The organism is Actinoplanes sp. NPDC051513, assembly GCF_044454685.1.
Lineage (GTDB): Bacteria > Actinomycetota > Actinomycetes > Mycobacteriales > Micromonosporaceae > Actinoplanes.
The window spans coordinates 1-55,646 of sequence record NZ_JBITDW010000024.1 but is presented as its reverse complement, the minus strand read 5'-3'; the positions used below and the strand labels follow the sequence as shown (position 1 = coordinate 55,646).

Here is a 55,646-nt window from a genome sequence, read left to right as displayed (position 1 = left end):
CACGGCGCCCGCGCGGTCCTGGTCGACGCGGTGATCGCCTGGGACGACCTGCGCCGCCACCGGCCCGGCCGGCTGCGCGCGTGCGCCAACGACGAGTGCGCCCTGTTCCTGATCGACCGCAGCAAGTCCAACAGCGCCCGCTGGTGCTCGATGGCCACCTGCGGCAACAAGCTGAAGGCCCGCCGCCACTACCACCGCGCCCGAACCGGCGACGACGCCGAGGCGTGAACGCAAGCGACCCTGCTACTCGAGGGCATGAGCAGCCGGGCCGGACGGGGGACGGATCGGGGCGGGCGGGCCGGCCGCGCTCCTGGCGGTGAGGCGGCCGGCCGCGCGGGGAAGCGACGCCTTCAGGCGTCGCCGGGCTTGGGCGAACCCGATGACGCCGTCGCCTCCGCGCCACGCGGTGCGGCCTGGCCGGCGGAATCCGCGTCGGGTTCGTCGTCGTCGAGCATCGTGGACTCGTCGAAGGGGATGTCGCCGGCCAGGACGAGGCCGACCCGGGTGCGGTCGATCTCGCCGGTCCACGTGCCGATCAGGACGGTGGCCACCGCGTTGCCGGCGAAGTTGGTCAGGGCCCGCGCCTCGGACATGAAGCGGTCGATGCCGACGATCAGGCCCACGCCGTCGACCAGGTCGGGGCGGTGGCTCTGGAGGCCGCCGGCCAGCGTCGCCAGGCCGGCGCCGGTCACGCCGGCCGCCCCCTTCGAGGCGATGATCATGAAGACCAGCAGGGAGATCTGCTCGCTGACCGAGAGCGGGTCACCCAGGGCGTCGGCGATGAACAGCGAGGCCATCGTCAGGTAGATCGCCGTGCCGTCCAGGTTGAAGGAGTAGCCCGTCGGCACGGTGATGCCGACGACCGGCTTGCTGACGCCCAGGTGCTCCATCTTGGCGATCAGGCGCGGGAAGGCCGTCTCCGACGACGACGTCGAGAGGATCAGCAGGAACTCCCGGGCCAGGTAGCGGAGCAGCAGCAGGATGTTCACCCGGGCGAACGTCCAGAGGATCGCGCCGAGGATGCCGAAGACGAAGATCGCGCAGGTGATGTAGAAGCCGAGCATGATCTGGGCGAGGCTCTTGAGCGCGTCCACGCCGGTGGCGCCGACCACGGCGGCGATCGCGCCGAAGGCGCCGATGGGCGCCAGCCACATGATCATGGCGAGGATCTTGAAGACGACGCGCTGGGTGATCTCGACGGCGCGCAGCACCGGCTCGCCGCGGCGGCCCAGCGCCTGCACCGCGAAGCCGACCAGCAGCGCCACCAGCAGCGCCTGCAGGACCTCGCCCTCGGTCAGCGCCGAGAACAGCGACGTCGGGATGATGCCGAGGATGTAGTCGGCGGTGCCCTCCGAGGCGGTGTCGCCGACCGCCTTCTGGCCGGCCGCGGCGATCGTGTCGTTGAGGTGCAGGCCGGCGCCGGGGTGGATGATGTTGCCGACCACCAGGCCGATCGCGAGCGCGACCGTCGACATGATGAGGAAGTAGCCGAGCGCGAGGCCGCCGACCCGGCCGACCTTGGCGGCCTGGCGGATCGAGCCCACGCCGAGCACGATCGTGCAGAAGATGACCGGGGCGATCATCATCTGGATGAGCTTCACGAAGCCGGTGCCCAGCGGTTTGAGGTCGACGCCGAGGTCCGGGAACACGAGGCCGACGACGATTCCGGCGAGGACGGCCACGATCACCGCCAGATAGAGGAAATGTGTACGGTCCCGCCTGACCCGCGGGGAGGGCGTCTGGGTCTCCATGACGCAGAATGTGTCCTACGTCTCACCCGAGGGGCACGCTTGCGTTCATTTTGGTCGCCAGTTCGACACGGTCCGGAGATGCAGTGGAGCATCGCCCGGCAGCTCTTCGTGCTGCAGGCGCTGGTCGTGACCCTGCTCGTCGCGATCGGCACGGCCGGCGCGGTCCTGCTCGCCCGCGACGACGCCGAGCAGGCCGCGATCGACCAGGTCAAGGGGATCGCCGAGGCCGTCGCCCGCGCCCCCACGGTGGTCGACGCCGTCCGCCGGCCGAACCCGTCCACAGTGCTGGAGCCGTACGCCGAGTCGATCCGGCACGCCACGCACACCGACTTCATCGTGGTGATGGCGACCGACCGCACCCGCTTCACGCATCCCACGGGGTCGATGATCGGCCAGCCGTTCATCGGGACCATCGACGACGCCCTCGCGGGCGGCACGGTCACCGAGACGCACACCGGCACGCTGGGCGAGTCGGTGCGCACCGTCGTTCCCGTACGCGATGAGGCCGGAAACGTCATCGCCCTGGTCTCCGTCGGCATCACGACCGACGCGATCAACCAGAAGCTGCTGAGTCGCGCCCGGGCCGTGGCTGTTCCGACCGTGCTCGCCCTGCTGCTGGCAGCGGCCGGGTCGTGGCTGCTCAACCGTCGCCTGCGCCGCCAGACCCACGGCCTCGGCCCGGCCGAGATGACCAGAATGTACGAGTACCACGACGCCGTGCTCCACTCGGTGCGTGAGGGCCTGGTGGTGGTCGACCGCGAAGGCCGGGTCACGCTGGTCAACGACGAGGCGCGAAGGCTGACGTCGAACGAGGATCCCTTGCCGCCGGAGATCTCGGCGCTGCTGACGAGCGGGGACACCGCGGCCGACGAGCCGGTCCTGGTCGGCGACCGCGTGCTGGTGGCCAACCAGCGGCAGATCCGCTCGCAGGGCCACGTCGTCGGCACGGTTCTGACGCTGCGCGACCACACCGAGCTGCGGGCGCTGACCGGCGAGCTCGACTCGGTGCGCGGGCTCACCGAGGCGCTGCGGGCGCAGGCGCACGAGGCCGCGAACCGCCTGCACACCGTGCTCACCATGGTCGAGCTGGGCCGCACCGACGAGGCCGTGCGGCTGGCCACCGCCGAGCTTGCGTACGCGCAGCAGCTCACCGATCAGGTGGTCGGCGCGCTCGACGAGCCGGCCCTGGCGGCCCTGCTGCTCGGCAAGTCGGCACAGGCGGCCGAGCGCGGAGTCCAATTGATCGTGGATGATGCTTCCCGCCTGGACGGCGATCGGCTGCCGAGCCGCGACCTGCTCACGGTCGTCGGCAACCTGGTGGACAACGCTCTCGAGGCGGTGGCCGGCACCGACCCGCCGCGGACGGTGACGGTGCTGGTGGTCGAGGAGGACGGCGAGGTGCTGGTGAAGGTCAGCGACAGCGGCCCCGGGCTGCCGGCGCGCGACGTGCGCGCGGCGTTCCAGCGGGGCTGGTCCACCAAGGAGAACGGCCGGGGTGTCGGCCTGTCGCTGGTGCGGCAGGTGGCCGACCGGCACGGCGGCAGCTACACCGTCGCCGAGCGGCCCGGCGGCGGCGCGGTCGTCGCGATCCGGCTTCCGGTGCCGGTGTGACGGCCATCCGCGTCCTCGTGGTCGAGGACGACGCCATCATCGCGGAGGCGCATGCCGCGTACACGGAACGGGTTGACGGTTTTGAAGTGGTCGCTGTCGCGCACACCGCACAGCGCGCGATGGCCGCGATGCGCGCCAACCCGGTCGACCTGGTGCTGCTCGATCTCAACCTGCCCGACCTCAACGGGCTCGAGCTGTGCCGCCAGCTGCGCGCGGCCGGGATCGGCACCGACGTGCTGGTCGTCACCTCGGCCCGCGACCTGGCCGTGGTCCGCTCGGCGGTCTCCCTCGGCGTCACCCACTACTTGCTGAAACCCTTCACGTTCGCGACATTCCGGGAGAAGCTGCTCGGCTACGCCCGGTACCGCAGCCAGGTGCTCGGGGCCGAGCCGGTCGCGGCCCAGCACGAGATCGACCGCGCGTTCGCCGCCCTGCGCGGCGCGCCGGACAGCGACAGTCTGCCCAAGGGTCTCGACCAGTCCACGCTCGACCTGGTGCTGGGGGTGCTGCGGGCGGCGACGCTGGGGCTGTCGGCGGCCGAGGTCGGCGCGCGGATGGGTGCGTCGCGAGTGACCGCCCGGCGCTACCTCGAGCACCTCGCCGAGACCGGCCAGGTGGTGCGCAGCCCGCGCTACGGCGGCCCCGGCCGGCCCGAGGTGGAGTACAAGCGAATCAGATGACGTGCGCCAGCACACACAAGTAGCACCCCCGCGCGCCGTCGGGACCGGCGAGAATCGCACGTGGGGGCGGTATGGGTTTGCTGGGCCGTGCGCGGGAGTGCGCGACGCTGGACCGGCTGGCCGATCAGGTGGCCGGCGGGGACAGCCGTGTCCTGGTGCTGCGCGGCGATGCCGGCGCCGGTAAGAGCGCCCTGCTCGGGCACCTGACAAATCGTCTGAAAACCTGGCAGGTCGCCTCGGCGGTCGGCGTCGAGTCCGAGATGGAGCTGGCCTACAGCGCGCTCCAGCAGCTCTGCTCGCCCCTGCTCGGTCACCTCGACCGGCTGCCCGGGCCGCAGCGCGACGCGCTCGCCACGGTGTTCGGGCTGGCCGCCGGCCCGGTCCCCGACCGGCTCATGGTCGGCCTGGCCACCCTCACGCTGCTCGCCGAGGCCGCCGAGGAGAAGCCGCTGGCCTGCGTGGTCGACGACGCGCAGTGGCTCGACCGGCAGTCCGCGCAGGTCCTCGCGTTCGTGGCGCGCCGGCTGCTGGCCGAGCGGGTGGCGCTGGTCTGCGCGGCGCGCACCGGCTCGGGCGACGACTTCCTGACCGGCATGCCCGAGCTGACGATCGGCGGGCTCGACGAGGGCGAGGCGCGCCGGCTGCTGCTCGGCGGGGTGCACGGACCGCTGGACGCGGCGGTCGCCGACCAGATCGTGACGGAGAGCCACGGCAATCCCCTGGCGCTGCTCGAGCTCCCGCGCACGTGGTCGGCGGCCGATCTGGCGGGTGGGTTCGGCCTTCCGGCCGGCCATCAGGTCGCCGGGAGAATAGAACAGAGTTTCGTACGCCGGCTCGCACGCCTCCCCGCGGACACCAGACTGCTCGTGCTCGCCGCCGCGGCCGAGCCGCTCGGCGATCCCGTCCTGCTGCACCGCGCCGCCGAGACCCTGGGCGTCGAGATGGCCGCCGCGATCCCGGCCGTCGACGACGGGCTGCTCCAGGTGCACGGCCGGGTCGAGTTCGCCCACCCGCTGGTCCGCTCGGCCGCCTACCGCACGGCCCCGACCGCCGACCGTCATCGCGTGCACCACGCCCTGGCCGCGGCCACCGACGCCGCGGCCGACCCGGACCGGCGGGCCTGGCACCGGGCGCACGCCACCGCCGGCCTCGACGAGGACGTGGCCGCCGAGCTGGAGCTATCGGCGGGCCGGGCGCAGTCGCGGGGCGGGCTGGCGGCGGCCGCCGCGTTCCTCACCCGGGCCACCGAGCTGACCCCGGCGCCCGAGGTCCGGCTGCGCCGGGCGATGGACGCCGCGTTCGCGAACGTGCGGGCCGGCGCGTACGAGGGCGCGCGGGCGATGCTCGCCGTCGCCCGGGGCGGCCCGCTCGACGAGCGGCAGCGCGCCATGATCGATCTGGTTCGCGCGCAGCTGGCGTTCGCGTCCAGCAAGGGCAAGGAGGCGACGCCGCTGCTGCTGGCCGCGGCCCGCCGCCTGCAGCCGGTGGATCTAGGGGCGGCCCGCGAGGCGTATCTGGACGCCCTGCTCGCGTCGATGTTCGGCGGCCGGCTCAACGACGGCGCGCTGACCGCCGAGGTGTCCCGGGCGGCCCGGGCCGCGCCGCGACCGCCCGCCGCCGAGCCCACGGCCGGCGACCTGCTGCTGGAAGCGTTCGCGGCGCTCGCCGACGACTACGCGACCGCGGTGCCGCTGTGCCGGGAGGCGCTGGCCGCCCTTCGCGACGACAGAACGGGCGCAGCGCCGCGCGGCAACAAGGCGACACCACGGCTCCGCTGGCTCTGGCAGGGCGTGGTGCTCGCCCTGGAGCTCTGGGACGACCAGGACTGGTGCGATCTCGCCGACCGCAACCTGCGGTTCGCCCGTGCAACGGGCGCCCTCAGCGACCTGCCGATGGCGCTCGGCTCGCAGATCCACGTGTACGCGTTCCGCGGCGAGCTGCGGGCCGCCACCGCGCTGATCGCCGAGGCCCGGTCGGCCCTGGAGGCTACCGGCAAGCCGGTCGAGCCGAACGGGTCGCTGCTGATCGCGGCGTGGCGCGGGGCCGGCGACGCGATCGAGCTGATCGAGGACGGCCTGCAGGACGCGCACGCCCGCGGCGAGGGCATCGCCGTCGGGGTCGCCCACTACGCGCACGCCGTCCTTTGCAACGGTCTCGGCCAGTACGACGAGGGCCTGGAGGCCGCCGCCCGCGCCACCGACGACCCACGCGACCTGGCCGCCCAGAACTGGGGGCTGCCCGAGCTGGTCGAGGCGGCCGTCCGGCAGGGCCGCCCCGACGTGGCCGCCGACGCGCTCGACCGCCTCACCGCCCGGGCCAAGGCGAGCGGCAGCGACTGGGCGCTCGGCGTCGAGGCCCGTTCCCGGGCTCTGCTCAGCGAGGGGGGCGACGCCGAGGATCTGTTCCGGGAGGCGATCGAGCGGCTCGGGCGTACCCGGCTGCGCGCCGAGCACGCCCGCGCCCACCTGCTGTACGGCGAATGGCTGCGTCGCGCGAGCCGGCGGGTGGACGCGCGCGCGGAGCTGACCCGGGCGCTCGAGATGCTCCAGGCCATGGGCGCGGACGGCTTCGCCGAGCGGGCCCGCCGCGAGCTGGCCGCCACCGGGGCGACCGTGCGCAAGCGCAATGCCGAATCCGCCAACGACCTGACCGCGCAGGAGGCGCAGATCGCCCGGCTCGCCCGCGAGGGCCTGTCGAACTCCGAGATCGGCGCCCAGCTGTTCATCAGCCCGCGTACGGTCGAGTGGCACCTGCGCAAGATTTTCGGCAAGCTCGGCATCAGCTCGCGGCGCCAGCTACGCGGCGCCGCCCTCAAGTAGTGCCTTCCGGTCGTACCCGTGGAACAGCGACCGGTCCCCCGCCTCCCACGCTTCGCGCAGCCCGGGCTTCGACAGGTCCCAGTCCGGCCGGCTCTCCCGGCTCGCCGCCCGCAGGTCGAGCCACAGGTCGTCGACCGAGGGCCGCCCCCAGAACCAGTACCCGTTGTAGATCGTGTGCACGACCAGCCCCGGCTTGAGCACCAAGGTGTACGGGACCATCGGGTCGTGCTCGGGGTCGGTGTACTCCTGGATGTCGAGATCCCGCTGCACGATGCGCCCGGGGTCGGAGAGGAACGGCCACTGGGCGCCGACCGAGGCGCGGAACTCCTGGATGGTGTGGTGGTCGTCGGTGGCGATCGTCACGATCTGGGTGTAGGCCACGGCGATCTTGGGATAGAAGGCGGCCAGCGCCAGGTGCTGCTGGTGCTCCTTGGGGCAGAAGTGGCCGCGGGCCAGGGTGAGGATCATCGGGTCGCGGCCCTGCAACTCGCTGAGCCGGCGCGTCTCGCCGGTGTGGTCGGGCAGCTCGTAGTCGGGAAATATCCCGCCGGGAACGATGTCGGATCGCATGGGACCCACTCTTGCGGCCCGGTCCCGGTATCGAACCAGTGTTTTTCCCTGGGGCGAACCCGGGTCCGCACATGGCAGCGTGATCGGGCAGCGCCAAACCGAGCGAGAACGAGGTGTTCTGAGAGATGGACTACAAACTCGAGGTCATCGTCATCCCCGTCGCCGACATCGACCGGGCCAAGGCGTTCTACACCGGCCTCGGCTGGCGGCTGGACGCCGACTTCGCGAGCGATGACAAGTTCCGCGTCATCCAGCTGACCCCGCCCGGCTCGCTCGCCTCGGTGATCTTCGGCAGTGGCCTCAGCAACGCGGCGCCGGGCAGCTCGCAGGGCCTGCACCTGGTGGTGGAGGACGTGGTGGCGGCCCGCGAGGAGCTGGCCGGCAAGGGCGTCGACATCAGCGAGGTGTTCCACGACGCGGGCGGCGTCTTCCACCACGCCGGCACCGACGGCCGGGTCTCCGGGCCCGACCCGGAGCGCAGGAGCTACTCGTCGTTCGCCTCGTTCAGCGACCCGGACGGCAACGGCTGGGTGCTCCAGGAGATCACCTCGCGTCTCCCGGGCCGCTGAGCATGCCCGACTACGACGTGATCGTGCTGGGCGCGGGCGCGCCCGGTGAGCACTGCGTCGGCGACCTCGTCGACGGCGGGCTGCGGGTCGCCGTCGTCGAGCAGCGCCTGGTCGGCGGCGAGTGCTCGTACTACGCCTGCATCCCGTCCAAGACCCTGCTGCGGCCGGGCGAGGCGGTGCACGAAGCCCGCGAGGCGGCCGCGACCGCCGAGGTCGACGTCGACGCCGCGCTGGCCTGGCGCGACTTCATGGTGTCCGACTACACCGACGCCGGGGCGGCGCGCTGGCTGACGGACAACAACGTCGACCTGATCCGCGGGCACGGCCGTCTCGCCGGTCCGGGCGCGGTCGAGGTCGACGGCGTCCGCTACACGGCCGAGCACATCGTGCTGTCCACCGGCTCCGATCCGGCGATCCCGCCCGTCCCGGGCCTGGCCGGGCTCGACGGCGTCTGGACCAACCGCGAGGCCACCTCGATGAAGGAGGTGCCGCGGCGCCTGCTGGTGCTCGGCGGCGGTCCGGTCGGGGTCGAGCTGGCGCAGGCGGTACGGCGCTTCGGCGGCGAGGTGGTGCTGGTGCAGCACGGCCGGCACCTGCTTTCCAACGAGCCCGCGGCGCTCGGCGACGCGCTGGCCGAGGTGCTGCGACGAGACGGTATCGAGATCGTTCTGGGCGCGGGGGCGACCGAGGCCCGCCGCGACGGCGACGACTTCGTGCTCGTCCTCGACGACGGCCGGGAGCTGCGCGGCGACCGTCTGCTGGTGGCGACCGGCCGCAAGATCCGCATCGACGACCTGGGCCTGGAGACGGTGGGGATCCAGGGCGGGCCGAAGGGCATCCCGCACGACGCCCGGCTGCGCGCCGCCGAGAACCTCTGGGTGGTCGGCGACGCCACCGGGAAGTTCCTGCTCACCCACGTCGGCAAGTACCAGGGCGAGGTCGTGGCGTCGAACATCCTCGGCGAGGTGCGCGAGGCCAACTACGAGGCGGTGCCCCGGGTGGTCTACACCGACCCGCAGGCCGCCGCGGTCGGCGCGACCGAGGCGCCGTACAGCGGGACGGCGAAGCTGAACGCGATCGCCAAGACCGAGACCTACACCCGCGAGTACGCCCAGTCGAACGGCTTCCTCACGCTGCTCAGCGACGGGGAGCGCCTCGTCGGGGCGTACGCGTTCGGTCCGGAGGCCGGGGAATGGCTGCAGCAGGCCACCGTCGCGATCCGGGCGCACGTGCCGATCGACGTGCTGCGGGACACCATCCAGCCGTTCCCGACATTCTCGGAGATCTTCGTGGGGGCGCTCAAGGCGCTCCGGGCCGAGATCAAGAAATGACCACCACGCCGCTGCGCAGCCGGGTCGGCGCCGCCCTCATCGCGGCGACCGTCCTGGCGTCGATGGTCGGCTTCCTCGACGCGAACGTGGTAAACGTCGCGGTGCCGGCGATCGGCCGTGACCTGGGCGCCGGGGTGGCCGGCCTGCAGTGGGCGCTGACCGGATACCTGCTCACCGTGGCGGCGCTGCTGCTGCTCTCGGGGGCGCTCGCCGACCACTTCGGCCGGCGGCGGATCTTGATCATCGGGCTGCTGGCGATGCTCGGCTCGTCGGTGCTGTGCGCGGTGGCGCCGACGATCGGGGTGCTCGTCGCGGCCCGGGTGCTGCAGGGCGCGGGCGCCGCCATGGTCGTGCCGACCAGCCTCGCCCTGCTCAACGGCACGTTGCGGGTCGACGACCGGGCGCGCGGCATCGGGCTCTGGGCGGGGCTGGCCACGATCGGCACCACCGTCGGCCCGTACGCCGGTGGCTGGCTGGTCGACAACGCCGGCTGGCGCTGGATCTTCCTGCTGAACGTGCCGCTGATCCTGCTGGCCCTGCTCGCGCTGCGCTGGGTGCCGGAGGCCGCCGACGAGCGGCGGCCGCTCTCGCTCGACGCGGCCGGCGCGATCCTGGCCGTCCTCGGCATCGGCGGCGTCATCTTCGCCCTGACCCGGGGCGCCTCGACGGGCTGGGACGACCCGGCCGTGCTGATCGCCGGGATCGTCGGGGTGGCGGGGCTGGTCGCGCTCACCCCGGTCGAGCGGCGGGTCAAGGCGCCGATGGTGCGGCTGTCGCTGTTCAAGTCGCGCCAGTTCGACGCGATCAACGTGACCACCGTGCTGTTCTACGGTGCGCTCGCGGCCGGCGGCTACCTGCTGGTCCTGCAGTTGCAGCTGGTGCTCGGCTACTCGGCCGCCGAGGCGGGCGCGGCCGCGATCCCGAACTCGATCGTCTTTCTCGCGCTGTCGCCGGTCAGCGGCGCCCTGGTGCCCAGGATCGGGCCGCGCTGGCTGATGGTGGCCGGGATCGTCGCGGTGGCGGCCGGGTTCGCATGGATCTCCAACGCACAAGCGGGCGACACGTACGCCTCCGCGATCCTTCCCGGAGTTCTGCTGCAGGGTCTCGGCCTCGGCCTGGCCGTGACCCCGCTGACTTCCGCCGTGCTGGCCGCGGTCGACGACGCCGACCTCGGCGAGGCCTCGGCCGTCAACGACGCCGCCTCCCGGGTCGGCGCGGTCCTCGCGGTCGCGGCCGTCCCGCTGCTGATCGGCGCCGGCGGCGGGGATCTCGGGAACGCCCTCGTGGACGGCTTCCGGCCCGCCATGCTGGTGCTCGCGGCGTTCTGCGTGCTCTCGGCCGTGGTCACGGCGGTGTTCGTGAGCGACCGCCGGGCTCGGGTGAAGGCCCCGCGGTTCGCCCCGCCCGCACCGCACCACGGCTGCGCCCTTCCCGCCACTACCTCGATGGGGGTCAGACAATGAGCAAGCTCGACGGACAGACCGTGGTCGTGATCGGCGGGAGCGCCGGCATGGGCCTGGAGACCGCCCGGCTCGCCCGCGCCGAGGGCGCCGAGGTGGTGATCACGGGCCGGAATCCCGATCGGCTCAAGGAGGCCGCCGCTGACGTGGACGCGGTGCGCACCGCCGCGTTCGACGCTACGGACGCCGTACAGCTGCAAGGCTTTTTCAGTGATTTTCCCGGTCAGATCGATCATGTCTTCGTGACGGCGGGCGGACCCTACTACGGCCTGCTCGCCGATCTCGACCTCGAGGACGCGCGGCAGCACATCGGCATGGAGCTGACGCTGCCGCTCTACATCGGGCGGGCGGCGATCGGGAAGGTGCGCGGGTCGCTGACCTTCATCGGCGGCACCGGCGCCCGGCAGGTCGCGCCGGGGCTGATCATCACCTCGGCGATGACCAACGCCCAGCCGTCGCTGATCGCGGGGCTCGCGCTGGAGCTCGCGCCGATCCGGGTCAACCTGATCGCGGCCGGGTTCGTGGACACGCCGCTGTCGGCCCGGCTGCTCGGCGACGACCTGGAGAAACGGCGGCAGCAACTGCGCGACACGCTGCCGATCGGGCGGGTGGTCGGGCCGGTGGACGTCGCCGCGCTGGCCGTGCATCTGATGACCAACACCGCGCTGACCGGCGCGACCTATGACATCGACGGTGGCCAGCAGTTCGTGCCGAAGGGCTGAGCGGGTGAGCTCGGTTCCGATCGCGTCGCATGCGCTGCTTTCCGACTGCCACTCGGCGGCGCTGGTGACATCGGACGGGTCTGTCGACTGGATGACCTGCCCGCGGTTCGACAGCCCTTCGCTGTTCGGGCGGCTGCTGGATTCCTCGGCCGGGCACTGGTCCTTGTCTCCCGATGGCGTTCTGTCGGTTTCCCGCCGTTACCTCGAGCGGACGCTCGTGCTGGAGACGACCTTTACGTGTTCGACGGGCACCGTGGTGCTGACCGATGCGCTCGCCATGGGGCTGGGCAACCGGGGACACGCGCTCGGGCGCGGCGCGCCGCACCTGCTGATCCGCAAACTCACGGCATTGTCCGGATCTATCTCGATCTCGATGGAATATGCCCCGCGGCCGGAATATGGGCTGCTGCGGCCTCTCCTGTCGCCGGTCGACGGGGGCGTGACGGCTCGCGGCGGGGCGGAGTGGCTGGTGCTGTCGGCGCCGGCGCCGCTCACCATCTCTTCGGCGACGGCGACGGGGCGCCTCGAGCTCTCGGCCGGCGACACGTACGTGTTCGGCCTGCACCGCTCCACGCTGGAGGAGACGCCGGCCCACATCTGGGACCAGGACGCCCTGATCGCGCGGCTCGGCGAGACGGTCGAGGCGTGGCGGTCGTGGTCGGCGCTGCACCAGAACTACGAGGGCCCGTGGCGGGAGCTCGTGCACCACAGCGGCCGCGTCCTGCAGGGCCTGACGTTCCAGCCGAGCGGCGCGATCGTCGCGGCCGCCACCACGTCGCTGCCCGAGGAGGCCGGCGGCTCGCGCAACTGGGACTACCGGTTCTCGTGGGTGCGCGACGCCAGCTTCACCATGGAGGCCCTGTGGGTAGCGGCGTGCCCCGACGAGGTCAGCGACTTCTTCGCCTTCATGACCACCGCCGCCGCCGGCGCCGTCGAACCCCTCCAGATCATGTTCGGGGTGGGCGGCGAGCACGATCTGTCGGAACGCACCCTGCCGCACCTCACGGGCTGGCGTGACTCGAGCCCCGTGCGCATCGGCAACGGCGCGTGGCAGCAGAAGCAGATCGACGTGTACGGCGAACTGCTCGACGCCGCGCTCCTGCTGGCCGACAAGATCACCGAGATGGACGAGGACCTGCGCGCCTTCCTGGTGGCGCTGGCCGACACGGCGGCGAACCGCTGGCGCGACCCCGACCAGGGCATCTGGGAGGTACGCGGCGAGCCCCGCCACTTCCTGTACTCGAAGGTGATGTGCTGGGTGGCCCTCGACCGCGCCCTCAAGCTCGCGGACCGCCTGTCGGCCACCGACCACGCCGCCCACTGGAAGGCCGCCCGCGACGAGATCTGGCAAACCGTCATCGATTCCGGCTGGAACCCGGCGGCGGGCGCCTTCACCCAGTACTTCGGCGGCGACACCCTCGACGCGTCGACCTTGATGATCCCGATCGTCGGCTTCCTGCCCGCCGACGATCCGCGCGTGCTGGCCACCATCGACGCGATAGCCACCCGCCTGACCGACTCGCGCGGCCTGGTGTACCGCTACCGCGCCGAATCCGGCGTGGACGGCGTCGAAGGGGGCGAGGGCACGTTCCTGCTGTGCACGTTCTGGCTCGCCCAGGCGCTGGCGATGGCCGGGCGGGTCACGGAGGCACGCGAGGTGTTCGTGCGGGCAGCCGCGTACGCCAACGACGTCGGCCTGCTCGCCGAGGAGGTCGACCCGGCCACGGGCGAGTTGCTCGGGAACTTTCCGCAGGCCTTCAGCCACATCGGCCTGGTCAACGCGGCGTGGGCGATCACCCAGGCGGAGCAGCGCAGTTCGTCGCCCGGGTAGACGCCCAAGACCTGGAGGAGCCGCCTGCCGACCCAGCGCCGCCTGCCGACCCAGCGCCGCCTGCCGACGCAGCGCCGCCTGCCGACTCAGCGCCGCCTGCCGACTTCCGCCCGCCTGCCGGCCCTCGGCCGACCGCTTACCCCCGCCCGACTGTTGGCTCCCACCCGACCGCTGGCCCCCCACCCGACCGCTGGCCCCCACCCGACCGCTGGCCCCCACCCGACCGCTGGCCCCCACCCGACCGCTGGCCCCCGACCGATCGCTGGCCCCCGACCGTCGGCAGGCTTGCAGCCGTCGGCAGGCTTGCGGGGCTCGACGCCTGCTGCTCCCCGACTGTCCCTGAGGCCTGCGCGGTGTCGCATGGCCACGCCGCCGGAGACGGCGATGCGAGCGCCCGGTCGGACCCTGCCGCGGTCAGCCCCGCCGCGGTCAGCCCCGCCGCGGTCAGCCCCGCCGGCGCGCCCGCGCTGCTTCCGCTGCTGTGCAGGCGGCGCAGCTTCCGGGCGTGCCGCTGTGCGAGGCCCCAATCGCGGTGGCGGGCATGCTCGCGCCGAAACTCTTCGGCCGCCGGAGAATAATTGCGCCGCCGGCTACAGTCACGCATTCCGTCCAGTTCACTTCTGGTGAAGAACCCGAGCTGCCCCATACCAGAATTATTTCACTTCGGAGAATGCAGCGGTAAGCCCGAATCCCCAGTCGATCGTGCCAATATGGCCTCCGGGTGACCGTGATCAAAAGACATTTTCACCGGTCTCCGAAGATAGCGGCGATCCCATTTCCGGCATCGACCAGCAGAGCCACCCACCCTGCGCGACGGGCCGCGTTCACCGCAACCGAGCAGGCTCCGAACCGTGGCCCGACCATCACGAACGCGTAGCCGGCCGCACCCACCGCGACCAGCCAGACGCCGGGCCATGGCAACCCCGCGCAATCACCCCGACCAGGCAGGCACCATTTGAAAGCGTCGAACTTCAGGACTGCTTGACGGCGGCAAGAACCGCATCCAACCGCCCGTCAAGCGGCCCACCCAATTCCAATACCGGCGTATCCGGCCAAAGATTGTCGCCGGCGCCGACGAGCGGATGCTGAGCACCGAGCGGGACATCAGCGCCAGGTAGTCCTCCAGCGACGGCGGAAACTGGAAAAGGCGATCTCAGCCTCGGGACAGGCGGGCCAGGGCGCGCTGCCGCAAGGCAAAAGCCTCCTTCGCCGCGTCGCGCAGCCCAGCTACCAAAGGCGAACGGGAGCGACGCGCCCACGGCACCGGCACCTCGATGGTCCCGTACTTCTGCTTGTAGGAGTTGCCGCCCACGAAGTCGAACTCGGTGACGCCGCGGGAACGAGCCCACCGCAGCGCATGCCAGATCAGGGCCTCGTTGGGGCGCAGATGCTGGTCGGGGCGGTACGACGCCCCGCCCCAGAAGTACATGGTGCGGTGATACCAGGGCAGTACGGCGGTGGCGATACAGCGGCCCTCAGGGTCGCGGGCTCGCAGCAGCAGGATGCTGCCGGACGGCGAGAGATTGCGGATCAATGCGCGGACGCGGTCGATCGAATACGTCGGCACGAGATTCTGTTTCGCGAAAACGTCGCGCAACTGGGCGTAGAAATCATCGGCGAATGAGGGATCATCGTGCGCCTCTTCGATGACGACGCCGGACTTTTGGGCCTTGCGGATGTTGCGGCGGCAGGCCGAGGCCATCGCGCCGAACAATTGATCTTCGGACGGGGAGAGATCGATCACGGCGGTCGGCGCGGAGGCCCAGCGCATGCCGAGCCCGTCGAGATCGGCCTCGGAAGCGAAGCGATCGCGCACCTCGAGGTGCGCGCAGCCGAGCGAACCGAACGCGAAGGGTGCGAGCGCCGACAGGGCGGCTCGCCGCGAGACCCCGGGTTGCAGGTTGAAGCCCTGGTAGGAGGTGGTCCAGCCGGCCATCGGGCTGCCCAGGATGCGCAGGCCGAAGCGCCTGGTGACCAGGCCGGTGAAGTGACCGACGGTGGCGGGGCCGTCATGGACGGTGGCCAGCACGGGCTCGGCGTGCTGGGCCTCGGCGACGAACCGCAGCCACTGCGGGGTGTGGAAGAGCAGGCGATCCGCGTACGCCTCCCGGTCGCGCCACAGCTCGGCGGTGGGCTCGGCCCGTCGCAACTCCAGCATGGGATCCCCCGGGGAAAAGCTGGGCCCTGAATAACCCTCCGCCGGATGATGCGCCGCCGATCGCCCATTTCGCAAGGACCGTTCGGGCGCGATTAATTGAATATGAAATTCCCTCGCATTCCATATGACAATTGCTACTGACGCTACCCGCCACGCATTTGTCAGCCTGGAAACATGCGGTCGCCGACCCCCATCCAACGACGCCTGAACGAGCTCGGGCTGCGCAGCCGCCTGCGCCGGCGGCCGCGGCTGCAGGGCCGGATCCTGGCCCTGGCCAGCGCGCGCAAGCGACTGCCGGCCACAGCGGGCCTCTACTTCCCCTTCTACCACGACGTGCTGCCGGAATACGCGAACGGCCTGCGCCGCCACCTCGCCGCGTTCCAGGAGCGCGGGCCGCTGATCTCCTGGACCGCGGCGCTCGAGGTGCTCACCGGCACGCGCAGGCTCGACGGGCCGATGTTCTGCCTCTCCTTCGACGACGGCCACGCGAGCTGGCGGGATGTGGTCGCCCCGATCCTGGCCGAGCGGAGCATCCCGGCCACGTTCTTCGTCACCACCGGCCTGATCGGGCAGCCGGGCAACCTGAGCTGGAACGACTGCCGTGACCTGCGAGCTGCCGGCCACACTGTCGGCTCTCATACGATCACCCATCCCCGCCTCGCCGACTGCGACGACGAGACGGCCTTGCGGGAGATCGCCGAGTCGAGAAAAGAGCTCGAGGACGAGCTCGGCACCGAGATCAAAGACTTCGCCGCCCCGTACGGAAACCCTGCGGTTGATCTTGGAGACCGGGAGATCCGCGCGGCGCGTGAGGCCGGTTATCGCAGCTTCGCCACGACGCTGCGGCCGGCCATGCACGTGGGCGACTCTCCGATGTGGATTCACCGGCAGGGACTGCACCCGGCCTGGCCGCTCTCGGCAGTAAGGACACGCGTTCATGAGTGACACGCGCATCTTCCTGTCGCCGCCCGACGTCAGCGACGTCGAGCGCAAGCTGCTGCTGGCGGCCTTCGACTCGAACTGGGTCGCGCCGGTCGGCCCCGACCTCGACGCGTTCGAGGCGCAGGTCGCCGAGCTGGTCGGCGTGCGGCACGCGGTGGCCCTCGCCAGCGGCACCGCGGCGCTGCACCTCGCGCTGGTGGCGGCCGGTGTGCGGCGCGGCGACACCGTGCTGGTCCCCTCGTTCACCTTCGCCGCGACCGCGAACGCGGTGATGTACCTGGGCGCCCGCCCGGTCTTCCTCGACTCGACCCCGCAGAGCTGGAACGTCGACCCGGAGCTGATCGCCCAGGAGCTGCGCGCCCGGGCGGGAGCGGGCCAGCTGCCACGCGCGGTGATCGCGGTCGACATGTACGGCCAGTGCGCCGATTACCAGCCGCTGCTCGACGCCTGCGACCGCTACGGCGTGCCCCTCATCGAGGACGCGGCCGAGGCGCTCGGTGCGTCCTACCGCGGCAGACCGGCCGGCTCGTTCGGCCTCGCGGGGGTGCTGTCCTTCAACGGCAACAAGATCATCACCACCGGCGGGGGCGGCATGCTGCTCACCGACGACGGCGGCGTGGCCAAGCGGACCCGGCACCTGGCCACCCAGGCCCGCGAGCCGGTCGCGCACTACGAGCACCGCACAGTCGGCTACAACTACCGGCTGAGCAACCTGCTCGCCGCCGTCGGCCGCGGCCAGGTGCAGCGGCTCGCCGAAATGATCGCCGCGCGGCATGCGACGGCCCGCTACTACCGCGAGGCGCTGGGCGACCTGCCGGGCCTCAGCTTCATGCCGGTCGCCTCCTACGGCCGGCCGAACTGGTGGCTCACCTGCCTGCTGGTCGACCCCGACGAGTTCGGCGCCGACCGCGACCAACTGCTCGCGCGCCTCGCGCGGCACAACATCGAGGCCCGGCCGGCCTGGAAGCCGATGCACCTGCAGCCGGTCTTCCAGGACTGCGTGATGCGCGGCGGCGAGGTCAGCGCCGACCTCTTCCGCCGCGGGCTGTGCCTGCCGAGCGGCTCGGCGCTCACCGAGAACGACCGGGAACGCGTCGTCGCAGCCGTGCGGGAGGGCTGAGCATGCGCATCGTCTACATCCACCAGTACTACTGCAATCCCGGGATGACCGGCGGGATCCGCTCCTACGAACAGGCCCGGCGGCTGGTCGCGCGGGGCCACACCGTCGACGTCATCACCACCGACATCGCCGGAGGCCCGCGGCGGGTCACCGACGACGACGGCGTCACCGTGCACTGGTACCCGGTGCCGTACTCGAATCACATGTCGTACGCCCGGCGCCTGCGCGCCTTCGGTGAGTTCATGGTGCTCGCCGCGGCGAAGGCCGCACGCCTGAAGGCCGACCTGGTCTTCGCCACCAGCACCCCGCTCACGGTCGCGGTGCCCGGGGTCGCCGCCGCGCGCCTGCGGCGCGTCCCGTTCGTCTTCGAGGTGCGCGACCTGTGGCCCGAGGTGCCGATCGAGATGGGCGCGCTGCGCAACCCCCTGGCCCGGAGGCTCGCCTGCGGCCTCGCCAACTTCGCGTACCGCAACGCCACCGAGGTCATCGCGCTCTCGCCGGGCATGGCGGCGGGCGTGACCGCCCGCCGGCCAGAAACCAGGATCACGATGATTCCGAACGCCGCCGACATCGAGCTGTTCGAGGGCGTACGGCCGGAAGCGGTGCGCCGCTTCCGCGAGGAGCACCGCTGGCTGGGCGACCGGCCGCTGATCGTCTACACCGGAGCGCTGGGCGCCGTGAACGGGGTCGACTACCTCGTGCGGGCCGCGCGGCGGATGCACGAGCTCGACCCGGACGTCCAGGTGCTCATCGTCGGGCACGGCCGGGAATGGGAGTCCACCAAGGCGCTCGCCGCCGCGCACGGGCTGCTCGACACGACCGTGCACATGTGGGAGAAGGTGCCCAAGGCCGACCTGCCGGTGATCCTCGGCGCCGCCACCATGTCGTCGAGCTTCGTACGGCCCATCCGCGCGCTCTGGGAGAACTCGGCCAACAAGTTCTTCGACGCGCTCGCGGCCTCCCGGCCCATCGCCATCAACTACGGCGGCTGGCAGGCCGACCTGCTGCGCGAGACCGGCGCCGGGCTGGTCCTCGACCCGAGCGACGCCGACGAGGCGGGCAAGCTGCTGGCCGACCGCCTCCGCGACGACGAGTGGCTGCGCCGGGCCCGCGAGGCCGCCCACCGCCTCGCCGTCGAGCGCTTCTCCCGCGAGCTTCTCTTCGACCAGTTCGAACAGGTCTTGACCCGGGCTTCAGGAGTGCGCGTTGGAACTGCGTGAATACGTCAAGGCTTGCCGGCGCCGATGGCCCTGGCTCCTCGTCCCGGTGCTGATCGCGGCGGGCGTGGCGGCCGGTCTGTCGCTGTCCTCGCCGCCGGCCTACCGATCGTCGATGGTCCTGTTCATCACCACCGGATCCGGGGATCCGGACGCCAAGGCGAGCCGGCTCAACTCGTACATCGCGCTGCTCACCGGCCCGCGGGTGGCCTCGACCGTGGTCGACAAGGTCGGCCCGCCGCTCACCGCCGACCAGGTGCGCGAGAGCCTCTCGGCGCAGGTGCAGGACGGCACCGACCTGCTCGTGGTCACCGCCACCGACCCGGACGCCGACCGCAGCAAGCGGATCGTCACCACCGCCACCACCGCGCTGGTCGGCCTGGCCAAGCAGCTCGACCCGCCCAGCGCCGCCGCGACCGACGGGCCGAAGCCCTCGGTCACCATCGCCCAGGACCCGGTCACCACCCGCGAGCCCAGCAACCTCGTGCGCAACCTCGCCTTCGCGGCCGTGCTGGGCCTGCTGATCGGCGCGATCGCCGTCGCCGTGCGGGAGGCCACCCGCAAGACCGTGAACGACGAGGACGACCTTCGCCGGCTCGGCCTCGGCGCGGTCGGCGTCATCTCGCTCGGCCGCTCGTCGGGCCTGCCCGGCGAGGCGCTGGCCGAGGGATTCCGGCGGCTGCGCAGCCTGTTGCCCGAGATCGGGCGCGGGTCGCGCGGCTCGTCGCTGCTGCTGGCCGGCAGCCACTCCAAGGAGGGCACCACCGCGGTCGCCTGCGGGCTCGCCATCGCGATGGCCGAGACCGGCGCCCGGGTCGTGCTGGTCGACGCCAACCTGCGCACCCCGGGCGTGGGTCGCTACCTGGCGCTGGACGCCGGGCCCGGGCTCGCCGACGTGCTGGCCGGGCGGGCGTCGGTGCGCGAGGTGCTGCGCGACTCGCTCGACGGGCGGCTCACCGTGGTGCCGTGCGGGGAGAGCCGGACCGACCCGGGCGAGCTGCTCGCCTCGCCGCGGCTCGGCGCCGCGGTGCGGGCGCTCACCGAGACCTTCGACGTGGTGCTGGTGGACGCGCCGCCGCTGCACGGGGTGGCCGACGGCGTGGTGCTGAGCAAGGTGACCGACAGCTCTCTGCTCGTGGTGCGGGCCAACCACACGCCGGTCGCCGACGTCCAGCGCTCGAAGGACCTCCTCGAGCGGGTCGGGGCGAAGCTGGCCGGGGCGGTGCTCAACGCGCTGCCGCGCAAGCTGCCCACCGGGACCGGCTGGCACAGGGAGCGGGCGGCGGTGCCCGGCGGCGCCGGGCTCGGGCTGGTCACCGGGGACGCCGACGTCGCCGAGACGATGGTGATCACACCGGACACCGGGCCGGTCAGCGGGCCGGTCAGCGGGCGAGCGCGGGTGAATCGGCCTCGCGGCAAGGCGACAGTGGTCAACATCGAACCGGACGGCACGCGCGAGCCCGAGAACCTGCCGGCTCAGCGGGAAGACCCCGATGACTGAGCAGCGGGTCGCCGCCGACCCGATCGGCTGGCTCGGCGAGCGGCTCCGCGAGCCGTACGTCCAGCTGGTCGCGTCGCAGCTTCTCATCGGCGTGGTCGCGCTGGCCGCGAACATCATGATGGTGCGGGCGCTCACCCCCGCCCACCGCGGCGAGGTGGCGCTGCTGCTGCAGGTCGTGTACCTGGCCACCCAGGCGTTGCTTCTCGGCACGGAGCGCAGCTTCGTGGCGGCCTATCACGAGGTGCCGCCGGCCACGGCGGTGCGGCTCTACGGCCGGCTGCTCGTGGCGCCGGCGCTGCTCGGCGTGGCCGCCGCGGCGGCGTACGCGATGCTCGCACCCAGCCGGCTCACCCCCGGCCCGGCCGTGCTCGCTCTGGTGACCATTTTCGCGATCGTCGAGGCGGCCAGCCTCGCGAGCCGCTCGGTCGCGATCGCGGCCGGGCGGGTGCACGACTTCCTGGCCTCGCGCGTCATCGAGTCGATCCTGCTGCTCGCCGTCATGGCCGTGCTGTTCCTCGCCCGCGTGGACAGCCCCGAGCTGTGGCTCGGCTCCTACATCGTCGCCTGCCTCGCCCCGACCGCCGGCTACGTGGTCTATTGGCTGCGCCTGCCGGGCGGCGCCGTCTCCGACGAGAACCGCCTCGTGCGACGGCAGGGCGTCGCGCTGTTCCCGGCCGCCATCTCGAACATGGCGATGCTGCGCTCCGACCGGCTCGCGCTGCCCGCGCTCGCCTCCACCACCGCGCTCGGCCTCTACACCGCCGTCGCCACCATGACCGAGCTGCTGGCCTGGCCGCTGCGCGCCTACGCCGACTCGCGGCTGGGCCGCTGGCGGGCCGCTCACCGCGACGGCACGCTGCGCACCCGGCCGATCGTCGTCGCCGCCGTTTGCTACGTGCTCGTCGCGGCCCCGCTCGTGGCCGGCGGCCTCTATCTGCTGATCGTGCCGGTCTTCGGCGAGGACTACGCGCCCGCCCGAGCGGTCGTGCTGCCGCTCGTGCTCGCGGCCGGGCTCTACGCGGTCTCCCGGATCAGCCTCGGCCTGCTGGTCGCGAAGGGGCACGGCACGCTGGTGTCGGCCGCCGAGATCGCCGGGTTCGTCGTGAGCTTCGCCTGCTACCTGCTGCTGATCCCGGGGCATGGCATCGCGGGCGCCGCCTGGGGATCGCTGATCGGGTACGGCGCCGGCCTGGTCTTCGCGCTGATCACCACGAGGTTCGCGCGTGACCGCATCTCGCCCTCCGCCGCGCGTGAGGCCGGCGTGTCATGAACCGGCGGGTCTTCTTCGCCCCGGTGCTGGTGCTGATGCTGGTCGCGATCGGCGGCCGGTTCACGCTCGACCGGGCCGGCTTCCCCGACCTGGCCTGGGTCGACCTGCGGGTGATCGGGCTGGCCGCCGCGCTCGCCGTGCTGGTGGTCGACATCGCCCGCCGACCCGCCCTGGATCTGGCGGCCCCGCGGCGCGAGGGCTGGCTGATCGCCGCCGTGCTGTTCTTCCTCTACCAGATCGCCTCGGGCCTGTGGGCGCCCTCGGCCTCGCGGGTCGGCCCGCAGACGCTCGATCTGGTGCTGATGGCGGGGCTGACCGTCGCCTTCTACCTGTACGCGATCGGCGACCCCGCATCGGTCGTGCGCACCACGTTCTGGCTGTTCTACCTGGCCGGGATCGTCTTCGCGCTGGCCGCCATCTTCATCAACGGCCCCGGCGAGCAGGGCCGCTACTCGGCCTTCGGCGGCGGCCCGAACGTCTTCGTCCGCATCCAGATCCTCGGCATCATCGCCGCCATCGCCCTGTTCCTGCACCACCGTCGCTGGTGGACGCTCGCCCCGGTGCCGCTGTTCCTGCTCGCCGCGGTGCTCTCCGGCTCGCGGGCAGGCCTGCTGGCCGGCGCCGCGGTCGGCGCGGTTGCGCTGCTGAGGCTGCGGCACCGGCTGCGCGCCGCACCGGTCGTCGCGGCGGGCGTGGGGCTGGTCGTGGCCGCTGCGATCGCCTGGCAGTTCGCGCCGCCCGCGTTCACCAGCCTGTTCGAGGAGCGGTTCGTCGAGCAGACCGTGCAGGACCACTATCTCTCCGACCGCACCAGCATCTGGCAGGCGGCCGGAAAGCTGGCGGTCGAGCATCCCGTCGTCGGCACGGGGCTGGACGGCTTCTACGGCACGATCGGCATCAACCAGGGCGTCGAGTACCCGCACAACTACCTGCTCGGGGTCGCCGCCGAGGGCGGCCTCATCGGGATCGCCCTGCTGGCCACCACGATCGTGTTGTGGGCCGGCACCGTGCGGGGCGCCCGCGGAAGCGGCCTGGCCGTGGCCGCCGCCGTCTTCGTGGCCCTGAGCAGCCTGTTCTCCGGCGACTACTACGACGCGCGGCTCGCCTGGCTGTTCGCCGCCCTCGCCGCCGCGGCCGCGGTGGTCCCCTCCCGAAAGCTGGTCCTGACATGACTACCCGTCGGGCGCTTCTCCTGCTGGGCGCCGCCTCGGCGGTGGCCGCCTGCGGGCGTGGCAACGACGTCCCCGCCATGATGACGCCGCTGCCGGCCGAACCGGCCTCGCCGCCGCCGACGGCGAACCTGAAGTCGGTCGCCCAGTGGACCGAGGTGTTCCTGCAGAGCTGGGACTACCAGTACGCGAACAGCACGCCGATGTCGAAGTCGCCGGACAGCTGGGACCACTACGACCTGTCCTACTCGGTCGACTCGTGCATCGCGATGTTCCGGGCCACCCACGAGAACCGCTACCTCGACCGGGCGCTGCAGTTCGTCGAGAACGTGGCCACCGCCGCGGCCCCGTCGAAGTCGTTGCGGCACAGCAGCTTCCACGACGGCTACCTCGGCTGGGCGTCGTCGAAGTCGGGCGAGGGCGGCGACGAGGTGCCGCTCTACGAGAGCTACTTCTGGCGCTACGGCACGGCGCTGCTGGTGGCCATGCGCGACGGCCGGGTGCAGGGCGACCGCTACCGGCGGCTGCTCGACTTCGCCGAGGTGAACGTCTTCGAGAAGTGGTACGCGCGGGGGGCCGGCGAGACCATCTACCGCGACCGCACACACCTCGCGGCGCACTGGGCGCTGATCGCCCGCAACCTCGCGCAGGTCACCACCGACGCGGCCCGCAAGGCCCGCTACCAATCGGTCGCCGGCACCATCGACCAGCGGCTGCGCGGTCAGCTGCGCCGCAACCCGGTGGAGCCGACCGCCTACTTCTGGTCGGATCGCTGGGGCTCGGCGAAGAGGCCCGGGCAGGACGTGAGCCACGGCAACGGCGTCATGGCGTACGTCGCGGAGGCCGGCTGGGCGCGGGCGGAGACGGCGGCGTTCGCGTCGCTGCTCACGAAGGTGATCTGGCCCGGCGGCACGACCTACAAGGGCTACGTGGACGGCAGTGGATCGGACAACGGGTGGTTCTCGGACGGGTTCGTGAAGCTGGGCCGCTTCGACGCGGGCGCGCAACTGCGACTCGACGGGCATCGGGTGGTCAACGATCAGTTCGCCGCGAACATGGCGCTCAACGCCCGGATTCTCAAGGGGGGATGATGTCGGCTTCGCTTCTGACGCCGGACGCTCCGGAGTGGGCCTCGGCCCTGCAACGGCTCCGGCACGACATGTACCACGAGCCGGCGTACGTCGTGCTCGATGCTCGCCTCTACGGTGGGTCGCCGGCCGCCTTCCACTACGCCGAGGGTGACCACGTTCTCCTCATGCCGCTGATCGTGCGGGACATTCCGGACAGCGCCCTGCGGGACGCCCTGTCTCCCTACGGCTATCCCGCTCCGGTCAGCTCCACCGCCGACCCCGCCTTCTGGGATCGCGCGTGCGACGCCATGCGGGCGTCACTTCGCCATCGTTGTATTGTTACGACTTTTGTGCGGCTGCACCCGTTGCTGGAGGCCCCGCTCGACGTGCTGGGCAGGCACGGGTGCCTGGTGCGGCACGGGGAGACGGTCTCGATGGACCTGACCGTGAGCCTCGACGAGATGTGGAGCCAGACCCGATCGGACCACCGCAACCACATCAACCGCGCCCGCCGGGCCGGCACCAAGGTGGTCTTCGACGACTGGGACCGCCTCGCCGAGTGGGTCGGCGTCTACCACGACAACATGCGGCGGGTCGGCGCCTCCGACTACTACTTCTTCACGTACGAGCACCTGTCCGCCCTGCACGACGCGGTCGGCGACCGGATGCACCTGGCGGTCGCGCTCGAGGGCGACGAGGTGGTCGGCGGCAACACGTTCTTCGAGCACGACGGCATCGCCACCGGGTACGTCTCCTCCACCCGCCGTGCGCGCGGCCGGTACGCCGACGAGATGCTCTACGACGAGGTGCGGCGGTTCTGCAAGGCGCGCGGCGGCGCCGTCTTCCACCTCGGCGGGGGCAAGGGCGGCGGCAACGACTCGCTGTTCTCGTACAAGTCCGGCTTCTCGCCGAGCCGGCACGCGTTCCACACCTGGCGCGTGGTCACCGACCCCGAGGCGTACCAGAAATTGGTTGTGGAGAGAAAGCCGCAAGCGGACCCCGAGGATCTCGCCGCCACGTTCCCGTCCTACCGCTGAGGAGCCACCATGCGGATCACCTGCGTCGGCGGCGGCCCCGCCGGTCTCTACTTCGCGGTGCTGGCCAAGCAGGCCGGCCACGAGGTCACCGTGCTCGAGCGCAACCCGGCCGGCGTCACCTACGGCTGGGGTGTGGTGTTCTGGGACGACCTGCTCGACGACCTGTTCCGGCACGACCCGGTCAGCGCCCGGCGGATCTGGGACGCGGCCTACAAGTGGGACGAGTACGAGGTGCGCGCCACCGGCAAGCCGGTCGGCCACCTGGCCGGGTACGGCTTCAGCCTGGGCCGGCACCGGCTGCTCGACATCCTCGCCGAGCGGGCGGCCGAGCTCGGTGTCGACCTGCGCTACCGCGCCGACGTTTCCGACCTCCCGCCGGCCGACCTGGTGGTGGCCTGCGACGGCGCGGGCAGCCGGATCCGCGAGCGCGACGCCGAGCATTTCGGCGCCGAGGTCGAGGCGGGCCGCAACCGCTACATCTGGCTGGGCACGCCGCACGTGTTCCGCACCTTCACGTTCGGCTTCGAGAAGACCGACGCCGGCTGGATCTGGTTCCACGCCTACCCGTTCACCGACGAGGCGAGCACGTTCATCGTGGAGTGCACGCCCGAGACGTGGGAAGGGCTGGGTTTCGGCGAGCTGACCGGCCGGGACGGCTGCGACCTGCTCGCCACGATCTTCGCCCGGCACCTCGGCGGCGAGCCGCTGATCGACCAGCGGGCCGAGACCGGCGGCACCGGCTGGATGAGCTTCCGCCGGGTCGCCAACCGGCGCTGGGACCACGGGAACGTGGTGCTGATGGGCGACGCCGCGCACACCACGCACTTCGCGATCGGCTCGGGCACGAAGCTGGCGATGCAGGACGCGATGGCCCTCGCCTCGTCCCTGTCCACCGCCGACGATCTGCCGGCCGCGCTGGAACGCTACGAGCATCAGCGTCGTTCGCAGCTGGCGCCGTTGCAGCAGGCGGCGAAGGCGAGCAGCGAGTGGTTCGAGCGGATGCCGGAATACGGCGACCTGCCGGCGAAGCAGTTCTCCTACGCGCTGTCCAACCGGCGCGGCACGTATCCGCTGTGGCGGTACATGCTGCACGTGACGACGCAGGGAGGGCCGCCGCGGGCGATGCTGCGGTGGGCGCTGACGCTACGCCGCTGGAGCCGGGCGCGGCGGCGGGTCACGGCCGTCGAGGGCGGCGGCTTCGGGGGCGGCGAGCAGCACCGCCGCGATCCGGCGCACGTCGGCGGCTGAGCAGCGGTGGTCGACGGGGACGGTGAGCATGCGGCCGGCCAGGTCGGCCGCCTCGTCGTCCCCGCTCCACAGGCTTCCGCGGTCCTGACGCCAGTGCACGGGCGCGTAGATGCCGTGCGCGGCAAGGTGTTTCAGAAGGCCGTCTCGTTCGGCTGACGTGCGGCAGACGAGCTGGGCGCGGAACGGCCCGGCCGTCACGGGCGCCTCGGCGGCCAGGGCGCGGGCGTTGGCGATTCCCTTGTCCCGCAGGCCGGAAGCGTCGATCAGCGGGAGCACCGCGGCGGTGAAGGCCGTCGCCGGTCCGGCGCTGCCGAGCAGGGTCTGCTCGCCGCGCTGTTGCAGCACGCGGAATTCGTCCTTGGGGATCGGGCGGCCGTCCAGCCATGCGGACTTGAGCAGCATGGCGGCGAGCTTGAGGTGGGCGCCGTCGCCGGCGCGGCCTTCCGGCCGCGGGATCTCCCGTCCGGTGGGCGACCACAACAGGCCGCCGTCGGGCACCGGCAGCGTTTTCCGCAAAGAGGCGACCGCGTACGGGGCAGAGCTGGCGCGCGCCCAGCCGCTGAGCGGGTCGTGCGAATGGTCCTCGACGACGGTGACCCCGGGGTGGGCGTCCCGCCAGGCGTTCCACGGCTCGCCGTCGTCGCGCCCGAAGAGGTTCTGGGCGAGCACGATGTCGCCGTCGCGCGCGTGCAGCGTCTCCCATCGGGGGCCGCCGTCGTCGGGCAGGTGGCGGTAGAAGGCGATCGGCACGTCGGCCGCCAGCGCCTCGGCCACGCCCATGCAGAAGTAGGACGGCACGTGGAGGCGGCCGGGCGGCCCGACGTGCCGCAGGAGGGCGCTGAGCGCGCCGCAGCCGGTCGCGAACAGCTCGTGCCGGGCCGGCAGCCAGTCGCCACCGGCCGTCAAGACCGCGGGATCCCAGTGGAACTCCGAGCCGATCTCACGCGGCACGGCGTACCTCATGCGCCTGTGCTCGTTGAATGTTGAGCTCGTCGACGTGGACCGGGGGCTCCTCGCGGTGCAACGAGACCGCGGTCATCCAGAGGATGCGCAGGTCGAGCGCGGGCGACCAGTGGTCGACATACCAGCGGTCGAGGACGAAGCGCTGGGCCCAGTCGATGTCCTCGCGGCCGTTGACCTGCGCCCAGCCGGTGATGCCGGGCTTGACCTCGAGGCGGCGGCGGTCCTCGGCCGAGTAGTTCGCGACCTGCGGCAGCACGTCCGGCCGCGGCCCGGTCAGCGCCATCCGCCCGGTGACCACGTTGACCAGCTGGGGCAGCTCGTCGAGGCTGGTGCGGCGCAAGAACCGTCCACATCGGGTGATCCGCGGGTCGTTCTCGAGCAGGCCGAACGGGTCGCCGAGGCCGATCTCCTCGGCCATCCGCACCGAGTCGTGCACCATCGTGCGGAACTTCAGCATCTGGAACGGCACCCCGTCGCGGCCCGCGCGGTCCTGGATGAACAACACGCCCTTGCCGTCGGCGATGCGGATCCAGGCGGCGATGACCAGCATCAGCGGCGAGAGCAGAACCAGCGCGACGGCGGCGGCCAGGCGATTGGCAAGGTCCCAGAGCATTCGTACGGTCATAGCGACTCCACGGTCGGGCCGGTGAGGCGATGGCGGGTGTCGAGGACGTATCCGGCGTGCTGGACGACCAGATCGAGGTCGAAGGCGTCGTGGTCGGCGAGCAGCAGCACCGCGTCGGCGGCGGCGAGCTGCTCGGCGGTCGGCTGCACCCGGGTGACGCGGCGGTCGATGTGCGCGTCCTCGACCACGTGCGGGTCGGCGGCGCGCACGTCGGCGCCCATCTCGAGCAGCAGGGCGGCGATGCGGCGGGCCGGGGACTCGCGGGCGTCGCCGCTGTTGCGCTTGTAGGCGAGGCCGAGCAGCAGCACGGTCGAGCCGTTGACGGCCTTGCGCTGCCGGTTGAGGGCGGCGACCAGGCGGCGGACGACGTAGTCGGGCATGTGGTTGTTGATGTCGTTGGCCAGCTCGACGAAGCGGAAGCTCTGGCCGAGGGCGCGCTGCACCCGCCAGGAGAGGTAGGACGGGTCGATCGGCAGGCAATGGCCTCCTACGCCCGGTCCGGGGACGAAGCGCTGGTAGCCGAAGGGCTTGCTGGCGGCGGCGTCGATCGCCTCCCAGACGTCGATGCCGAGCTCGTGCGCGAAGACGGCCAGCTCGTTGACCAGCGCGATGTTGACGTGCCGGTAGGTGTTTTCGAGGAGCTTGGCCAGCTCGGCGACCCGGGTTTCGCTTACCGGCACGGTGGTGTCGACGATCGTGCCATAAAATGTCCGGATTTTTTCGAGTGAGGTCGGATTTATCCCGGAGACCACCTTGGGTGTGCTGACCAGCGTCCATTCGGTATTGCCGGGGTCGATGCGCTCGGGGCTGTAGCCGAGGTAGAAGTCTGTTCCGGCCGTCAGCCCCGAGCCCTCCTCGAGGATGGGCGCGACCAGGTCGTTTGTGGTGCCGGGGTAGGTGGTGGACTCGAGTGCCACGGTCGCGCCCGGCCTGAGGTAGCGGGCGAGGGTGCGGGCGGCTTGCTCTATGTATGACAGATCGGGCATACCCTCGCGCAGAGGCGTCGGGACCGAGATGACGGCCACGTCGAAGCCAGCACAGGCGCGGGGGTCAGTGGCGGGGTGGAACATGCCGGCGTCCAGGATCTCGCGCAGCTCGGCGTCCTTGATGTCGTCCACATAGGATTCGCCGCCCGCGAGGCGCTTGATGCGCTCCTCGTCCACGTCGAAGCCGACCACGTCGTGGCCGACCTGGGCGGCCCGCACGGCGAGGGGCAGGCCCACGTAGCCCTGGCCCACGATGACGACTCGCATCAGTGCCTCCCGTTCTTGTGTGCCACCGTCAGCGCCGGGCTCTCGGCGAGCCACCGCAGCACCGCGATGAGGTCCTTGCGGGGTGAGGCCGGGTCGAGCAGGGACAGGACCGCGCCGTCCAGCGGCGGCACCGGCACCTGCGACAGCAGCGGGTGGTTGGGCCGCGTGTCCTCCTCGCCCGTACCGAGCAGCACCTCGTGGAGCTTCTCGCCGGGCCGCAGCCCGGTGTAGACGACCTGGATGTGCGTGTCGGCCGTGGCGGCCAGGCGCCGGGCGACGTCGGCGATCCGCACCGGCTCGCCCATGTCGAGCACCAGCACCTCGCGCGTGCTGTCGACCGCGCCGGCCTGGATGACCAGCCGCACGGCCTCCTGCACGGTCATGAAGTAGCGGGACACCTCGGGGTCGGTGACCGTGATCGGCCCGCCCTTCGCCACCTGCGCCTCGAAGGCGGTGAGCACCGAGCCGCGGCTGCCCAGCACGTTGCCGAAGCGGACGCTGCAGTAGGTGCCGGACTCGGACTCGTCGGCGGCCGCGGTGAGCCGCTCGGTGATGCGCTTGGAGTAGCCGAGCACGCTGCACGGGTCGGCGGCCTTGTCGGTGGAGATGTTCACGAACCGCTCGACGCCGTGCCGCAGCGCGGTCTGCAGCATCTGGTAGGTGCCGATGATGTTGGTCTTGAGCGCCTCGGAGGGGTGCATCTCGAGCAGCGGCAGGTGTTTGAGCGCCGCGGCGTGGAAGACGACCTGCGGACGGTGCTCGCGGAACACCTCGTCGAGGCGCTGCTGGTCGCGGATGTCGGCGACCACGAGGTTGCGGTCGTTGAGCAGGCCGCGGCCGTCGAGCGAGAGCTGCACGGCGTGCAGGCCGGACTCGTCGCGGTCGAGCATCACGAGGTCGTCGGGGTGGAACTGGGCGACCTGGCGGCACAGTTCCGAGCCGATCGACCCGCCGGCGCCGGTGACCAGCACCCGGCGGCCCGCCAGGTAGCCGGCGATCGCCGCGAGGTCGATGCCGATCTCGCGGCGGCCGAGCAGGTCGGCGTGGGAGACCGGGCGGATGTCCTCGATGCGTACGGTGCGGCCGAACAGCTCCACCACGGGCGGGACGACCTTGAGGTCGATGTTCAGCTCGCCGGCGAGCGTGCTGAGCTCGCGGACGAGGTCGGCGCCGGCGCTCGGGATCGCGATGAGCACGGCGTCGGCGCGGAACCGTCGCACGACCTCGGGCAGGGCGTGCCGGTTGCCGGTGACCGGCACGCCCATGACCCGCAGGGCGCGCTTGCGCGGGTCATCGTCGAGCAGGGCAACCGGGACGTACGGGCTGGACGGTGTGCGCAGCATCGCGCGGACCACCTGGGCCGCCCCCTCGCCGGCCCCCATCACCACGACCCGGCTGCCCTGCTCCGGCGATGGCCGCAGGCGCGAGTCCTGCAGCAGGCGCGCGGTATAGCGCACTCCGGCCTGAAGCACCAATGCGATCAGGCCGGAGGCGATGATGGCCGAGCGCGGCACGAGCCGGCCCAGCATGGTGTCGAGCAGGAACACCGCCGGCATGGTGATCGCGGCGGTCTTGGCGAGCGCGGCGATCTCCTCGAAGCAGCCGTACGACCACCGTCCGGTGTAGAGGCCGAAGCGGATGCCCGCCAGGGTCTGCACGGCGGCGGCGACCGCGGCGAGCTCGACGAGGCCGCGGAAGTTGAGGTACTCGAGGTGTCCGTCGTGCCGCAGCAGGGTGGCGATCAGCATCGCGATCGCGAGCGCCAGAGCGTCGGCGCCGGCCCGCGCGGCCCGGCCGGGAAGGGCAGCCCACAGAAGCATCGTCCATGGGGTGCCCGTGCGCCATTCGCCAGGCGCGGCCCTCCGTACCTCCATGGGGAATCCCTCCGGAAATTGTCTTTTCCGGAGAGTGCGCCGTCGGCCACCCATCGCCACAGTAGCAATTGTCACGAGCAATATGAGCGTTCTTCACGTTCGCTATTTCACGTGCATCTACCAGCACCTTCGGACTGTCCAACGTGCCTGATCGGCTTTTCCAGGACGTGAGACCTCGTTCATGTTTCCCGTGACATTTGCATCTGTTATTTGCGGCGAAATCTTTGACAGCGTCGATTCCGGGGTGTCGGGAAAATGGAGTCGGCATGAGAGTGCTGCACGTCATCAGCACGCTGTCCGCCGGCGGACCGGAGCATCAGCTGCGACTCCTGGTGAGTCGGCTGCCGCACGAGAGCGAGGTCGTCACGCTCTCACCGCCGGGCGCCGTCGCGGCCGCGCTGCGCGCCGGCGGCACCACCGTGCACGAGCTGAGCGGCCGCCGCGACCTCGCCACGGTCGGCCCACTGCGCCGCCTCATCCGCCGCGGCCGCTTCGACCTCGTGCACACCCACATGCGCCGTGCCTCCGTGCCCGGCCGCTTCGCCGCCCGGCTGGCCGGCGTCCCGAGGGTGGTCGCCACCGAGCACCAGCTCGCCGGCGAGAACGGCCGCCTCCGCGATGTGCTCGACAGCGGACACCCCGCCACGGGTCATGGCGAGCGCCGTGGCCGGTTCCACGACCAGCTCTATCTGGCCGGCGAGCGGCTCGGCCAGGTCACCATCGCGGCCTCCCCCGCGATCGCCGCCCAGCTGCAGGGGTGGGGCGTTCCCGAGTCGCGGATCGCGGTCATCCCCAAGGCCGTCGACGCCGGCGAGTTCCGTTTCGACCCGGGCCTGCGCGCCACCGCCCGCGCCCGCCTCGGCATCGCTCCCGGCGCCGCCGTCGTCGGTGGCGTAGGCCGCCTCGAACCCACCGAACGCTTCGATCGCCTCATCCGCGCCGTCGGCGAAGTTCCCGGCGCGACCCTGCTGCTGGTCGGCGACGGCCCGGCCCGCGACGCCCTGGAGAAGCTGGCCGCCATCGAGGGCATCGCCGATCGGGTCGTCTTCGCCGGCCCGGTCGCGCACGCCCGCGAGATGCTCTGTGCCATGGACGTCTTCGCGTCCCCGTCCGAGGAGACCTCCGGCCTCGTCGTCCTGGAGTCGTTGGCGGCCGGGCTGCCGGCCCTCTACGCCCGCTGCGAGCCGCTGGGACCGCGGCCCACCGTCGAGGGCGTCAAGCGCCTGACCCCGCACGACCGCGAATCGCTGCCGCGGGCGCTGCGGGCCGAGCTGCTGTGCTGCGAGGAGCGGCAGTTCCACCGCCTGCCGCCGCGCACGGCAAGCTCGCGCTACGGCGCCGACCACCTGGCCGACGAGGTCGCCCGCGTCTACGAACAAGCCGGCCGGCGCTAGCGCCGGCCTGGTCTCCGCCGGGTCAGGCGTACAGCGCCAGCCCGGTGAGGCCGATGCCGACCACCGCGTACACACCGTCGAACAGGACGATCTGGGATCCCGACACCACGCCCCAGACGACCCCGACGACGGCGAGGACTGTCGTCGCCGCCATCGAGCGCCGAGCGCGCGCCGCTCCGCGGCCGGGTCGATCGGCGAGCGCAGTGCCGCGCCGTCCCCGGCGCCGGAATCCGCGGGCGGCACGCCGGTCACCATCGGTTCTCCCCTCGGCAATGCCTGAGCCCGGAGGTTATGGGCGCCGGCGCGCGATCGCGTCATCCCGCGGGGGGTGACGCGGCTACTCGGACGCCCGCTCAGCGGTGATCGAGCGACGCAGTGGCCGGACCCGCAGCAGCCGGTCGAAGGCCAGGTAGCCGAGGCAGACGCCGAGCGTGTTGGCGATCAGGTCGTTGGCTTCGGCCCAGCGGTTGTCGTGCACGGTGAGGATCAGCACGCACTGGGTGAGCTCGATGGCCAGGCTCATCAGGAAGCCGAGCCGGATCACCCGCATCTTGTCGCGGATGCCGAAGACGAGGTGAAGGAAAGCGGCGAACGGCAACGTCATCACGACGTTCAGCACGGAGTCGCGCGGGCGGATCTGGGTCAGCGGGAACGGGTTGATCCGGAAGAGCTGCGGCTCGCCGCCGAACGACAGGTGCAGCGGTAACAGGGTCGCTCCGAGCACGGCCACCGCGTACCACCCGGCGAGCCAGGTCACGAGCAGCCGGGCCGGGGTCAGCTCACCACGGCGGCGCAGGATCACCCAAGAAACGACCATGATGAGTACGCCCAGGGGCAGGAGCACCGGCGGCCCGGGGATGACGTACTGGTCGTTTCGCATCCCTACCCACGGTACGTTCCGCTCAGTGCAGCCATCCATCCTTTCGGGCGATCCGGATCGCGTCGAGGCGGTTGCGCGCGCCGGTCTTGGAAATGATCGCCGACAAATAGTTACGCACAGTGCCGCCCGACAAATAGAGGCGGTTGGCGATGTCCTTGACCGAATCCCCCTCGGCGGCGAGCCCGAGCACCTCGAGCTCGCGCGTGCTCAATGACCGGTCGGCGTTGAGCGAGGCGGCCTGCAGCATCGGCGAGACGACCCGCTCGCCGCACGCCAGCCGCCGTACGGAATCGGCCAGTAACGCCTCGGACGCCCCTTTGACCAGAAAATTCAGCCCGGCGGCGCGCCGCCGCGGCGGCAGCATGCCGCGTTTGGCGGGGTCGGAGAGCACGAGCATGGCGCAGGACGGGATCGCCGCGTGCAGGTCGGTGGCGAAGGGCAGGAGCTGACTCACCATGTGCTCGGTGTCGAAGACGATCACGGTGGGCCACAGCTGCACCGCCCGCTCGACCAGGCCGACGTCGAGCGGCAACGTCGCGACGTAGTGCATGTCGGGTTTGGACTCGATGAGCGCGCGCACCGGGACCCCGAAATACCCCTCGTCTCGCACCACCAAAACCCGGATCATGACTCCACCTCGCCAGAGAAGCGGGACGCTACTTACCCTTCTACGCCTGCGTGTCCATTCGAGACCGACCGCCGCCCGGATGGCCCGACCTGGAGAAATCGCGCGTTTTTCCTGCTCAGTACAAATTCGCGTGGATAAATTGCCGTGGCTTCAACTTACTGCCGGACCGCAAGCGACACACCGTCCCTGGCCGATCGACCGATCCAGTTCTGGCGGATCTCCGCCCCGGCCAGCCGAAATGGCCTCATGATTTTTTGGAAATGCGTCCGAAACATCATCCAAATCGGGTTTTATGGATTTCTCGGACATCGGCCCGGGAGTATGATCTGGTTCTTCCTGACTCCGGGGGTTATCTGCCATGGCTCTCCGCGACACCCCGCCCTTCCGCGCCGACCACGTCGGCAGCCTCCTGCGGCCGCAGCGCCTGCTCGACGCGCGGCAACAGCGCGCCGAGGGCAAGCTCGACGCCGACGAGCTGCGCGCCGTCGAAGACGAGGCGATCCGCGACGTCGTCCGCATGCAGCGCGACGTCGGGCTGCGCTCGGCCACCGACGGCGAGTTCCGGCGCACCTCCTGGCACATGGACTTCATCTATCGCCTCGGCGGCATCCACCCTACCGACGAAAAGATCCAGGTGCACTTCCGCAACGCCCAGGGCGACCTCGACTTCGAGTCGGCGGCGCTCGCCATCGACTCCCCGGTCCGCCTCGACGAGACCATCTTCGGCGACGACTTCACGTTCCTCGCGGGCCTCGTCGACCCTGGCGTCACCGCGAAGCTGACCATCCCGTCGCCCAGCATGGTCCACTACCGGGGCGGGCCGGCCGCGATCGACCCGGCCGTCTACCCCGACGTCGAGCAGTTCTGGGCCGACCTCAGCGCCGCCTACGCCGAGCAGGTCCGCCGCGTCGCGGCGCTCGGTTGCCGGTACCTGCAGCTCGACGACACCAGCCTCGCCTACCTGAACGACCCGTCGCAGAGACGGCTGCTGACCGAGCGCGGCGACGACGCGGAGCATCAGCACCTGCGCTACATCAAGCAGATCAACGCCGCCATCGCCGACCGGCCCTCGTCGCTGGCCGTGACCACCCACATGTGCCGGGGCAACTTCCGCTCGTCGTGGGCCGCTTCCGGCGGGTACGACTTCGTGGCCGAGGCCCTGTTCTCCGAGCTCGCCGTCGACGGGTTCTTCCTCGAGTACGACGACGACCGCTCGGGCGGCTTCGCGCCGCTGCGCTTCGTGCCGCCCGGCAAGATGGTCGTGCTCGGCCTGGTCACCACCAAGCGCGGCGAGCTCGAGTCGAAAGACTCGCTCAAGCGCCGCATCGACGAGGCGAGCAAGTACATCCCGCTCGAGCAGCTGTGCCTCTCGGGCCAATGCGGCTTCTCCTCGACGGTCGAGGGCAACGCGCTCTCGTACGACGAGGAGGTCGCCAAACTGAGCCTGATCGTGGAGACGGCGTCCGAGGTCTGGGGCTAGAAAGCCTTCTCGTAGAGATCGCGCAGGCCGGGAAGGTCGGCCTCGCCGCTGAAGCCGCAGATCATCACCGTGCCCTGCGCCGAGGCGACGAGGTAGTCCTTGCCGGTCTCGAACTTGCCGCTGCCCAGCATCTGCTCGGAGCCGCCGCCGGCCTGGGCGACCTCCACCTGGCCGGCGGGCGCGCCCTTGTAGATCTTCGTGACATGGAGCCGCACGACGTTTCCGGCAATGCCGGTCACGGTGCCGGCAAAGGCGAAATCGGCGGCTTCGGCCAGGCGGGCCGCTTGCGGCTCAGCGCATTTCGCGCGTACGGCGGTGAGCGTGAGCTTGGTCGTCGGGCCCGCGCCCGCGTCGGTCGACGCCGCGGGACCACCCGCTTGCGGAGTAGACGGCTCGCCGGGGCGGGTCAGCAGCCACCCGCCACCGGCGACGATCATCACGAGGACGGCCGCGGCGAGCGCAACGAGCCGCCGCCCTCGGAAGGCCGCCACGCCGGCCCCCGTAGCGGGACTGGTCGTCGAGGTCATGGTCTCTCCTAGGAGTCGCGAGACGCGGTCGGGAGCGAGCGGCGGCAGCGACGCCGCCGGGTCGGCCCGCCGCAGACGTTCGCGAAGGTCGTCGTCGGTCACGGCCGTCTCCCCTCTGTCGACTCCTCATGTCCGCCGGCGTCCTCGAGCTTTCGCAACTCCTCGCGAAGTTTCTGCTTGGCCCGATGCAGACGGATGCTCGCCGCGTTCGCCGAGATCCCCAGCACGACGGCGATCCCCGTCGCCGTCAAGTCCTCCCACGCCCACAGGCGCAGCAACTCGGCGTCCTCGGCCCGCAGCCCTTCCATCGCCGCCGCCAGGCCGTCCCCCTCCCCCGGCCCCTCCACCGCCCGCGGCGGCGGATCGACCGCCGAGATCCGGGCGACCAGCCGTTCCTGGCGCCGTCGCCCGCGCTCGGCGTTGGCGAGGCAGTTGCGCGCCACGGCGTAGACCCACGGCAGGTGATCGTCCGGCATGTCATCGAGCCGCCGCCAGCACACCAGCAGCGTCTCGGAGAGCACGTCGTCCGCGGTCGCCGGATCGGTGCGCCGCGCCAGATACCGCCGCACGGCCTCGATCCACCCCGGCGCCAGCTCTTCGAACCGCCGCCGGCGCACGTCCACGTTCACCAGGTCCACCTTCAGCTATGTCCGGCACCGCCCGAACTCTTTCACGCCGCGCCCGGCCGATCTCCGCCCACGCCGCCACCTCAGAGATCTTGATAACTCCAGGCGCGGAGCGCGCGGCAAATCATCAACGTGCACCGCCACCGCGCCGTCTCTTCACGGGCGGTGAGCGCGGCTACCCCCTTGTGCGGTCGGCGGCGGGCCACCGCCGCCGCCTGGGTGGTCAGTGACGTGTGGCCGCCAGGCGGTCGCGGCGGTCGTGGGACAGGTCGGTGTGGTGGGATTCGCCAGGGTGGCTGTCGGGGTCGACGTGGACGGTCGCGCTGGTCAGTCGGGGCACGCCGTGGGTGAGCTGGTGCTCCGCGTCGGCGGCGATCTCGTGCGCGTCGAGCAGGCTGAGCCGGGCGTCGACGACGACGGCGGCCTCGGCGTGCATACGGTGGCCGATCCAGCGCAGCCGCAAGCCCGACACGTCGTGCACGCCGGGGATGCCGCGCAGGGTCTGCTCGGCTTGGTCGACCAGCTCGGGCTCGACGCGGTCCATGAGCCGGCGGTAGACCTCGCGGGCGGCGTCCTTGAGCACGAACGCGATGGCGACGGTGATGGCGAGGCCGACGACCGGGTCGGCCCAGCTCCAGCCCAGCCACGCGCCGCCGGCGGCGAGCACCACGGCCAGTGAGGTGAAGCCGTCGGTGCGGGCGTGCAGGCCGTCGGCGACAAGCGCGGCCGAGCCGATCCGCCGGCCGACCGTGATGCGGTAGCGGGCGACGATCTCGTTGCCCAGGAACCCGATGACACCAGCGGCGAAGACCCACGGCAGATGGGTCATCTCCCGCGGGTTGACCAGCCGCTCGATGGCGAACCAGGCCGCGGCGACCGAGGACCCGGCGATGACCAGGACGATGATGACGCCGGCCAGGTCTTCGGCGCGGCCGAAGCCGTACGTGTAGGCCCGGGTCGCCGCCCGCCGGCCGAGCCAGAACGCGATGCCGAGCGGGATGGCGGTGAGCGCGTCGGCCACGTTGTGCAGGGTGTCGCCGAGCAGCGCCACCGATCCCGAATACACCACGATCAGGGCTTGCAGGGCCGCGGTCACGCCGAGCCCGGCCAGCGAGATCCAGAGCGCCCGCATGCCCTCGCGCGACGCCTCCATCGCCGGGTCGACCTTGTCGGCGCTGTCGTGCGAATGCGGCTTGATCAGGTGCCGGACGCGCCCGCCGAAGCCGCGCTCATGCCCATGATCATGCCCGCGATGAGGACCGTGCCCGTGATCCCCGTGCCCGTGATCTTCGTGCTCGTGATCTTCGTGCTCGTGCTCGGCCATCGTGAAGCCCCTGTGCGAGTGCGGGATCCGGTCCGGTCCAGTCTAGGCCCGATACTAGTCGTGCGACAACGCGGCAAATACCAATGAGCTGCAAGAACGAGCGGCTCGCGGCTACCGCCCTCAGCGGCGCGCACGCACATAGTGCAGGAACGGCTTCAGATCACCCTCGTCGATGATCGTGAACCCGGCCGCCGCGATGGCCGGCGCGTACTGCTCGACGGGGTTGTGCCGCATCGCGTGGCCGGCCATCACGCCGACGAACCGGCTACCGATCGCGCCCCGCGGCGGCCGGAAATCGGCGATCAGCAGGCGCCCGCCGGGCCGCAGCAGCCGGAAGACCTCCGCAAAGGTCTCGGCGCGCTGCCCCGGCTCGATGTGATGCACCGCAAGACTCGACACGGCCACATCGAACGACTCGTCCTCCTCGGGCACCCGCCGCCCCTCCGCGACGTGGAAGGCACATGACGGCGGCGACGCGCGGCGGGCGTACGCGATCATGTTCGGCGAAGGGTCGACGCCCACCACGGCGCCGGCCGCGGCCGCGGCGCGGCGGGTCAGATAGCCGGTGCCACAGCCGATGTCGAGGACCCTGTCCCCCGTGACGACGCCGGCCAGCCCGACCAGGCGGTCGTAGGCCGCCCGGCGCCGGCCGAGGAACGCCGCCCCGGCCATCAGCTCGTACCTCTTCGGTGCGGTGATCAGCCCACCGCTGTGATCGTCGGCCGGTCCGTGCGGGTCGCCGAGCAGCCTGCGTGCCAGTGCCATGACTCCTCCAGAAGTCTCGCGTCCTCACATTTTGCGAAACACTTTGTATTTAGTCAATACAGATCGCCGCTTCCCGTCGGATTGTATGATGGCGGCGTGCCGAAGCTGTGGGATGCGACGATCGAGAGCCACCGCCAGGCGGTGCATCAGGCGATCCTCGATGTCGGCGCCGCGCTGGTACGCGCGCACGGCGCGGCCGCGGTCACCATGTCGCAGATCGCCAAGGACGCCGGCATCGGCCGCGCCACCCTGTACAAGTACTTTCCGGACGTCACGTCGATCGTGACGGCGTGGCAGGAACAGCAGATCGCCCGGCACCTCGCCCAGTTGGCCGCGGCCGGCGCCGAGCATCAAGACCCGGCCGAGCGCCTCACCGCCGCGCTGACCGCGTACGCCGGCGCGGTGCACGCCCATCACGACGACAAGCTGTTCGCCCTGGTGCACCGCAGCGAGCAGGCCGGCCAGGCGCAGGCGGGACTGCACGCCTTCGTGGCCGGCCTGCTCGCCGAGGCCGCCGACGCCGGCGCCGTCCGCGCGGACGCCGAGCCGGACCGGCTCGCCGACTACTGCCTGTTCGCGCTGGCCGCGGCCGCGACGATGCCGGACGAGGCCGCCGTCGCCAAGCTGGTCGAGGTGGTCCACGCCGGCCTGCGTCCGCCGGCCGCCTGATCCGCGCCGGGCCCGCTCACGCAGCCGACGCCAGCCGGTCGAGGCCGTCGAGGAGCAGGTCGAGGGTGAACTCGAACTCGACCTGGCTGTCGCACCAGCCCAGCGTCGGGTCGCCCGCCGCGTGCATCTCGGCGGCCAGCATCGTCGTCAGGTTCGGGACGGCCGCAGCCATCGCGGCCAGGTCGCCCTCGGCGGCATCGACATCGGTCGCGTCGGGCGTGAACAGCTCCTGCACGAAACCGAGCGCCATCGTGCCGAACGCGTGCAGGGCGCGATGGGCCAGCCTCGGCGTGAAGCCGGCCGCCAGCAGCGTGCCGACGATCTCGTCGTAGTAGGCATAGAAGCTGGGTGGGATGCTCGGGCGCGTGCCGAGCAGGGCGGGCGCCCACGGGTGCCGCAGCATCACGTCCCGGGCACGCAGGAAGCGGTGCCGCAGCCGGGCCCGCCAATCACCCGTCTCGTCCCCGATCGCGACCCTGATCTCGCCGAGCACCCATTCCGCGAGGCCGTCGAGCAGGCCGCCCTTGCCGGGCAGGTGGTAGTAGAGCGACATCGCCTCGACCCCCAGATCGGCGGCGAGACGGCGCATGGTCAGCGCCTTGAGGCCCTCGGCGTCGGCCAGGGCGACCGCGGCGGCGAGCGCGCGCTCGCGGCTCAGCGGTTCCCTGGTTGGCATAGACCGGGTTGACACAATCCCGTACCTTACAACGTATGGCTACCTTACATAGTAAGAATACGGCCCGCGCCACCGGTTTCTTCTACCTGGCCCTCGCCGTGGCCGGCGCCGCCGGCTTCCTGACGATCCGGCCCATCCTCTTCGAATCGGGCGACCCCGCCGCGACGCTCACCCACCTCACCGACCACCTGGCGCTCGCCCGCGCCGGCGTCGTGCTCGAGCTGCTCGTGGTGCTGACCCAGGCGCTCGCGGCGGCCGGGTTCTATCGCCTCTACCGCGGGTCCGACCCGGTCAACGCGGCCGGGATCGCCGCGTTCGGCCTGGTGAACTCGGTCGCGATCCTCGGCAGTGCGGCCATGCTCGGCGCCGCGGTCGAGGTGGCCGACCAGCCCTTCGGCGACGCGGCCTCCACCGTCCAGCTGCTGTATCTCGTCAGCGGCCACCTCTGGACCGTGGGCGGGATCTTCTTCGGGCTGTGGCTGATCCCGATGGGGCTCTGCGTCCGGGGCGTCCTGCGCTGGCTGCTCGTGGTGGGCGGAGTCGGGTACGTCCTGAGCGCGTTCGCGTCGTACGTGACGCCGGCCGTCGCCGACTTCCTCGTCGTGCCGGCCACGATCGGCGAGCTCTGGATGATCGGGTACCTGCTGGTGCGCGCACCCGCTGTTCGCGACGAACTCGTAGCTGCCGGCAGATGAGCACACCCGCCCGTGGCCGGGCCAGGGGTTTCCACGGGTGCGACCCCGGCGCTGCGTGGGCGATCGTAAGAGCCATGAGTGAAGACACGAACAAGGTCGTCGCGGACACCGCCGGGCTCCTCAAGGAGACCGCCGAGCACCACGGCGCGTTCGAGGCGGTCGCCCCGCCGCACGACTGGTGGGACTGGTACGCGGCCTACTTCGTCGCCCGGCAGGGCGGCGCCTCGCCGGAGGACGCCGTCGCAGCCGGGGACAAGTACATGGCCGACGTGAAGGGCGTGGTCGTCCCGCCCGAGGCCGCTAGCCGAAGGTGAAGCTGTAGGTCTCGGCGCCGGGGTCGAGGAAGGTGATCTCGGCGGTGCGGTCGGCGATGTGGCCGGGCTGGCGCAGCAGCTGATACAGCCGGCGGTCGCCGATCGTGCCGTAGCCGTCGGCGTCGACGTCCTCGCCGTGCGCCCCGCCCGGCCGCTCGCCGTCGAGCAGCAACTGGATACGTACGGGTTCGGCGGCGCCCATGACCAGGTTGAGGTCGCGGGCGTGGAAGCGGTTGAGGATCCGGCCGCCCGCCGAGCCCGACGTCGTGGCCTGCTCCGCGATGGTCCACTCGCCGGCGAGCGCCCAGTCGTTGAGGCCCAGATGGCCGGGGGCGGTGTAGTGGGCCCGGCGTTCGGGGACGAAGCCCTCGGGTGACCGGAACTGCTCGCTGCGCGCGTACCCGGTGTAGTTCTCCGGCGAACGCAGCGAGCGATAGTCGCCCGGCTCCTCGATCGGCCGCGGCTTGACGGTGACCACGTCGCTGCGGGCGTCGCCGAGCAGCCGCTGGATCGCCATCTCGGTACGCGCGTACTCGGCCTCGCCGAAGTGGTGGTAGCGGATCATGCCCTCGGCGTCGGCCAGGTACAGCGCCGGCCAGTAATGGTTGTCGAATGCCCGCCAGACCGCGTAGTCGTTGTCGAGCGCGACCGGGTAGTCGACCCGGTCGCCGTGCGCCTCGCGGCGGACGTTCTCGGGATCGTGCTCGAAGCCGAACTCCGGCGTGTGCACCCCGACGACGAGCAGGCCCTGATCGGTGTACTTGTCGGCCCACGCGCGGACGTACGGGAGCTGGCGTAGCCAGTTGACGCAGGTGTAGGTCCAGAAGTTGACCAGCACCACCTTCCCGCGCGTGATCTCGGTGGTCAGCGGCGGCGAGTTGAGCCAGCCGGTCGCGCCGTCGAAGCCGGGCAGCTCACCCTCGACGGGCAGGCGTGCTTCCGATCCGTGCAGCCAGTGTGGCGTCATGACCCATTCCCCCTGTCGTTGTCTGCTCCCACGATGGCCCCTGGGCCGCCCCCGTCGCACCCGTGCATTGCCCTGGTCCGGACCCGGGCACGGGAGGCGCCCGAGTAAGCCCGGACCGGCCGCCTGCCGATGGGGTCTGCGTGAGGCGTCGCGTGCCGGGCCTGCGCTCGGTCGTCGCGCTCACCGCGCTGGTGGCGGTGGGCGGCGCCGCGCTGTCCGTCGCCGTCGCCGTGGCGCTGGCCGCCGGTCAGCGGCACGCCGCCGAGCAACAACTGGACCGGCGCGCCCGGCAGGCGCAGGAGGCCGTCACCGCGGAGGCCCGCCGCTACGTCGACACGCTGCGCACGATCGCGGCCGCCGCGGGATCGTTCAACGAGCTCACCGCCGACAAGTTCAACGGCTTCACCGAGCCGCTGGCCTCGATGCGGCTGGCCGGCGTGGTCTCGATCGCCTACCTGGTGCCCGCCACGGCGCCGCAGATCCCGGCGGTGCAGGCGTTCTGGCGCTCGCGCGGGGCGGGCGGCCTGGTGCTGCGCCAGACGGGAACCGCTCCCGAGCACATCTTCACGGTGCTGGGCACCTCGCTCGACGGGTCGGGAGTGTCCGGGGCCGGCATCGACATCTCGCAGCTGCCGGCCCCGACCGCGGCGCTGAACGAGTCACGCCGCAGCGGCCGGCCGGCTGTCTCGGACGCCTACCACCTGCTGCGCGACGCCCACCTGCCGGAGAACAAGCGGCAGATGTCGTTCGTGCTCACCGTCCCGGTCTACGGGCTGGAGACCGGGCTGGACGGGCGGGCGTTCCGCGGCTGGGTGCTGATGGGCCTGCGGGGACAGAACTTCGCCGCGGCCACCCTGCAGCGCGTCTCGCAGCAACTCCTGGACATCAACCTGCGCGCCCTCAACAGCAACCAGGATCAGGTCACGGTCGCCACCCTGACCGCGCCGGCCGAAGGCGTGCGGGACATCAGCCGCGACCTGAGCCTCACCGTCGCCGACCGGCGCTGGCAGCTGCACATCGCCGCACACGGCAGCGCCCTGCCCGGCGCCGACGGCAACATGCCGGGGACGGTGGCCATCGGCGGCAGCGCGGTCAGCTGCCTGCTGGCCGCCCTGGTCGCCGTGCTGGCGACCGGCCGCCGCCGCGCCCGCGCCCAGGTCGACACCGCCACCGCCGGACTGGCCGCCGCCGAGCTCGAGGCTCGCAACCACGCCGGCCGGCTGGGCCAGGAGCTGGCCCGGCGGGAAGCCATCGAGGCCGACCTGCGGGAGGCCCACGACGATCTGGACGCGCAGCGCGCGTTCCTCGCCCAGGTGCTCGACGCCCTGGAACCGACGGTGCTGACCTGCGACAACGACGGCGTGATCGTGCACGCCAACCACGCCGCCCGGTCCGCCGTGACGCACACCGAGTCCCCGGTGACCGTCGCCGAATGGGCGGCCCGGCGACGGTTCGAGCACCCCGACGGCACCCCCGTCGTGCCGGGCGACCTGCCCATGCTGCGGTCCCTGCGCGGCGACCAGGTCACCGGCGTGGAGATCGTCTCGTACGCCGCGGACGGAACGCGCGAGGTCGTGGAGGTGCACAGCCGCCCCCTGCGCGACACCGGCGGGCGCATCACCGGCGCGGTGGCCACGGTCTACAACATCACCGAACTGCGCGAGCGCGAGAACGAGCTGCGCGCCTTCGCCGGTGTCGTCGCCCATGACCTGAGAGCGCCGCTGGCCAGCGTCGCCGGCTACGCCGAGCTGCTCGACGACGGCATCGCCGACGGCGACTCCCTGGCCGATCTCCACCCCCAGGTGGAGCGGATCCGCCGGGGCGTCGACCGCATGCGCATCCTCATCGACGACCTGCTCGCCTACGCCACCGCCCGCGACGCCACTCTCGACCGCCAGGCGGTCGACCTGGGCGCGGTCGTCGCCGACGTGCTCAACGAACGCACCGCGCACCTGCGTGCCGTCAGGGCCGACGGCACGCCCACGTTGTTCCCCGACATCTACACCGGGCCGCTGCCCATCGTGCGCGCCGACCGCGGAATGATCCGCCAGCTGATCGACAACCTCATCGGCAACGCCCTCAAATACACCGCGCCCGGTCAGCCCGCCCGCATCGACATCTCCGCGCAGCGGCACGCCGGCGACGAGTGGGCCATCACTATCGCCGACCGCGGCATCGGCATCCCGCTCGAGGAGCAGCCGCACATCTTCGACTCGTTCCACCGCGCTGCCGCCCACAGCGGCTACCAGGGCACCGGCCTCGGCCTGGCGATCTGCGAGCGCGTCGTCACCCGGCACGGCGGCGCCATCACCGCGACCGACAACCCCGGCGGCGGAACCCGCTTCAGCTTCACCTTCCCCGCCGAAGAACCCGCCGGACCCCCCGCGCATCCGCGGCCGCAACACGCTCCCGCAACGCCGGTTCGTGGTCGATGATCGGGGGATGAGCGACGACGCCACCAAGATCCTTCTGTCCGAATCGGAGATGCCGCGCCGGTGGTACAACATCGTGCCGGATCTGCCCGCGCCACCGCCGCCCGTTCTGCATCCGGGCACGCTCCAGCCGGTCGGCCCCGACGACCTCGCGCCGCTGTTCCCGATGGCGCTCATCGAGCAGGAGGTCTCCCCGCACCGGTACATCGACATCCCGGACGAGGTGATCGACGTCTACCGGCTCTGGCGGCCGTCGCCGCTCTACCGCGCGCGCCGGCTCGAGAAGGCGCTCGGCACCCCGGCGAAGATCTACTACAAGTACGAGGGCGTGTCCCCGGCCGGCTCGCACAAGCCGAACACCGCGGTGCCGCAGGCGTTCTACAACGCGGCCGCGGGCGTGCGCCGGCTGACCACCGAGACCGGCGCCGGGCAATGGGGAACTGCCTTGGCGTTCGCCAGCGCCCAGTTCGGGCTGGACTGCGAGATCTGGCAGGTTCGCGCATCGTACGACCAGAAGCCGTACCGGAAAATCATGATCGAGACCTTCGGGGCGACCATCCACCCGTCCCCCTCGACGCTGACCGAGGCGGGCCGGAAGGTGCTCGCGGCCGACCCGGACTCCCCCGGCTCGCTGGGGATCGCGATCAGCGAGGCCGTCGAGGTCGCCGCGCAGAACCCGGACACCAACTACGCGCTCGGCAGCGTGCTCAACCACGTGCTGCTGCACCAGACGATCATCGGCGAGGAGGCGCTGCTCCAGCTGGCCAAGGCGGGCGACACCCCCGACGTGATCGTCGGCTGCACCGGTGGCGGCTCCAACTTCGCGGGCCTCGCCTTCCCGTTCCTGCGCGAGAAGCTCGCGGGCCGCATGTCGCCCACGATCCGCGCGGTGGAGCCCGCGTCCTGTCCCTCGTTGACCAAGGGCGTCTACGCGTACGACTTCGGCGACACCGCCGGAATGACGCCGCTGATGAAGATGCACACGCTCGGCCACGAGTTCATCCCCGACCCCATTCACGCCGGAGGCCTGCGGTATCACGGGATGTCCCCGCTGCTCTCGCACGTCTACGAGCTCGGCCTCATCGAGGCGGTCGCCAAGACGCAGCGCGAGTGCTTCGAGGCGGGCGTGCGGTTCGCCCGCAGCGAGGGCATCATCCCGGCGCCCGAGCCGACCCACGCGCTCGCCGCCTGCGTCGAGGAGGCCCTGCGCTGCAAGGAGACCGGCGAGGAGAAGGTCATCCTGACGGCGCTGTGCGGTCACGGCCACCTGGACCTCCCCGCCTACGGCGCGTTCCTGGCCGGCGACATGGTCGACCACGAGCTGTCCGGCGACGCGCTCAAGGCCGCCCTCGCCGGTCTTCCGGCAGTGCCCGCGTAGCGCCCTTCCGGCGAAGGGCAGTGAGCACCGCGGTGATCTCCGGCCTCGGCGTGGCGGGCCGGCGGATCGCCGCGGTGATCCGGCGCGTCACCGGCGGGGTGATCGGCCGCACGGCGACCCGATAGCGCGGGTCCGCCGCCAGACTGGGCAGCAGCGCGATCGAGCGTCCCTTCTCCACGTGCTGCAACGCGATCATGTAGTTGTTGAACCGGGCGATCACCGCCGGCTCGAAGCCGGCCTCCCGGCACAGCCGGGTGGCCAGGTCCGACATGTACGAGCCGGCCACGTCGAACGACCATGGCTGGTCGGCGCACGCCTTCAGGTCGATGGCCTCGTGCGCGGTCAGCGGGTGGTCCTCGGGCAGCACCAGCATGATCGCGTCCTCGGCGATCGGCACCAGGTCGATCGCCGGGTCCAGCTCGGCGCCCACGAAGTCGGTGGTCGTGATGATGATGTCGACGTCGCCGCGGCGCAACGCCGGCATGCTGTCGTGCGGCTCCAGCTCCAGCAGCACTACCGTGACGTCCGGATGCCGCTCGGCCAGCCGGGCCACCGCGGGCTCGGCGATGGCGTGCACCGCGCTCTGGAACGCCGCGAGGGTCACCGTGCCGGCCGGCTCGTCGGCGAGCCCGCGTAGCTCGGCCTCGGCCGCGTCCATGAGGGCCAGGATCTCCCGGGCTCGCCCGGCCAGCAGCACGCCGGCCGCGGTCAGCCGCACCCGGCGGCCGGTGCGCTCCAGCAGGGCCGTGCGCGTCTCCCGCTCGAGGGTGGCGAGTTGCTGCGAGACGGCGGACGGGCTGAGATTGCCGCGCTGCGCGACCGCCCGCACCGTGCCGTAGGTCGACAGATCGGTCAGCAACCGCAACCGCCAGGGATTGAGCATTGTGCGGCGCAGCTTAACAGCAGCAGCAAAAATGTGAGATGGACCTGACGCTCGCGCGCCCCCTAGCGTCGAGACATGGCAGATTCCTTCTGGTCCGACGCCGAACGTCACCTGGTCCGCTACTCCGGCGCGGGCCGGTTCGTACCGGAGATCATCGAGCGCGCCGAGGGCAGTTACGTCTACGCCGCCGACGGCCGCCGCCTGCTCGACTTCACGTCGGGGCAGATGAGCGCCATCCTCGGCCACTCGCACCCGGCCGTGGTCGCCACCGTCCAGCGGCAGGCCGCAACCCTCGACCACCTGTTCAGCGGCATGCTCAGCCGCCCCGTCGTCGACCTCGCCCGCCGCCTGGCCGCGTCGCTGCCCGACCCTCTCGAAAAGGTGCTGCTGCTGACGACCGGCGCCGAGTCCAACGAGGCGGCGATCCGGATGGCCAAGCTCGTCACCGGCCGGCACGAGATCATCTCCTTCGGCCGGTCGTGGCACGGCATGACGCAGGCGGCGGCGGGCGCCACCTACAGCTCCGGGCGCAAGGGGTACGGCCCGGCCGCGCCGGGCAACTTCGCCATCCCCACCCCGAACGCGTACCGGCCCGACTTCACCACCGGAGACGGCGAGCTCGACTGGCAACGCCAGCTCGACTACGCGTTCGAGCTGTTCGACGCGCAGTCGGTGGGCAGCCTCGCCGCCTGCATCGCCGAGCCGATCCTCAGCTCGGGCGGTGTGCTCGACCTGCCGCCGGGCTACCTGGCCGCGCTGCGCGATCGGGTACACGAGCGCGGCGGCCTGCTGATCCTCGACGAGGCGCAGACCGGGCTGTGCCGCACCGGCGACTGGTACGCGTTCCAGCGCGACGGCGTGGTGCCCGACATGCTCACGCTCTCCAAGACCCTCGGCGCCGGCCTGCCCCTCGCGGCGGTGGTGACCAGCCCCGAGATCGAGCAGACGGCGCACGAGCGGGGCTTCCTGTTCTTTACCACGCACGTGTCCGACCCGCTGGTCGCGGCGGTCGGCAACACGGTGCTCGACGTGCTCATCGGCGAACGCCTCGAGGCCCGGGCCGCCGAGCTGGGTGCGTACCTGATGAAGGGCTTGAATGATCTGAAGGAGAAGCACCGCGTGGTGGGCGACGTGCGCGGGCGCGGCCTGCTGGTGGGCCTCGAGCTGGTGGTCGACCGCGACACGAAGCAGCCGGCCGACGAACTGGGCGCGGCGGTCACCCGGCGGTGCCTCGAGCTGGGCCTGCACATGAACGTGGTGCAGCTGCCGAAGATGGGCGGGGTCTTCCGCATCGCGCCGGCGCTGACCTCGACCCACGGCGAGCTCGACCTGGGCCTGGAGATCCTCGACCAGGCGATCGCAGACTGCAGCAGGATGGGCGCATGACTTTCCGCGCCTTCGGCGGCCCGACAGCGGAATTCACGTTCGGCGGGCTCGTCTTCCTCACCGACCCGACGTTCGACGAGCCCGGCGACTACCCGATCGGCGATCGCAAGCTCACCAAGACCGCGCCGCCCACCGGCCGGCCCGGCCCGGTCGACGTCGTCCTGCTCTCCCACGACCAGCACCCCGACAACCTGGACCGTCGCGGCCGCGAGGTCGCCGCGGCCGCGCCGCTCGTGCTGAGCACGCCGGCCGCCGCCGCGCGGCTGGGCCGCCCGGTCCGGGGCCTGTCACCCTGGGAGACCGTTCAGCTCGACCATGGCGTACGCGTCACCGCGGTCCCTGCCCAGCACGGCCCCGACGGCAGCGAGCACCTGGTCGGCCCGGTCACCGGCTTCGTCCTCGAGGCGGACGGCGAGCCGACGCTCTACGTGAGCGGCGACAACGCCTCGCTGCGCGTGGTCGAGGAGATCGCCGCCCGCTTCCCGGACATCGACGTGACGGTCCTGTTCGGCGGCGCCGCCCGCACCCCGCTGGTCGGCGACGCGAACCTGACCCTCTCGGCCGCCGACATGGTCGAGGCGAGCCGCCTGCTCGGCGTGTCCCGCGTCGTGCCGGCCCACGTGGACAGCTGGGCGCACTTCACCGAAACCCCGGAGGACGTCCGCGCGGCCTTCGACAAAGCCGGACTCACCGCCCTGCTTCAGCCGTAGGCAGCGCGGAACTCACCGCCGTGCTTCAGCCGTAGGCGGCGGGGGACTCACCGCCGTGCTTCAGCCGTAGGCGGCGCGGGACTCGCCGCCTACCTTCAGCCGTAGGCGGCGCGGGCGAGCGCGACCAACTCCGCCAGTCGGCTCGGCGGGTCATCGCGCCACCAGGCGAGGCGCACCTCGATCGGCGGGGCGTCGCGGACCGCGCGATACGCGACTCCCGGGCGCGGGTTCTGGTTGGCGGTCGCCTCCGAGGTGACGCCGACCGCCTGCCCCGCGGCGATCAGCGTGAGCCACTCGTCGACCCCGTGCGACTCGCGCGTCGAGGCCGGCGCGGCGCCCGGCGGCCACAGGCCGGGCGTGGTCGTGCCGGTGCGGTTGTCCAGCGCCACCGTGTAGCGGGCCAGCTCCGCCATCCGCACCGAGCGGCGCCGGGCGAGCGCGTTGTCGGTGGCCACCGCCGCATACCGGGCCTCGGCCCCGATGCGCGTCGTGTCGAAGCGGGCGTCGTCGAGCGGCCGGCGGATCACCGCCACGTCGGCGAGCCCTTCGCCCAGGCCCGCGGTCGCCGTGCCGGACTGCACGAACACCAGCGGCACGTCCGGGTGTGCGGCCGCCCACGCCCGCTGGAGGCGCCGGGTGTGCTTGCCGAGCGCCGCCCACGCGTACCCGACGCGGAGCTCGCTGGGGGTGACCGTCCGCTCGAGATGGGCCACCTCCTCCAGCACCCGGCGCGCCGCCGGCAGCACCCGTGCTCCGGACGCGGTCAGCGACACGTGCCGGGTGGTGCGCTGCAGCAGCCGCGTCCCGAGCGCCGCCTCGAGCCCCGCGATCGCCCGCGACACCGCCGCCTGCGAGAGCCCGAGCCTCGCGGCCGCATCGGTGAACGTGCCCGCGTCGGCCACCGCGACCAGCGCCTCGAGCTGACGCAGCTGCACATTCATGCGTGCAGCGTATAGGTGGACCGCGTCGCGCATTTCTCTCCGGCGGGCAATGCGCCGACGCTTGGCCCATGAGCGCCAGGACCACCGCCGGCATCGCCACCATGCTCGGCAGCGCCGCCAGCAACCAGATCGGCGCGGCCGTGGGCGCCCACGCGTTCCCGTTCATCGGCCCGGCCGGCGTCGTCGCCGTGCGCCAGGTGGTGGCCGCCGCCGTGCTACTTCCGCTGTCGCGCCCCGACGTCCGGCGTTTCACCTGGTCGCAGTGGTGGCCGACGCTGCTGCTGGCGGTCGTCTTCGCCATCATGAACCTCAGCCTCTACACCGCGATCGACCGCATCGGCCTGGGCCTCGCGGTCACCCTCGAGTTCCTGGGCCCGCTGGCCGTGGCTCTCGCCGGATCCCGCACCCGCGTCGATCTTCTCGGCGCCGCGATCGCCTGCGGGGGCGTCTACGTCCTGGTCCTCCCCGGCCCGTCGAGCGACTACCTCGGCGTCGGCCTGGGCCTGCTGGCCGCGGCGTGCTGGGCCGCGTACATCGTGCTCAACCGCGTGGCCGGCGCTCGCCTGCCCGGCCTCCAGGCGCCCGCGGTCGCCACCTCGATCTCCGCCCTGCTCTACCTTCCGGTCCTGCTGACAATCAACAGCAACGGCGTCGTGTACGCCATGACGGCCGGCCTCCTGAGCTCCGCAGTCCCCTACGCCGCCGATCTGATCGTCCTGCGTTACGTCCCGCCCCGCCTCTTCGGCGTTTTCATGAGCGTCCATCCCGTGTTCGCCGCTCTCGCCGGGGTTGTTTTTCTCGGACAGATCCTGCAATGGCACCACTGGGCCGGAATTGCTCAGGTGGTGGCGGCGAACGTGCTCGCCGTCGGCTCGTCCCACCGGCAAATGCACATTGGGCAAGATAATTGTCCGGGCAGCGACAGCGAAAGAGTCGATGGGGTGACGTCGATTCGTCACGGCGGAGACTAGGCTCGCCAGATCCGGCGCCCTTTATCGAGGTCATTACCATGTCGCCCGAAGCGGTGGTCGTCCAGCTCGACCTGGTGGAACACGCCCCCGGCGTGTACTACCTGACGTGCCAGTCGCCCTTCGGCGAAACCAATTTCCGGCTCGATCTTCCCGAGCCCGAAGCGCGGCGGCTCCAGACGGTCGAGACCAATGTGCTGCGGTCCGGCGCGCAATTGATCACCCGGGGATCGGCGGGCCGGCTCGAGGCGCCGATCCGGCAACTCGGAACGGATCTGTGCGACGCGGTTCTGCACGACGAATCACGGGAGCTGTTCGAGATCAGCCTGCGGCACGCGGAAGCCACGCGTACCCCCTTTCAGTTGATGTTGCGAATCCGGGGGAACACGCTCGCGCAGCTGCCCTGGGAATTTCTTTACGATCGCCGCCGCGGCGACTACCTCGCGCTGAACCTGCCGGTGGTCCGCTACCTCGACGTGATGCAGCCGGTCGCACCGGTGACGGTGAAGCTGCCGTTGCGCATCCTCGGCGTGATCAGCCACCCGGACGACCGCGACCAGCTGCAGGTCGCGGCCGAGAAGGAGGCGCTGTCCGCGGCGCTCGCGCCGCTGGGCGACAGCCACGTGCGGCTGAACTGGCTGGAGGGGTCGGGCTGGGAGCACCTGTGGCGGGCCGCCCGCGGGGCGTCGTGGCACATCCTGCACTTCATCGGGCACGGCGGCTTCGACGAGGCGCGCGGCGAGGGCTACCTCGAGTTCGTCGACGACGACGGCGGGGCGCGGCACGTCTACGCCACCGACCTCGGGCGGCTGCTGCACGACAACGGCTCACTGCGGCTGGCCGTGCTCAACGCGTGCGAGTCGGGACGGGCGTCGGGGGTGGACACGTTCGCGAGCCCGGCGGCGAGCTTCATCCGGCGTGGATTCCCCGCGGCCGTGGCCATGCAGTACGAGATCAGCGACCCGGCGGCCCTGATCTTCGCGCAGGCCCTGTACGCCGCGATCGCCTCGGGGGTGTCGCTCGACCGCGCGGTCACCGACGCGCGCACCACCGTGCACATGACCCAGCCAGGGAGCCTCGAGTGGGGAACGCCGGTGCTGTACCTGCGCTCCCGCAACGCCGACGTGTTCGAGGTGGAGGGCGCGTCCCCGCCGCCGGTGCCGCCCGGCTCGGTCACGGTCACCGATCCGCACATGTCGGCCACCGGCATCGACAGCCTGCGCCGCGCGAACGATCTGGTGCGTACGCTGGCGGCCCAGCCGCCACCGAGGCAGGTGGTCGGCACGGCAACGGTGCCGCCGGCCAAGCCCCCGCAGGCCAAGCCCCCGCAGGCCAAGCCCCCGCAGGCAGAGCGGGCTCAGGCAGAGCGGGCTCAGGCAGCGCCGCCGCCGGAGAAGGCTCCGGAAAAGCCGCGGCCCACCGGCTACGGCTTCCAGGAGACCCACCGCTTCACCCACCCCGGACCGGTCCACGCCGTGGCCGTCGACCCCGCCCACCGCCGCATCTTCGCCGCGGGCGAGCACGGCGAAATCCTGTGCTGGGACCTCGACCGCGCCCAGGTCTGCCGCTGCTGCCGCCTCCCCGACCGCCCGGCCCCGGTCCGCTCGATCGCCGTCACCCGCGACGGCCGCTTCGTCGCCGCCGTCCACGACGACCGCCTCGTGCGGGTCTGGGACGTCGAGACCGAGACCGCCACCCTCAACTTCCGCACGCCCGGCAACCAGGCCGGCCACAGTGTTCGCTTCTCCCCCGACGAGTCCCTGCTGGTGGTGGGGTGTTCGGGCGGTCTGGCCCAGGTCACCGACCGCTACGGCCGCGAGCGCCTGCGCCTGGTCCACCGCCCCGAGGTCGACAACGGCGGCCGCATGCGCCCGCCCGGCGACGTGCACGCCGCCACGTTCAGCCCCGACGGCCGCTGGATCGCCACCGGCGCCGACGACGGCCTGCTGCGGCTGTTCGGCGCCAACGGCCAGATCGCCGCCCGTTTCCCGCACCCGCATGCGGTGCTGGACGTGGCGTTCCGCTCCGACGGCCGGATCCTGGCGACGGGCACAGCCGACGGCGTGGGGCGGCTGTGGAACGCCCGCGGCGAGGTGCAGGGCCGCTTCAACCACGGTTCCGCGGTCGGCGCGGTCGCGTTCATCGCCGACGGCCGCCTGGTGACCGCCGGCGCCGACGGCATCGCGCGGCTGTGGCACGACGACGACCGCCCGCACGCCTGGACCGACGTGGGCGGCGCGATCGCGGCCATGGCCGGCCGTGCGGAGAAGTCCCTGGTCACGGCGCATGCCGACCACACCGTACGCGTCTGGGAGCGGGCATGACCGACAACATCGAGCTTTTCGTGAACCCGGGTCTGGCCCCCGACGAGGTGGCGGACATCCGCGCCGAGCTGCGGGACTGGGGCTGGGAGCCCGCGGTGCGCCGCATGCCGCCACGCCGCGGCGCCGCCGAGTTCACCTGGCTGCTCCTGCTGACCGTGCCCGCCGAGATCATCGTGAAGACGATGCTCGAGCAGGCCGGGCGGCAGGCGTTCGAGACGCTGCGGGGCTTCGTCCAGCGCCGCCTCGGCCACCAGGAGGAGACGCAGGTCGTCGTCATCGAGGAGGCCGGCTCCGGCGCGCAGTTCGCGCTCTCCGCCGACCTGCCGCTCGAGGCGTACCGGCAGATGGTCGAGGCGCTGTCCGCGGGCGCCACCGACGACGGGCTCAGAACCTTCGACCGGGGGCGGGGTCGCTGGGTAGGCGAGACATGAGGAGGCAACGATGACCGACCGCGACGACGCCGCCTGGAACCGGCCCGACGCGCCACCCCCGGCCTGGCAGCCGCCACCGCCGCAGCAGCCGCAGCCGCCACCACCGCACCAGCCCGGCCCCGCGCAGGGCTCCTGGAATCCCGGGGGCTACCAGCAGCCGCCGCCGCCCTACCCGCAACCGGGCGGGTGGCAACCCGGGCCGGCGCCCACCGCCGCACGACCCACCAACACGATGGCGATCCTCGCGCTGGTTTTCGCGTTCGTCTTCCCGCCGGCCGGCCTGGTGCTCGGCTTCCTGGCCCGCCAGCAGATCCAGCAGCGCAACGAGGGCGGCGAGGGCCTGGCCATGGCCGGCCTCATCATCGGCGCCATCGGCACGATCGGCTACGTGGTCCTCTGCGCCGCCTCGGCCTCCACCGGCTACTGAGTGGTGGCGGGCGCCCCGGAGAAGGGCGCCCGCCACCGATCTAGCCGGTGACCGTGCCGGTCAGGTCCGGCGCGCCCTCCGGGTCGATGAACTGCAGCGAGATCACCTCATCGGGCTCGGCGACGTCGTCGGTGATCGTCGGCACCGTCAGCGTCGCCGAGGTCGCCCCCGGCTCGAAGAACGTGTAAGGCGTCAGCGACGTCTCCGACAGCGGCCGCGAGGGCTGCACGGGCTCGAACGCGTTCTGCTCGAACCAGTCCGGGTCGACGTCGGTGGTGGACAGCTCCACCCCCGAGACCGGCGGCCGCACGGACGTGGCGGCCCAGTAGCCCGTCTCGGTCGGCGCCGACAGCGACAGCTGCCACGTCAGGGTTCCCCCTTCGGCCGCGCTGACCGATGTGGACGCCACCGACATCACCGGCGCCGGATCGTCATTGGTCACGTCGACCCCGCCGAAGTAGTCTCCGATGACGAAACCCTTCTGCGCCTTGGCCAGCAGCCACGTGGCCTCCCCCTCGCCGTACAGGGTGTCCCCCACGACCGACACCGGCACCCGGATGATCCGGTCGCCCGGCCGTACGGTCGCGAGCCACGACTTCACCGCGAACGTCGTCGTGTCGAGCAGGAAGAGCCGCACGACGCCGCCACCACGCCCGGAGACCTTGACCGGAACCTGGTAGGTCCTGGTACCCGAGTCGCCCTCGGCGACTTGCAGCGACCCGATGTCGATGCGCGGCAGCGCCTTCTCGCGCGGATCCGGCGTCCCCGGATTCCAGCCCCAGGCGTCGAGCAGCCACGCGCTGCCCGAGCTCGTCCGCGGCGTCAGCTCGAGCGACGCGACCTTTCCGCCGCGCCACGGCACCCGTACTTCCTGACCCCAATAGGACGTCGTGAACTGCGTCCCCGGCAGCCCGTCGATCCGCACGTCGCCCAGCGTGGTCCGCCGCCCGTCGGCGCCGATCACGCTCACGCCGAACCGCGTGCCCGTCGAATTCGGCGGCACGATCACCCGCAACGCCAGCGCCTGACTGCCGCGCACGTCGATCGCCTTCTTCGGGGTAAACCGAATCGGCGTCCCCGCCGCGTTCCAGCTCAGTGCCGCGGCGTAGCGCCCCTCCTCCGGAAACACCGGGTAGAAGGTCGTGAAGTGCGCCAGCGACGCGTTGATGTCCTCCGGATTCAGGCAGGCCTTGGCCGCGTCGTCGGTGACCTGCTCGCAGATCCGGCCGCCGGCGGAAACCCGCACGCCCGGGCCGGGCTCGAGCAGAGCGGCGCGGTTTCCGCCGAGCGCATGGCTGAGCACCTTGGCCGGGTACGCGCTGGGCACGCGCCGCCCACTTCCGTCGAGAAGCGGCCGCACCCGGTCATCACCGGCAACGAACAGCCTCGCTGCCGCAGCGATGTAGGTGGCTCCCACGTTCTGCTGCTGCGGGGCGGTCAGTCGCGTGGGTTGCCCCGGCGAGCAGAGCGGATCGGTCTCGTCCCCGCTCCAGAAGTCATCGAACGACGGCGCCGCCGATTGTCCCGGCGTCCATTCCGAATTGAAGAAGTTGTGGTTCGCCCCCACCACGTAGAGGGCGCTGTGCAGCGCCCGCCCTTGGCTGACCCCGCGCGTGGCGTCGACGAACATCTGCCCCTGCAGGTCGAAGACGTCCCCGTCGCACCCCGGCAGAATCGTCGCCGACGGCACGTCCGGCACCGGGTCGTGCCCGAAAATCGTCGGCCCGATCAACAGCAGCCCGCGGACCGTCCACCGCACCGTTCCGTGGTATCCGTCCTGCGCCGCCGGCGGCGGGGTGAGCGTATCCATGGCGGCCCGGCTGACCCCTTCGCCGCCACGGGAATGCCCCATCAGGAACACTTTCGACATGTCCGCCCGAGGTGCCGCCCGTACGATGTCAGGCGCTTTTGATCGGTTCTTCCCGGCCCAATCGGTGTCCTGTCCCGAGACATGTGTCAAGGGGAAGTCCCGGTAGATGTGTCAGGGGTTGTTGGTCATGGTGTTCGGGTGAGGGTGATGTAGTTCTTGC

The 55,646-nt window shown here is 71.8% G+C and carries 50 protein-coding genes (1 of these 50 running past the window's edge); 31 read left to right on the top strand and 19 right to left on the bottom strand.

Annotation, left to right across the window (positions count from 1 at the left end; translation table 11 throughout):
- Positions 1-228: the 3' end of a CGNR zinc finger domain-containing protein gene (locus tag ACIA5D_RS41805; protein WP_396036129.1), read on the top strand. 285 nt of this gene lie to the left of the window's left edge; 228 of the gene's 513 nt are visible here — the last part of the coding sequence; the start codon falls outside the window, past its left edge; its stop codon occupies positions 226-228.
- A gap of 122 nt (positions 229-350) precedes the next feature.
- On the opposite strand, the gene ACIA5D_RS41800 is transcribed toward ACIA5D_RS41805, so the two are convergent.
- Positions 351-1,751 carry a cation:dicarboxylate symporter family transporter gene (locus ACIA5D_RS41800; RefSeq protein WP_396036127.1) on the bottom strand — a complete coding sequence of 467 codons (1,401 nt, stop codon included), beginning with the start codon at positions 1,749-1,751 and terminating at the stop codon, positions 351-353.
- A gap of 78 nt (positions 1,752-1,829) precedes the next feature.
- Here ACIA5D_RS41800 and ACIA5D_RS41795 point away from each other — a divergent pair, with 78 nt between their 5' ends.
- The 3 genes from ACIA5D_RS41795 (at position 1,830) to ACIA5D_RS41785 (ending at position 6,861) form a co-directional block, all read left to right on the top strand.
- Positions 1,830-3,362, top strand: a complete 1,533-nt coding sequence (locus tag ACIA5D_RS41795; RefSeq protein ID WP_396036126.1) for an ATP-binding protein — start codon at positions 1,830-1,832, stop codon at positions 3,360-3,362.
- On the top strand, positions 3,359-4,042 hold the full coding sequence (locus ACIA5D_RS41790; RefSeq protein WP_396036124.1) for a response regulator: 684 nt from the start codon (positions 3,359-3,361) through the stop codon (positions 4,040-4,042). The genes ACIA5D_RS41795 and ACIA5D_RS41790 overlap by 4 nt, the downstream gene beginning before the upstream one ends.
- A gap of 71 nt (positions 4,043-4,113) precedes the next feature.
- Entirely contained in the window at positions 4,114-6,861 is a 2,748-nt protein-coding gene (locus tag ACIA5D_RS41785) for an AAA family ATPase (RefSeq protein ID WP_396036123.1), read from the top strand.
- On the opposite strand, the gene ACIA5D_RS41780 is transcribed toward ACIA5D_RS41785, so the two are convergent.
- Positions 6,838-7,431 (bottom strand): redoxin domain-containing protein, encoded by a 594-nt coding sequence (locus ACIA5D_RS41780; RefSeq protein WP_396036122.1) that lies wholly within the window; start codon positions 7,429-7,431, stop codon positions 6,838-6,840. The genes ACIA5D_RS41785 and ACIA5D_RS41780 overlap by 24 nt on opposite strands.
- 125 nt (positions 7,432-7,556) lie before the next feature.
- Here ACIA5D_RS41780 and ACIA5D_RS41775 point away from each other — a divergent pair, with 125 nt between their 5' ends.
- Genes ACIA5D_RS41775 through ACIA5D_RS41755 form a run of 5 tightly spaced genes read left to right on the top strand, consistent with a single transcriptional unit; the run spans position 7,557 to position 13,344 of the window.
- A complete protein-coding gene (locus ACIA5D_RS41775; RefSeq protein WP_396036121.1) occupies positions 7,557-8,000 on the top strand; it encodes a VOC family protein in 444 nt (147 codons plus the stop codon).
- A gap of 2 nt (positions 8,001-8,002) precedes the next feature.
- Positions 8,003-9,331, top strand: a complete 1,329-nt coding sequence (locus ACIA5D_RS41770) for a dihydrolipoyl dehydrogenase family protein (RefSeq protein WP_396036120.1) — start codon at positions 8,003-8,005, stop codon at positions 9,329-9,331.
- On the top strand, positions 9,328-10,794 hold the full coding sequence (locus tag ACIA5D_RS41765) for a DHA2 family efflux MFS transporter permease subunit (protein ID WP_396036118.1): 1,467 nt from the start codon (positions 9,328-9,330) through the stop codon (positions 10,792-10,794). The genes ACIA5D_RS41770 and ACIA5D_RS41765 overlap by 4 nt, the downstream gene beginning before the upstream one ends.
- The gene (locus ACIA5D_RS41760) at positions 10,791-11,513 is read left to right on the top strand and encodes an SDR family oxidoreductase (RefSeq protein WP_396036117.1); all 723 of its coding nucleotides are present in this window, start codon (positions 10,791-10,793) and stop codon (positions 11,511-11,513) included. Before ACIA5D_RS41765 ends, ACIA5D_RS41760 begins: the two co-directional genes overlap by 4 nt.
- A 4-nt stretch (positions 11,514-11,517) precedes the next feature.
- A complete protein-coding gene (locus ACIA5D_RS41755; RefSeq protein WP_396036116.1) occupies positions 11,518-13,344 on the top strand; it encodes a glycoside hydrolase family 15 protein in 1,827 nt (608 codons plus the stop codon).
- Positions 13,345-14,497: 1,153 nt separating this feature from the next.
- Here the strand turns inward: ACIA5D_RS41755 and ACIA5D_RS41750 are convergent.
- The gene (locus ACIA5D_RS41750) at positions 14,498-15,502 is read right to left on the bottom strand and encodes a GNAT family N-acetyltransferase (RefSeq protein ID WP_396036115.1); all 1,005 of its coding nucleotides are present in this window, start codon (positions 15,500-15,502) and stop codon (positions 14,498-14,500) included.
- Between the two features lie 174 nt (positions 15,503-15,676).
- On the opposite strand from ACIA5D_RS41750, the gene ACIA5D_RS41745 reads away from it, so the two are divergent.
- From ACIA5D_RS41745 to ACIA5D_RS41705, 9 genes are read left to right on the top strand one after another with little or no spacing between them, the layout of a single operon-like run.
- The gene (locus ACIA5D_RS41745) at positions 15,677-16,447 is read left to right on the top strand and encodes a polysaccharide deacetylase family protein (RefSeq protein ID WP_396036114.1); all 771 of its coding nucleotides are present in this window, start codon (positions 15,677-15,679) and stop codon (positions 16,445-16,447) included.
- The gene (locus ACIA5D_RS41740; RefSeq protein ID WP_396036113.1) at positions 16,440-17,564 is read left to right on the top strand and encodes a DegT/DnrJ/EryC1/StrS family aminotransferase; all 1,125 of its coding nucleotides are present in this window, start codon (positions 16,440-16,442) and stop codon (positions 17,562-17,564) included. Before ACIA5D_RS41745 ends, ACIA5D_RS41740 begins: the two co-directional genes overlap by 8 nt.
- 2 nt (positions 17,565-17,566) lie before the next feature.
- A complete protein-coding gene (locus ACIA5D_RS41735; protein ID WP_396036112.1) occupies positions 17,567-18,784 on the top strand; it encodes a glycosyltransferase family 4 protein in 1,218 nt (405 codons plus the stop codon).
- Positions 18,771-20,282, top strand: a complete 1,512-nt coding sequence (locus tag ACIA5D_RS41730) for a protein kinase (protein WP_396036111.1) — start codon at positions 18,771-18,773, stop codon at positions 20,280-20,282. Before ACIA5D_RS41735 ends, ACIA5D_RS41730 begins: the two co-directional genes overlap by 14 nt.
- Positions 20,275-21,552 carry a lipopolysaccharide biosynthesis protein gene (locus ACIA5D_RS41725; RefSeq protein WP_396036109.1) on the top strand — a complete coding sequence of 426 codons (1,278 nt, stop codon included), beginning with the start codon at positions 20,275-20,277 and terminating at the stop codon, positions 21,550-21,552. The genes ACIA5D_RS41730 and ACIA5D_RS41725 overlap by 8 nt, the downstream gene beginning before the upstream one ends.
- Positions 21,549-22,724 (top strand): O-antigen ligase family protein, encoded by a 1,176-nt coding sequence (locus ACIA5D_RS41720; RefSeq protein WP_396036107.1) that lies wholly within the window; start codon positions 21,549-21,551, stop codon positions 22,722-22,724. The genes ACIA5D_RS41725 and ACIA5D_RS41720 overlap by 4 nt, the downstream gene beginning before the upstream one ends.
- A complete protein-coding gene (locus ACIA5D_RS41715) occupies positions 22,721-23,812 on the top strand; it encodes a hypothetical protein (RefSeq protein WP_396036105.1) in 1,092 nt (363 codons plus the stop codon). Before ACIA5D_RS41720 ends, ACIA5D_RS41715 begins: the two co-directional genes overlap by 4 nt.
- Positions 23,812-24,828 carry a GNAT family N-acetyltransferase gene (locus ACIA5D_RS41710; protein ID WP_396036104.1) on the top strand — a complete coding sequence of 339 codons (1,017 nt, stop codon included), beginning with the start codon at positions 23,812-23,814 and terminating at the stop codon, positions 24,826-24,828. Before ACIA5D_RS41715 ends, ACIA5D_RS41710 begins: the two co-directional genes overlap by 1 nt.
- Before the next feature lie 9 nt (positions 24,829-24,837).
- Positions 24,838-26,076, top strand: coding sequence for an FAD-dependent monooxygenase (locus tag ACIA5D_RS41705; RefSeq protein WP_396036103.1), 1,239 nt, complete (start codon positions 24,838-24,840; stop codon positions 26,074-26,076).
- Here the strand turns inward: ACIA5D_RS41705 and ACIA5D_RS41700 are convergent.
- The 4 genes from ACIA5D_RS41700 to ACIA5D_RS41685 are packed head-to-tail and all read right to left on the bottom strand — an operon-like array spanning position 25,972 to position 30,791.
- The gene (locus ACIA5D_RS41700; protein ID WP_396036102.1) at positions 25,972-27,039 is read right to left on the bottom strand and encodes a hypothetical protein; all 1,068 of its coding nucleotides are present in this window, start codon (positions 27,037-27,039) and stop codon (positions 25,972-25,974) included. The genes ACIA5D_RS41705 and ACIA5D_RS41700 overlap by 105 nt on opposite strands.
- Positions 27,017-27,664 carry a sugar transferase gene (locus tag ACIA5D_RS41695; protein ID WP_396036101.1) on the bottom strand — a complete coding sequence of 216 codons (648 nt, stop codon included), beginning with the start codon at positions 27,662-27,664 and terminating at the stop codon, positions 27,017-27,019. Before ACIA5D_RS41695 ends, ACIA5D_RS41700 begins: the two co-directional genes overlap by 23 nt.
- Positions 27,661-28,917 carry a nucleotide sugar dehydrogenase gene (locus tag ACIA5D_RS41690; RefSeq protein ID WP_396036100.1) on the bottom strand — a complete coding sequence of 419 codons (1,257 nt, stop codon included), beginning with the start codon at positions 28,915-28,917 and terminating at the stop codon, positions 27,661-27,663. Before ACIA5D_RS41690 ends, ACIA5D_RS41695 begins: the two co-directional genes overlap by 4 nt.
- Positions 28,917-30,791 carry a polysaccharide biosynthesis protein gene (locus ACIA5D_RS41685; RefSeq protein WP_396036099.1) on the bottom strand — a complete coding sequence of 625 codons (1,875 nt, stop codon included), beginning with the start codon at positions 30,789-30,791 and terminating at the stop codon, positions 28,917-28,919. Before ACIA5D_RS41685 ends, ACIA5D_RS41690 begins: the two co-directional genes overlap by 1 nt.
- Before the next feature lie 266 nt (positions 30,792-31,057).
- On the opposite strand from ACIA5D_RS41685, the gene ACIA5D_RS41680 reads away from it, so the two are divergent.
- Complete coding sequence (locus ACIA5D_RS41680; protein WP_396036098.1) at positions 31,058-32,185, top strand: glycosyltransferase; 1,128 nt, start codon at positions 31,058-31,060, stop codon at positions 32,183-32,185.
- Positions 32,186-32,207: 22 nt separating this feature from the next.
- Here ACIA5D_RS41680 and ACIA5D_RS41675 read toward each other — a convergent pair whose 3' ends face one another.
- The 3 genes from ACIA5D_RS41675 to ACIA5D_RS41665 all read right to left on the bottom strand — a co-directional run bounded on the left by ACIA5D_RS41675 (position 32,208) and on the right by ACIA5D_RS41665 (position 33,693).
- Positions 32,208-32,339 carry a hypothetical protein gene (locus tag ACIA5D_RS41675; protein ID WP_396036096.1) on the bottom strand — a complete coding sequence of 44 codons (132 nt, stop codon included), beginning with the start codon at positions 32,337-32,339 and terminating at the stop codon, positions 32,208-32,210.
- A gap of 183 nt (positions 32,340-32,522) precedes the next feature.
- Positions 32,523-33,065, bottom strand: coding sequence for a VanZ family protein (locus ACIA5D_RS41670; protein WP_396036095.1), 543 nt, complete (start codon positions 33,063-33,065; stop codon positions 32,523-32,525).
- A 22-nt stretch (positions 33,066-33,087) separates the two neighbouring features.
- Positions 33,088-33,693, bottom strand: coding sequence for a LuxR C-terminal-related transcriptional regulator (locus ACIA5D_RS41665; protein WP_396036093.1), 606 nt, complete (start codon positions 33,691-33,693; stop codon positions 33,088-33,090).
- Between the two features lie 358 nt (positions 33,694-34,051).
- Here ACIA5D_RS41665 and ACIA5D_RS41660 point away from each other — a divergent pair, with 358 nt between their 5' ends.
- Positions 34,052-35,173, top strand: a complete 1,122-nt coding sequence (locus ACIA5D_RS41660; protein WP_396036091.1) for a 5-methyltetrahydropteroyltriglutamate--homocysteine S-methyltransferase — start codon at positions 34,052-34,054, stop codon at positions 35,171-35,173.
- Here ACIA5D_RS41660 and ACIA5D_RS41655 read toward each other — a convergent pair.
- From ACIA5D_RS41655 to ACIA5D_RS41640, 4 genes are all read right to left on the bottom strand, one after another.
- Positions 35,170-35,802: a hypothetical protein gene (locus ACIA5D_RS41655; RefSeq protein WP_396036090.1), complete on the bottom strand. Its 633-nt coding sequence runs from the start codon at positions 35,800-35,802 to the stop codon at positions 35,170-35,172. The two genes, ACIA5D_RS41660 and ACIA5D_RS41655, sit on opposite strands and share 4 nt — an antisense overlap.
- Complete coding sequence (locus ACIA5D_RS41650) at positions 35,799-36,329, bottom strand: RNA polymerase sigma factor (protein WP_396036089.1); 531 nt, start codon at positions 36,327-36,329, stop codon at positions 35,799-35,801. Before ACIA5D_RS41650 ends, ACIA5D_RS41655 begins: the two co-directional genes overlap by 4 nt.
- A 220-nt stretch (positions 36,330-36,549) precedes the next feature.
- On the bottom strand, positions 36,550-37,650 hold the full coding sequence (locus ACIA5D_RS41645; RefSeq protein ID WP_396036088.1) for a cation diffusion facilitator family transporter: 1,101 nt from the start codon (positions 37,648-37,650) through the stop codon (positions 36,550-36,552).
- Between the two features lie 120 nt (positions 37,651-37,770).
- On the bottom strand, positions 37,771-38,415 hold the full coding sequence (locus ACIA5D_RS41640) for a class I SAM-dependent methyltransferase (RefSeq protein ID WP_396036087.1): 645 nt from the start codon (positions 38,413-38,415) through the stop codon (positions 37,771-37,773).
- Between the two features lie 96 nt (positions 38,416-38,511).
- Here ACIA5D_RS41640 and ACIA5D_RS41635 point away from each other — a divergent pair, with 96 nt between their 5' ends.
- Entirely contained in the window at positions 38,512-39,084 is a 573-nt protein-coding gene (locus tag ACIA5D_RS41635; RefSeq protein ID WP_396036086.1) for a TetR/AcrR family transcriptional regulator, read from the top strand.
- Positions 39,085-39,100: 16 nt separating this feature from the next.
- Here the strand turns inward: ACIA5D_RS41635 and ACIA5D_RS41630 are convergent, their stop codons facing one another.
- Positions 39,101-39,760 (bottom strand): TetR/AcrR family transcriptional regulator C-terminal domain-containing protein, encoded by a 660-nt coding sequence (locus ACIA5D_RS41630; RefSeq protein ID WP_396036085.1) that lies wholly within the window; start codon positions 39,758-39,760, stop codon positions 39,101-39,103.
- A gap of 35 nt (positions 39,761-39,795) precedes the next feature.
- On the opposite strand from ACIA5D_RS41630, the gene ACIA5D_RS41625 reads away from it, so the two are divergent.
- Positions 39,796-40,455: a DUF4386 domain-containing protein gene (locus tag ACIA5D_RS41625; protein WP_396036084.1), complete on the top strand. Its 660-nt coding sequence runs from the start codon at positions 39,796-39,798 to the stop codon at positions 40,453-40,455.
- A 74-nt stretch (positions 40,456-40,529) separates the two neighbouring features.
- Positions 40,530-40,769 (top strand): bleomycin resistance protein, encoded by a 240-nt coding sequence (locus ACIA5D_RS41620; protein ID WP_396036083.1) that lies wholly within the window; start codon positions 40,530-40,532, stop codon positions 40,767-40,769.
- Here the strand turns inward: ACIA5D_RS41620 and ACIA5D_RS41615 are convergent.
- Positions 40,756-41,736 carry a redoxin domain-containing protein gene (locus tag ACIA5D_RS41615; protein ID WP_396036082.1) on the bottom strand — a complete coding sequence of 327 codons (981 nt, stop codon included), beginning with the start codon at positions 41,734-41,736 and terminating at the stop codon, positions 40,756-40,758. The genes ACIA5D_RS41620 and ACIA5D_RS41615 overlap by 14 nt on opposite strands.
- Before the next feature lie 140 nt (positions 41,737-41,876).
- Between ACIA5D_RS41615 and ACIA5D_RS41610 the strand changes: the two genes are divergently transcribed.
- The gene (locus ACIA5D_RS41610) at positions 41,877-44,171 is read left to right on the top strand and encodes an ATP-binding protein (protein WP_396036081.1); all 2,295 of its coding nucleotides are present in this window, start codon (positions 41,877-41,879) and stop codon (positions 44,169-44,171) included.
- 7 nt (positions 44,172-44,178) lie between these two features.
- On the top strand, positions 44,179-45,546 hold the full coding sequence (locus ACIA5D_RS41605; protein ID WP_396036080.1) for a TrpB-like pyridoxal phosphate-dependent enzyme: 1,368 nt from the start codon (positions 44,179-44,181) through the stop codon (positions 45,544-45,546).
- Here ACIA5D_RS41605 and ACIA5D_RS41600 read toward each other — a convergent pair.
- Complete coding sequence (locus ACIA5D_RS41600) at positions 45,506-46,429, bottom strand: LysR family transcriptional regulator (protein WP_396036079.1); 924 nt, start codon at positions 46,427-46,429, stop codon at positions 45,506-45,508. The genes ACIA5D_RS41605 and ACIA5D_RS41600 overlap by 41 nt on opposite strands.
- Before the next feature lie 75 nt (positions 46,430-46,504).
- On the opposite strand from ACIA5D_RS41600, the gene ACIA5D_RS41595 reads away from it, so the two are divergent.
- Complete coding sequence (locus ACIA5D_RS41595) at positions 46,505-47,815, top strand: aspartate aminotransferase family protein (protein WP_396036078.1); 1,311 nt, start codon at positions 46,505-46,507, stop codon at positions 47,813-47,815.
- A complete protein-coding gene (locus tag ACIA5D_RS41590; RefSeq protein WP_396036077.1) occupies positions 47,812-48,525 on the top strand; it encodes an MBL fold metallo-hydrolase in 714 nt (237 codons plus the stop codon). Before ACIA5D_RS41595 ends, ACIA5D_RS41590 begins: the two co-directional genes overlap by 4 nt.
- 95 nt (positions 48,526-48,620) lie before the next feature.
- Here ACIA5D_RS41590 and ACIA5D_RS41585 read toward each other — a convergent pair whose 3' ends face one another.
- Positions 48,621-49,466: a LysR family transcriptional regulator gene (locus tag ACIA5D_RS41585; RefSeq protein WP_396036076.1), complete on the bottom strand. Its 846-nt coding sequence runs from the start codon at positions 49,464-49,466 to the stop codon at positions 48,621-48,623.
- Positions 49,467-49,534: 68 nt separating this feature from the next.
- Between ACIA5D_RS41585 and ACIA5D_RS41580 the strand changes: the two genes are divergently transcribed.
- From ACIA5D_RS41580 to ACIA5D_RS41565, 4 genes are read left to right on the top strand one after another with little or no spacing between them, the layout of a single operon-like run.
- Positions 49,535-50,437, top strand: coding sequence for an EamA family transporter (locus ACIA5D_RS41580; protein WP_396036074.1), 903 nt, complete (start codon positions 49,535-49,537; stop codon positions 50,435-50,437).
- A gap of 38 nt (positions 50,438-50,475) precedes the next feature.
- Complete coding sequence (locus ACIA5D_RS41575; protein ID WP_396036073.1) at positions 50,476-52,758, top strand: CHAT domain-containing protein; 2,283 nt, start codon at positions 50,476-50,478, stop codon at positions 52,756-52,758.
- The gene (locus tag ACIA5D_RS41570) at positions 52,755-53,189 is read left to right on the top strand and encodes a hypothetical protein (protein ID WP_396036072.1); all 435 of its coding nucleotides are present in this window, start codon (positions 52,755-52,757) and stop codon (positions 53,187-53,189) included. The genes ACIA5D_RS41575 and ACIA5D_RS41570 overlap by 4 nt, the downstream gene beginning before the upstream one ends.
- 10 nt (positions 53,190-53,199) lie before the next feature.
- Positions 53,200-53,616 (top strand): DUF4190 domain-containing protein, encoded by a 417-nt coding sequence (locus ACIA5D_RS41565; RefSeq protein WP_396036071.1) that lies wholly within the window; start codon positions 53,200-53,202, stop codon positions 53,614-53,616.
- Between the two features lie 40 nt (positions 53,617-53,656).
- On the opposite strand, the gene ACIA5D_RS41560 is transcribed toward ACIA5D_RS41565, so the two are convergent.
- Entirely contained in the window at positions 53,657-55,468 is a 1,812-nt protein-coding gene (locus ACIA5D_RS41560; protein ID WP_396036070.1) for a hypothetical protein, read from the bottom strand.
- Positions 55,469-55,646: the final 178 nt, after the last annotated feature.

Bases quoted from the DNA above. Each gene is read 5' to 3' on its own strand.
- ACIA5D_RS41795 (WP_396036126.1), top strand. From the start codon at position 1,830: ATGCAGTGGAGCATCGCCCGGCAGCTCTTCGTGCTGCAGGCGCTGGTC.
- ACIA5D_RS41760 (WP_396036117.1), top strand. From the start codon at position 10,791: ATGAGCAAGCTCGACGGACAGACCGTGGTCGTGATCGGCGGGAGCGCC.
- ACIA5D_RS41735 (WP_396036112.1), top strand. From the start codon at position 17,567: ATGCGCATCGTCTACATCCACCAGTACTACTGCAATCCCGGGATGACC.
- ACIA5D_RS41625 (WP_396036084.1), top strand. From the start codon at position 39,796: ATGGCTACCTTACATAGTAAGAATACGGCCCGCGCCACCGGTTTCTTC.
- ACIA5D_RS41700 (WP_396036102.1), bottom strand. From the start codon at position 27,039: ATGAGGTACGCCGTGCCGCGTGAGATCGGCTCGGAGTTCCACTGGGAT.
- ACIA5D_RS41710 (WP_396036104.1), top strand. From the start codon at position 23,812: ATGTCGGCTTCGCTTCTGACGCCGGACGCTCCGGAGTGGGCCTCGGCC.
- ACIA5D_RS41595 (WP_396036078.1), top strand. From the start codon at position 46,505: ATGGCAGATTCCTTCTGGTCCGACGCCGAACGTCACCTGGTCCGCTAC.
- ACIA5D_RS41630 (WP_396036085.1), bottom strand. From the start codon at position 39,760: ATGCCAACCAGGGAACCGCTGAGCCGCGAGCGCGCGCTCGCCGCCGCG.
- ACIA5D_RS41580 (WP_396036074.1), top strand. From the start codon at position 49,535: ATGAGCGCCAGGACCACCGCCGGCATCGCCACCATGCTCGGCAGCGCC.
- ACIA5D_RS41750 (WP_396036115.1), bottom strand. From the start codon at position 15,502: ATGCTGGAGTTGCGACGGGCCGAGCCCACCGCCGAGCTGTGGCGCGAC.
- ACIA5D_RS41645 (WP_396036088.1), bottom strand. From the start codon at position 37,650: ATGGCCGAGCACGAGCACGAAGATCACGAGCACGAAGATCACGGGCAC.
- ACIA5D_RS41665 (WP_396036093.1), bottom strand. From the start codon at position 33,693: ATGATCCGGGTTTTGGTGGTGCGAGACGAGGGGTATTTCGGGGTCCCG.
- ACIA5D_RS41570 (WP_396036072.1), top strand. From the start codon at position 52,755: ATGACCGACAACATCGAGCTTTTCGTGAACCCGGGTCTGGCCCCCGAC.
- ACIA5D_RS41740 (WP_396036113.1), top strand. From the start codon at position 16,440: ATGAGTGACACGCGCATCTTCCTGTCGCCGCCCGACGTCAGCGACGTC.
- ACIA5D_RS41785 (WP_396036123.1), top strand. From the start codon at position 4,114: ATGGGTTTGCTGGGCCGTGCGCGGGAGTGCGCGACGCTGGACCGGCTG.
- ACIA5D_RS41690 (WP_396036100.1), bottom strand. From the start codon at position 28,917: ATGCGAGTCGTCATCGTGGGCCAGGGCTACGTGGGCCTGCCCCTCGCC.
- ACIA5D_RS41565 (WP_396036071.1), top strand. From the start codon at position 53,200: ATGACCGACCGCGACGACGCCGCCTGGAACCGGCCCGACGCGCCACCC.
- ACIA5D_RS41695 (WP_396036101.1), bottom strand. From the start codon at position 27,664: ATGACCGTACGAATGCTCTGGGACCTTGCCAATCGCCTGGCCGCCGCC.
- ACIA5D_RS41715 (WP_396036105.1), top strand. From the start codon at position 22,721: ATGACTACCCGTCGGGCGCTTCTCCTGCTGGGCGCCGCCTCGGCGGTG.
- ACIA5D_RS41585 (WP_396036076.1), bottom strand. From the start codon at position 49,466: ATGAATGTGCAGCTGCGTCAGCTCGAGGCGCTGGTCGCGGTGGCCGAC.
- ACIA5D_RS41615 (WP_396036082.1), bottom strand. From the start codon at position 41,736: ATGACGCCACACTGGCTGCACGGATCGGAAGCACGCCTGCCCGTCGAG.
- ACIA5D_RS41620 (WP_396036083.1), top strand. From the start codon at position 40,530: ATGAGTGAAGACACGAACAAGGTCGTCGCGGACACCGCCGGGCTCCTC.
- ACIA5D_RS41660 (WP_396036091.1), top strand. From the start codon at position 34,052: ATGGCTCTCCGCGACACCCCGCCCTTCCGCGCCGACCACGTCGGCAGC.
- ACIA5D_RS41675 (WP_396036096.1), bottom strand. From the start codon at position 32,339: ATGGCGGCGACGACAGTCCTCGCCGTCGTCGGGGTCGTCTGGGGCGTG.
- ACIA5D_RS41765 (WP_396036118.1), top strand. From the start codon at position 9,328: ATGACCACCACGCCGCTGCGCAGCCGGGTCGGCGCCGCCCTCATCGCG.
- ACIA5D_RS41575 (WP_396036073.1), top strand. From the start codon at position 50,476: ATGTCGCCCGAAGCGGTGGTCGTCCAGCTCGACCTGGTGGAACACGCC.
- ACIA5D_RS41775 (WP_396036121.1), top strand. From the start codon at position 7,557: ATGGACTACAAACTCGAGGTCATCGTCATCCCCGTCGCCGACATCGAC.
- ACIA5D_RS41640 (WP_396036087.1), bottom strand. From the start codon at position 38,415: ATGGCACTGGCACGCAGGCTGCTCGGCGACCCGCACGGACCGGCCGAC.
- ACIA5D_RS41745 (WP_396036114.1), top strand. From the start codon at position 15,677: ATGCGGTCGCCGACCCCCATCCAACGACGCCTGAACGAGCTCGGGCTG.
- ACIA5D_RS41800 (WP_396036127.1), bottom strand. From the start codon at position 1,751: ATGGAGACCCAGACGCCCTCCCCGCGGGTCAGGCGGGACCGTACACAT.
- ACIA5D_RS41670 (WP_396036095.1), bottom strand. From the start codon at position 33,065: ATGCGAAACGACCAGTACGTCATCCCCGGGCCGCCGGTGCTCCTGCCC.
- ACIA5D_RS41605 (WP_396036080.1), top strand. From the start codon at position 44,179: ATGAGCGACGACGCCACCAAGATCCTTCTGTCCGAATCGGAGATGCCG.
- ACIA5D_RS41685 (WP_396036099.1), bottom strand. From the start codon at position 30,791: ATGGAGGTACGGAGGGCCGCGCCTGGCGAATGGCGCACGGGCACCCCA.
- ACIA5D_RS41680 (WP_396036098.1), top strand. From the start codon at position 31,058: ATGAGAGTGCTGCACGTCATCAGCACGCTGTCCGCCGGCGGACCGGAG.
- ACIA5D_RS41560 (WP_396036070.1), bottom strand. From the start codon at position 55,468: ATGGGGCATTCCCGTGGCGGCGAAGGGGTCAGCCGGGCCGCCATGGAT.
- ACIA5D_RS41590 (WP_396036077.1), top strand. From the start codon at position 47,812: ATGACTTTCCGCGCCTTCGGCGGCCCGACAGCGGAATTCACGTTCGGC.
- ACIA5D_RS41725 (WP_396036109.1), top strand. From the start codon at position 20,275: ATGACTGAGCAGCGGGTCGCCGCCGACCCGATCGGCTGGCTCGGCGAG.
- ACIA5D_RS41780 (WP_396036122.1), bottom strand. From the start codon at position 7,431: ATGCGATCCGACATCGTTCCCGGCGGGATATTTCCCGACTACGAGCTG.
- ACIA5D_RS41705 (WP_396036103.1), top strand. From the start codon at position 24,838: ATGCGGATCACCTGCGTCGGCGGCGGCCCCGCCGGTCTCTACTTCGCG.
- ACIA5D_RS41600 (WP_396036079.1), bottom strand. From the start codon at position 46,429: ATGCTCAATCCCTGGCGGTTGCGGTTGCTGACCGATCTGTCGACCTAC.
- ACIA5D_RS41720 (WP_396036107.1), top strand. From the start codon at position 21,549: ATGAACCGGCGGGTCTTCTTCGCCCCGGTGCTGGTGCTGATGCTGGTC.
- ACIA5D_RS41770 (WP_396036120.1), top strand. From the start codon at position 8,003: ATGCCCGACTACGACGTGATCGTGCTGGGCGCGGGCGCGCCCGGTGAG.